The organism is Streptomyces sp. MNU76 (assembly GCF_020982545.1).
Lineage (GTDB): Bacteria > Actinomycetota > Actinomycetes > Streptomycetales > Streptomycetaceae > Streptomyces.
The window spans coordinates 55,581-113,251 of the sequence record NZ_JAJKLK010000026.1; the positions used below are offsets into that span (position 1 = coordinate 55,581).

44 protein-coding genes and 6 pseudogenes (2 of these 50 cut by a window edge) are annotated in these 57,671 nt (G+C 72.7%); 22 read left to right on the forward strand and 28 right to left on the reverse strand.

Annotated features, from left to right (window positions below; all coding sequences use genetic code 11):
* Together E4N62_RS41045 and E4N62_RS41050 are read left to right on the forward strand one after the other, a co-directional pair.
* Nucleotides 1-334: the 3' portion of a GNAT family N-acetyltransferase gene (locus E4N62_RS41045; protein WP_230223003.1), read on the forward strand. The gene continues 26 nt to the left of window position 1, outside the view; the window shows 334 of its 360 coding nt (coding positions 27-360); its start codon lies off the left edge, out of view; the stop codon is at nt 332-334.
* Nucleotides 335-538: 204 nt separating this feature from the next.
* The gene (locus tag E4N62_RS41050; protein WP_374117209.1) at nt 539-799 is read left to right on the forward strand and encodes a VOC family protein; all 261 of its coding nucleotides are present in this window, start codon (nt 539-541) and stop codon (nt 797-799) included.
* A gap of 67 nt (nt 800-866) precedes the next feature.
* Here the strand turns inward: E4N62_RS41050 and E4N62_RS41055 are convergent, their stop codons facing one another.
* Nucleotides 867-1,163: a DUF4235 domain-containing protein gene (locus E4N62_RS41055; protein ID WP_184902667.1), complete on the reverse strand. Its 297-nt coding sequence runs from the start codon at nt 1,161-1,163 to the stop codon at nt 867-869.
* Nucleotides 1,164-1,211: 48 nt separating this feature from the next.
* Nucleotides 1,212-2,228 carry a glutathione S-transferase family protein gene (locus tag E4N62_RS41060; protein WP_230223005.1) on the reverse strand — a complete coding sequence of 339 codons (1,017 nt, stop codon included), beginning with the start codon at nt 2,226-2,228 and terminating at the stop codon, nt 1,212-1,214.
* 107 nt (nt 2,229-2,335) lie between these two features.
* Here E4N62_RS41060 and E4N62_RS41065 point away from each other — a divergent pair, with 107 nt between their 5' ends.
* Nucleotides 2,336-3,394 carry a cation diffusion facilitator family transporter gene (locus E4N62_RS41065; RefSeq protein ID WP_230223007.1) on the forward strand — a complete coding sequence of 353 codons (1,059 nt, stop codon included), beginning with the start codon at nt 2,336-2,338 and terminating at the stop codon, nt 3,392-3,394.
* A gap of 211 nt (nt 3,395-3,605) precedes the next feature.
* On the opposite strand, the gene E4N62_RS41070 is transcribed toward E4N62_RS41065, so the two are convergent.
* The 8 genes from E4N62_RS41070 to E4N62_RS41105 form a co-directional block, all read right to left on the reverse strand.
* Complete coding sequence (locus E4N62_RS41070) at nt 3,606-4,052, reverse strand: nitroreductase family deazaflavin-dependent oxidoreductase (protein ID WP_230223010.1); 447 nt, start codon at nt 4,050-4,052, stop codon at nt 3,606-3,608.
* A gap of 126 nt (nt 4,053-4,178) precedes the next feature.
* Nucleotides 4,179-4,796 carry a LysE family transporter gene (locus tag E4N62_RS41075; RefSeq protein WP_230223012.1) on the reverse strand — a complete coding sequence of 206 codons (618 nt, stop codon included), beginning with the start codon at nt 4,794-4,796 and terminating at the stop codon, nt 4,179-4,181.
* Between the two features lie 285 nt (nt 4,797-5,081).
* Nucleotides 5,082-5,654 (reverse strand): MarR family winged helix-turn-helix transcriptional regulator, encoded by a 573-nt coding sequence (locus E4N62_RS41080; RefSeq protein WP_184902675.1) that lies wholly within the window; start codon nt 5,652-5,654, stop codon nt 5,082-5,084.
* Between the two features lie 135 nt (nt 5,655-5,789).
* Entirely contained in the window at nt 5,790-7,487 is a 1,698-nt protein-coding gene (locus E4N62_RS41085; RefSeq protein ID WP_230223014.1) for an amidohydrolase, read from the reverse strand.
* Nucleotides 7,488-7,558: 71 nt separating this feature from the next.
* Complete coding sequence (locus E4N62_RS41090) at nt 7,559-8,347, reverse strand: ABC transporter permease (protein WP_230223016.1); 789 nt, start codon at nt 8,345-8,347, stop codon at nt 7,559-7,561.
* The gene (locus tag E4N62_RS41095; protein WP_308186135.1) at nt 8,250-9,326 is read right to left on the reverse strand and encodes an ATP-binding cassette domain-containing protein; all 1,077 of its coding nucleotides are present in this window, start codon (nt 9,324-9,326) and stop codon (nt 8,250-8,252) included. The genes E4N62_RS41090 and E4N62_RS41095 overlap by 98 nt, the downstream gene beginning before the upstream one ends.
* A complete protein-coding gene (locus tag E4N62_RS41100) occupies nt 9,260-10,504 on the reverse strand; it encodes an ATP-binding cassette domain-containing protein (protein ID WP_230223020.1) in 1,245 nt (414 codons plus the stop codon). Before E4N62_RS41100 ends, E4N62_RS41095 begins: the two co-directional genes overlap by 67 nt.
* 18 nt (nt 10,505-10,522) lie before the next feature.
* The gene (locus E4N62_RS41105; protein WP_230223022.1) at nt 10,523-11,560 is read right to left on the reverse strand and encodes a sugar ABC transporter substrate-binding protein; all 1,038 of its coding nucleotides are present in this window, start codon (nt 11,558-11,560) and stop codon (nt 10,523-10,525) included.
* 540 nt (nt 11,561-12,100) lie between these two features.
* Here E4N62_RS41105 and E4N62_RS41110 point away from each other — a divergent pair.
* The 3 genes from E4N62_RS41110 to E4N62_RS41120 all read left to right on the forward strand — a co-directional run bounded on the left by E4N62_RS41110 (nt 12,101) and on the right by E4N62_RS41120 (nt 14,221).
* Complete coding sequence (locus E4N62_RS41110) at nt 12,101-13,129, forward strand: LuxR C-terminal-related transcriptional regulator (RefSeq protein WP_230223024.1); 1,029 nt, start codon at nt 12,101-12,103, stop codon at nt 13,127-13,129.
* A 23-nt stretch (nt 13,130-13,152) separates the two neighbouring features.
* Nucleotides 13,153-13,758, forward strand: coding sequence for a flavoprotein (locus E4N62_RS41115; protein ID WP_230223026.1), 606 nt, complete (start codon nt 13,153-13,155; stop codon nt 13,756-13,758).
* Nucleotides 13,759-14,026: 268 nt separating this feature from the next.
* Complete coding sequence (locus tag E4N62_RS41120; RefSeq protein WP_374117206.1) at nt 14,027-14,221, forward strand: response regulator transcription factor; 195 nt, start codon at nt 14,027-14,029, stop codon at nt 14,219-14,221.
* A 15-nt stretch (nt 14,222-14,236) separates the two neighbouring features.
* On the opposite strand, the gene E4N62_RS41125 is transcribed toward E4N62_RS41120, so the two are convergent.
* A complete protein-coding gene (locus E4N62_RS41125) occupies nt 14,237-15,031 on the reverse strand; it encodes a phytanoyl-CoA dioxygenase family protein (RefSeq protein ID WP_230223028.1) in 795 nt (264 codons plus the stop codon).
* Nucleotides 15,032-15,095: 64 nt separating this feature from the next.
* Between E4N62_RS41125 and E4N62_RS41130 the strand changes: the two genes are divergently transcribed.
* The gene (locus E4N62_RS41130; RefSeq protein WP_230223030.1) at nt 15,096-16,055 is read left to right on the forward strand and encodes a helix-turn-helix domain-containing protein; all 960 of its coding nucleotides are present in this window, start codon (nt 15,096-15,098) and stop codon (nt 16,053-16,055) included.
* Nucleotides 16,056-16,117: 62 nt separating this feature from the next.
* On the opposite strand, the gene E4N62_RS41135 is transcribed toward E4N62_RS41130, so the two are convergent.
* The gene (locus tag E4N62_RS41135) at nt 16,118-17,377 is read right to left on the reverse strand and encodes an SLC13 family permease (protein ID WP_230223032.1); all 1,260 of its coding nucleotides are present in this window, start codon (nt 17,375-17,377) and stop codon (nt 16,118-16,120) included.
* Between the two features lie 158 nt (nt 17,378-17,535).
* Complete coding sequence (locus tag E4N62_RS41140) at nt 17,536-19,950, reverse strand: SpoIIE family protein phosphatase (RefSeq protein WP_268270404.1); 2,415 nt, start codon at nt 19,948-19,950, stop codon at nt 17,536-17,538.
* A gap of 770 nt (nt 19,951-20,720) precedes the next feature.
* Here E4N62_RS41140 and E4N62_RS41145 point away from each other — a divergent pair.
* The 4 genes from E4N62_RS41145 to E4N62_RS41160 all read left to right on the forward strand — a co-directional run bounded on the left by E4N62_RS41145 (nt 20,721) and on the right by E4N62_RS41160 (nt 26,086).
* Nucleotides 20,721-22,964, forward strand: a complete 2,244-nt coding sequence (locus E4N62_RS41145) for a glycoside hydrolase family 9 protein (RefSeq protein ID WP_230223034.1) — start codon at nt 20,721-20,723, stop codon at nt 22,962-22,964.
* Between the two features lie 88 nt (nt 22,965-23,052).
* A complete protein-coding gene (locus E4N62_RS41150; protein WP_230223036.1) occupies nt 23,053-23,298 on the forward strand; it encodes a hypothetical protein in 246 nt (81 codons plus the stop codon).
* 3 nt (nt 23,299-23,301) lie between these two features.
* Nucleotides 23,302-23,679, forward strand: a complete 378-nt coding sequence (locus E4N62_RS41155) for a toxin Doc (RefSeq protein WP_184902697.1) — start codon at nt 23,302-23,304, stop codon at nt 23,677-23,679.
* Nucleotides 23,680-24,304: 625 nt separating this feature from the next.
* Nucleotides 24,305-26,086: an RICIN domain-containing protein gene (locus E4N62_RS41160; protein ID WP_230223039.1), complete on the forward strand. Its 1,782-nt coding sequence runs from the start codon at nt 24,305-24,307 to the stop codon at nt 26,084-26,086.
* Between the two features lie 200 nt (nt 26,087-26,286).
* Here E4N62_RS41160 and E4N62_RS41165 read toward each other — a convergent pair.
* A pseudogene (locus E4N62_RS41165) lies at nt 26,287-27,448 on the reverse strand (lactate 2-monooxygenase).
* A 485-nt stretch (nt 27,449-27,933) separates the two neighbouring features.
* On the opposite strand from E4N62_RS41165, the gene E4N62_RS41170 reads away from it, so the two are divergent.
* Nucleotides 27,934-28,368: a protease inhibitor gene (locus E4N62_RS41170; RefSeq protein WP_230223041.1), complete on the forward strand. Its 435-nt coding sequence runs from the start codon at nt 27,934-27,936 to the stop codon at nt 28,366-28,368.
* 261 nt (nt 28,369-28,629) lie between these two features.
* On the opposite strand, the gene E4N62_RS41175 is transcribed toward E4N62_RS41170, so the two are convergent.
* The 4 genes from E4N62_RS41175 to E4N62_RS41190 form a co-directional block, all read right to left on the reverse strand.
* Nucleotides 28,630-28,821, reverse strand: coding sequence for a hypothetical protein (locus tag E4N62_RS41175; RefSeq protein WP_184902705.1), 192 nt, complete (start codon nt 28,819-28,821; stop codon nt 28,630-28,632).
* Nucleotides 28,822-28,919: 98 nt separating this feature from the next.
* Nucleotides 28,920-29,369: an STAS domain-containing protein gene (locus E4N62_RS41180; RefSeq protein WP_230223043.1), complete on the reverse strand. Its 450-nt coding sequence runs from the start codon at nt 29,367-29,369 to the stop codon at nt 28,920-28,922.
* 120 nt (nt 29,370-29,489) lie between these two features.
* Complete coding sequence (locus E4N62_RS49015) at nt 29,490-29,837, reverse strand: hypothetical protein (RefSeq protein WP_308186142.1); 348 nt, start codon at nt 29,835-29,837, stop codon at nt 29,490-29,492.
* 100 nt (nt 29,838-29,937) lie between these two features.
* Nucleotides 29,938-30,960, reverse strand: a complete 1,023-nt coding sequence (locus E4N62_RS41190; protein WP_230223045.1) for a Ppx/GppA family phosphatase — start codon at nt 30,958-30,960, stop codon at nt 29,938-29,940.
* A 168-nt stretch (nt 30,961-31,128) separates the two neighbouring features.
* Here E4N62_RS41190 and E4N62_RS41195 point away from each other — a divergent pair, with 168 nt between their 5' ends.
* The 4 genes and pseudogenes from E4N62_RS41195 (at nt 31,129) to E4N62_RS41210 (ending at nt 35,233) form a co-directional block, all read left to right on the forward strand.
* Entirely contained in the window at nt 31,129-31,737 is a 609-nt protein-coding gene (locus tag E4N62_RS41195) for a GNAT family N-acetyltransferase (protein ID WP_230223048.1), read from the forward strand.
* 81 nt (nt 31,738-31,818) lie between these two features.
* Nucleotides 31,819-33,309 carry an ABC transporter substrate-binding protein gene (locus E4N62_RS41200; RefSeq protein ID WP_230223050.1) on the forward strand — a complete coding sequence of 497 codons (1,491 nt, stop codon included), beginning with the start codon at nt 31,819-31,821 and terminating at the stop codon, nt 33,307-33,309.
* Nucleotides 33,306-34,184: pseudogene (locus E4N62_RS41205) on the forward strand (ABC transporter permease subunit); the annotation flags it as partial. The gene E4N62_RS41200 and the pseudogene E4N62_RS41205, both read left to right, overlap by 4 nt.
* Nucleotides 34,185-34,257: 73 nt before the next feature.
* Nucleotides 34,258-35,233: pseudogene (locus E4N62_RS41210) on the forward strand (IS5 family transposase).
* 183 nt (nt 35,234-35,416) lie between these two features.
* On the opposite strand, the pseudogene E4N62_RS41215 reads toward E4N62_RS41210, so the two are convergent.
* A pseudogene (locus E4N62_RS41215) lies at nt 35,417-36,600 on the reverse strand (IS701 family transposase).
* A gap of 50 nt (nt 36,601-36,650) precedes the next feature.
* On the opposite strand from E4N62_RS41215, the pseudogene E4N62_RS41220 reads away from it, so the two are divergent.
* The 3 genes and pseudogenes from E4N62_RS41220 to E4N62_RS41230 form a co-directional block, all read left to right on the forward strand.
* Nucleotides 36,651-37,496: pseudogene (locus tag E4N62_RS41220) on the forward strand (ABC transporter permease subunit); the annotation flags it as partial.
* A 53-nt stretch (nt 37,497-37,549) separates the two neighbouring features.
* A complete protein-coding gene (locus E4N62_RS41225) occupies nt 37,550-38,911 on the forward strand; it encodes an MFS transporter (protein ID WP_230223052.1) in 1,362 nt (453 codons plus the stop codon).
* Between the two features lie 9 nt (nt 38,912-38,920).
* The gene (locus tag E4N62_RS41230; protein ID WP_230223054.1) at nt 38,921-39,415 is read left to right on the forward strand and encodes a GNAT family N-acetyltransferase; all 495 of its coding nucleotides are present in this window, start codon (nt 38,921-38,923) and stop codon (nt 39,413-39,415) included.
* Between the two features lie 54 nt (nt 39,416-39,469).
* Here the strand turns inward: E4N62_RS41230 and E4N62_RS41235 are convergent, their stop codons facing one another.
* From E4N62_RS41235 to E4N62_RS41250, 4 genes are all read right to left on the reverse strand, one after another.
* Nucleotides 39,470-42,316, reverse strand: a complete 2,847-nt coding sequence (locus tag E4N62_RS41235) for an NHLP bacteriocin export ABC transporter permease/ATPase subunit (RefSeq protein WP_230223056.1) — start codon at nt 42,314-42,316, stop codon at nt 39,470-39,472.
* A gap of 1 nt (nt 42,317) precedes the next feature.
* Nucleotides 42,318-44,483, reverse strand: a complete 2,166-nt coding sequence (locus E4N62_RS41240; protein WP_308186176.1) for an NHLP family bacteriocin export ABC transporter peptidase/permease/ATPase subunit — start codon at nt 44,481-44,483, stop codon at nt 42,318-42,320.
* A 68-nt stretch (nt 44,484-44,551) separates the two neighbouring features.
* Nucleotides 44,552-45,358, reverse strand: coding sequence for an HlyD family efflux transporter periplasmic adaptor subunit (locus E4N62_RS41245; RefSeq protein WP_230223058.1), 807 nt, complete (start codon nt 45,356-45,358; stop codon nt 44,552-44,554).
* A 101-nt stretch (nt 45,359-45,459) separates the two neighbouring features.
* Nucleotides 45,460-45,675, reverse strand: coding sequence for a hypothetical protein (locus tag E4N62_RS41250; RefSeq protein ID WP_033528587.1), 216 nt, complete (start codon nt 45,673-45,675; stop codon nt 45,460-45,462).
* Between the two features lie 718 nt (nt 45,676-46,393).
* Here E4N62_RS41250 and E4N62_RS41255 point away from each other — a divergent pair.
* Entirely contained in the window at nt 46,394-47,809 is a 1,416-nt protein-coding gene (locus E4N62_RS41255) for a S1 family peptidase (protein ID WP_230223060.1), read from the forward strand.
* A gap of 209 nt (nt 47,810-48,018) precedes the next feature.
* Here the strand turns inward: E4N62_RS41255 and E4N62_RS41260 are convergent, their stop codons facing one another.
* On the reverse strand, nt 48,019-50,169 hold the full coding sequence (locus E4N62_RS41260) for a SpoIIE family protein phosphatase (protein WP_230223062.1): 2,151 nt from the start codon (nt 50,167-50,169) through the stop codon (nt 48,019-48,021).
* Nucleotides 50,170-50,450: 281 nt separating this feature from the next.
* Between E4N62_RS41260 and E4N62_RS41265 the strand changes: the two genes are divergently transcribed.
* Together E4N62_RS41265 and E4N62_RS48370 are read left to right on the forward strand one after the other, a co-directional pair.
* The gene (locus E4N62_RS41265) at nt 50,451-51,053 is read left to right on the forward strand and encodes a response regulator transcription factor (protein ID WP_230223064.1); all 603 of its coding nucleotides are present in this window, start codon (nt 50,451-50,453) and stop codon (nt 51,051-51,053) included.
* Nucleotides 51,054-51,171: 118 nt separating this feature from the next.
* Entirely contained in the window at nt 51,172-51,294 is a 123-nt protein-coding gene (locus E4N62_RS48370; protein WP_268270439.1) for a hypothetical protein, read from the forward strand.
* A gap of 62 nt (nt 51,295-51,356) precedes the next feature.
* Here E4N62_RS48370 and E4N62_RS41270 read toward each other — a convergent pair.
* The 4 genes and pseudogenes from E4N62_RS41270 to lanKC all read right to left on the reverse strand — a co-directional run.
* A pseudogene (locus E4N62_RS41270) lies at nt 51,357-52,703 on the reverse strand (ATP-binding cassette domain-containing protein); the annotation flags it as partial.
* A 431-nt stretch (nt 52,704-53,134) separates the two neighbouring features.
* The gene (locus tag E4N62_RS41275) at nt 53,135-54,952 is read right to left on the reverse strand and encodes an ABC transporter ATP-binding protein (protein WP_230223066.1); all 1,818 of its coding nucleotides are present in this window, start codon (nt 54,950-54,952) and stop codon (nt 53,135-53,137) included.
* Nucleotides 54,953-55,200: 248 nt separating this feature from the next.
* On the reverse strand, nt 55,201-55,317 hold the full coding sequence (locus tag E4N62_RS41280) for a SapB/AmfS family lanthipeptide (protein ID WP_005483995.1): 117 nt from the start codon (nt 55,315-55,317) through the stop codon (nt 55,201-55,203).
* Between the two features lie 87 nt (nt 55,318-55,404).
* Nucleotides 55,405-57,671, reverse strand: the 3' portion of a protein-coding gene (gene lanKC, locus E4N62_RS41285) for a class III lanthionine synthetase LanKC (RefSeq protein ID WP_230223068.1). It continues 529 nt past the right edge of the window; only the last 2,267 of its 2,796 coding nucleotides appear in the window; its start codon lies beyond the right edge, outside the window; it ends in the stop codon at nt 55,405-55,407.

The following is a 57,671-nucleotide window of genomic DNA, read 5'->3' on the forward strand; positions in this document are numbered from 1 at the left end:
CGAGGCCTTCACAGCCGCACTGAAGGACCCCGCCAGGCTGCTGCTGGCCGCCGTGCGCGACGGCGAGGTCGTCGGTCATCTGCAGGGATCGATGTCCGGCCCCACCGCCATGCGGCCCGTCGGATCGGCGACCCTCATGGCGCTGTACGTCCGGCCCGAGCACCGGCGCTCCCGGGTCGGGGCCCGCATGGTCGACACCTTCCTGGCGTGGGCGCGGGAGCGGGGCGCGGCGCACGCGGAGGTGACCGCCTCGGCCGCCAACGCCGACGCCATCCGGTTCTACGAGCGCGAGGAGTTCCGTCCCCAGGCGCTCACCCTGCGGCTGAACCTGTAGCCGGCGGGTACCCGGGGAGCGTATGGGCGGCGGCGGACCCTCCCCCGCGCCCGGGATCCCGTACGGAGGAGACATGGCACTGGTACAGGCGGGCCTCGTGGTGCTGGACTGCGCCGAGCCGGAGAAGCTCGCGGTGTTCTACAAGGCACTGCTGGACGCGCGGGAGACGGACGCGACCGCCAACCGCGTCGAGATCGAGGGCGCCTGCGGTGCCCGGATGGCGTTCCGCCGCGACGTCAACGCCACCCCGCCCAGCTGGCCCCGCCCGAGAACTCCCTCCAGGCCCACCTCGACTTCTACGTCGAGGACCTGGACGAGGCCGAGCGGCTGATCGTCTCGCTCGGCGGGCGTCCGGTCGACACCAAGGAGGCGAGCGGACCCTTCGAGGAACGCGGCTACTCCGACCCGGCCGGCCACTCCTTCACACTGCGCCGCGAACACCCCACGGCCCCCAAGCAGGGCTAGGCAGGGTCAGGGGCCCGGAAAGAGGTCGGGTGGCCCGCGCGCGGGCCACCCGACCTCTTTCCGAACGTCAGTCCCGGCCTCCCTTCTCGTCGGCCGGCCACACCCCGGTGGACCGCTCGATGGCCTTGGCGCCCGTGCGGTCCACCGCGCTGCGCACGACCGCGAAGATCGCACCCTGGACGGCAGCCGCCAGCAGGATCTCGCCCCAGCCCCGGTCCCGGTCCAGCGCGTCGGGCGCGTCGTCCTCGTGCCGGATCAGCTTCCAGGTCTTGCGGAACGCGGCCGAGGCCACCGCACCGCTCACCCAGCCCAGCGCGAAGCCGATCGGCTTGTAGGCGACTGGCAGCTTCTTCTTCTTGGACATCTGGTCCTCCTCCTTCGCGTGCGGATGGTCGGCGGCGACGCCGTCCGGTCAGGGACGACCCCGCGGGGCCACGACCTCGGCGGCGGGCACCGGCCCCGGCGGCGTGCCGTCGCCGAACGGGCTGCCGCCCAGGTCCTCCCGCCCGTGGGGGGCGAGCCAGCCCGCGAGATCGGGGCCCAGCGGCACCACGGCGGTCGGGTTGATGCCCGTGTGCACCTGGTAGTAGTGCCGCTTGATGTGGTCGAAGTCGACGGTGTCCCCGAACCCGGGGGTCTGGAAGAGATCACGGGCGTAGGCCCACAGCACCGGGTCCTCCGCCAGCTTCCAGCGGTTGCACTTGAAGTGACCGTGGTAGACGGGGTCGAAACGCACCAGTGTGGTGAAGAGCCGGATGTCCGCCTCCGTGATCGTCCCGCCGACGAGATAGCGCTGCCCCGCCAGCCGCTCCGACAGCGCCTCCAGCCGCCGGAACACCCCGGTGCAGGCCTCCTCGTACTCCTTCTGCCCGGTGGCGAAGCCCGCCCGGTACACGCCGTTGTTGACGTCCTCGTAGACCTCGGCCATCACCGTGTCGATCTCCTCGCGCAGGGCCTCGGGGTACAGGTCGGGCGCGCCCTCGCGGTGCAGATCCGTCCACTCGGTGGCGAGGTCGAGGGTGATCCGCTGGTAGTCGTTGGTGACCAGTTCACCGCTCGGTACGTCCACGACCGCGGGGACGCTGACCCCGCCCGGGTAGTCGCTCTCCCGGGCGTCGTACGCCTCCTTCAGGAAGCGGATGCCCAGCACCGGGTCGCGGCCGCCGGGGTCCAGCGTGAACCGCCAGCTCCGGTCGTCCTGGATCGGGTCGACGACGGCCATCGACAGGGCGTCCTCCAGCCCCAGCAGGCGCCGGGAGATCACCGCCCGGCTCGCCCACGGGCAGGCACGGCTGACCACCAGCCGGTAGCGGCCCGCCTCCACCGGCCAGCCGTCGCGGCCGTCGGCGGTGATCCGGTCCGCGAAGTGGCTCCTGGACCTCTTGAACGCCTTCCGCCCGTACGCCTCGTTGCCCTCACCGACACTCATGCCGTCCGTCCTCCCGGTTCCGGCCGGTTACGTCTGCCCTGAGAGGAGTTCCCCGATTTCCGCGACGCCCACGGTGTGAGCGCGACCGGTCGGGGCAAGCGGCGAAAGTGACCCGGACACCACAAGACACCGAGACGAAGGACGAGCGGGGCGGGGCGGTTCTCGAAGGACCGGGGACCCGGGAACAGAGCGGGACACGGGGACAGGGAGAGACACGGGCCGACCGCAGGACCAGGATCACCGTCCTCGTCGCCCTCGGCGCCAACATCCTGATCGCCGTGGCCAAGACCGTCGGCGGACTCCTCGCCGGCTCGCCCGCGCTGTTGTCGGAGGCCGCGCACTCGGTCGCGGACAGCCTGAACGAGGTCTTCCTCCTCGCCGCGCTGCGCCGCAGCCGCCGTCCCGCCGACGCCCGGCACCCCTTCGGCTACGGCAAGGAGCGCTTCTTCTGGTCCCTGCTGGCCGCCGTCGGCATCTTCGTGATGGGCGGCTGCTTCTCCTTCTACCAGGCGGTCCACGCCCTGACGGGCGAGAGCAGGGACTCCTACGGCGGCTACGTCGCCGGAATCGCCGTGCTCGGCGTGGCCCTCGTCTCCGAGGGCGCCTCACTGCTGCGGGCCCTGCACCAGGTGCGGCGGGAGGGTGGCGTCGACGGACTGCGGGACCCGGCACTGCGCACGGTGGTCGCCGAGGACGGCACGGCGGTCCTCGGGGTGACCCTCGCGATCGCCGGGATGGCCCTGCACATGGTGACCGGCGAGGTGATCTGGGAGGCGTCCGCCTCCTTCGCGATCGGGGCCCTGCTCGTGTACGTCGCCTACTGGCTCGGCCGGGACGCCCGCGAACAGCTCATCGGGGTCGCCGCCGACCCCGAACCCAGCCGGAAGATCCGCTCCCTGCTGGAGGCGCAGCCCGAGATCGACACCGTCGAGGCCCTGCTCACCATGCAACTCGGCCTGGAATCGACCCTGGTGGCCGCTCGCGTCGACCTCGTCCCCGGCCTCGACAGCGAGGAGGTCGAGCTGGTCGCCGTCCGTATCAAACGCTCCATCGCCCATGTCGTCCCCGAGGCCGACCAGATCTTCCTCGACGTGACGGAGAAGACGGGCCCCGGGGAGCGGGCAGGAGAAAACCCCGCCGCGACGGGGGAACGCGGCGGGGCCTGAGACACGGGTGCCCGGCCCTTCGGGGAACATGCGTGGCAGGGTGAAGTTTTTAGTTCCCACCGGACCCGAGAAAGCAGGGCCGCAGCCCCGCTTTCTCGGGTCCGAAGAGCACGGGGCGCAGCCCCTGCTCTTCAGGGGCGCGGGAACTGCGCGACCAGCCCCACCGGACCCGCACCCGCCGACGTGCCCCCTCACCGCCGACCGGGAACGGTCACCCCGCCACCGGCTCCAGCACGAACACGGGAATCTCCCGGTCCGTCTTCTTCTGGTAGTCCTCGTACGGCGGGTACGCCGCGACCGCCCGGTCCCACCACTCGGCCTTCTCGTCCCCGGTGACCTCACGCGCGGTCAGGTCCTGCCGCTTGGGCCCGTCCTGGAGTTCCACCAGCGGGTCGGACTTGATGTTGTGGTACCAGACGGGGTGCTTGGGCGCTCCGCCCTGCGAGGCCACGACCGCGTACCGTCCCTCGTGCTCCACCCGCATCAGCGGGGTCTTGCGGATCTTCCCGCTCTTCGCGCCGCGCGTCGTGAGCACGATGACCGGTAGCCCGGTGTCCAGCAGCGTCGTCCCCTGCGTGCCGCCCGAGCTCTCGTACAACTCGACCTGCTCGCGCACCCACTGGGTGGGGCTGGGCACGTACTCGCCCTCAAGAGGCATGGCAACCGCCCCTTACTGTCGCGTACAGACTCTTCCCCGCATTCAACACCGGCCCCTCGCGGAATCATCCTCATCGGGCCACGTCCGCACGGGGCTTGTGCGAACGCGGCCCGCCATGGGCGACCACTACGGCGTCAGCACGGCCAGTCCCGCGATCACGGCACTCGACACGAGGCCGGTGACCAGCCGCCCCCGGTGCCCGGTCAGCGCCCGGCCCAGCAGGGCGCCGCCGCCCGCGAGCAGCAGCTGCCAGCTCGCCGAGGCGAGAAACGCGGCAAGCACGAACACCGCCTGTTCCAGGGCGCTCACGGCCTCCGTGGCGCGGCTGCCGAGCACCAGCGCGGCGAAGTACACCACCGTCGTGGGGTTCAGCAGGGTGATCCCCAGGAGGGTGACGTAGGCGCGCGCGGGTCCGACCGGATCCCGCTGGTCGCGGGTGGGCAGGCGCCGGGCGCGGTACTGGCGCACGGCCCCGGTCGCGCCGCGTGCCGCCAGCGTGAGGAGCACCAGGGCAGAGGCCCAGCGCAGCGGTGTCAGCACGGGTTGCAGGGCGTTGGTGAGGGCCGTACCGCCGAGGGCGGCGAGCGCGTACAGCCCGTCGGCCGTCGCGACGCCGAGCGCGGCGCACGCTCCGGTCCGCAGGGACGTACGGGCGGTGAGGGAGACGAGGTAGGTCGCGACCGCTCCGACCGGGATGGCGATGCCATAGCCGGCGAGGAGCCCCGCGACGAGCGCGGCCGTCACGACCGGGGCGGTGCCGGCTCCCACGGTCGGCCCGGCTGCTGCTGCCCCCGCACCGGCGAGGCGGTGGCGAGGGACGGCGTCAGGGAGGCGTGATGGCTGAACATGCGCTGATCCTGGAGCCCGGCGCTCCGCCCCCGCAAGCGAATTAGGGCGATGAGGGGCGCCGTGCGCGAGCGATTCGCCGGCGGCCCTTGACCATGGATTCGGCGCCCGCCTGCCGTGTTTGCGCCCAGACGATGGAGAGGGTGCCGGGATGGACGGACGGGCGCGTCCGACGCGGAGCCGTCACGCCTTCGGGCGGCGGCCACTGCGCCGGGGCGCGGGCTCGGCGCCGTTCAGCAGGGTGCGGCGGCGCTCCTCGCCGTGCTCCTCGACCTGGAGCACGACACTGCGCAGTCCCTCCGCGAGGCTGCGGCACTCCGCGTCGCTGAGCTGCCCGGTGACGAAGGCCTCCTCCTCGTTGAAGGCCGGGAACACCCGCCGCATCAGTTCCTCGCCCTCGTCGGTGAGGGCCAGCAGCACCAGCCGTCCGTCCGTCGGGTGGTCCGCCCGCCGCACCAGCCCCCGCGACTCCAGCGTCCGGGCGACCCCCGTGAGTGTGCCCTTGGAGATGCCCGCCTCCTCGGCGACGTGCCGGGTCTCGGACTCGCCCCACACCCACACCACCCACAGCACCACGAAGGCCGTCCAGGTCAGGTCGGAACCGCGCAGCACGGAGTTCTCCAGGTGCTGCCGCACCGCCGAGGCGGCCCGGTAGATGTTCGCCACCGCCGCCATCTGGTCCCGGCGGATCGAGAAGTCCCCCAGCTTCGCCGCGGCGAGCTTCTCGACTTCGGTGATGGATCGCTGGCCGGGCACGGGTGCTCCTCTGATCGGTCGCTCGGTCATTCGGGATCAAATTGTACGGAGGAGAGGGAATCCATGATGAGTGAGGCTACGGCGGTGTCGGCCTCCTCGTACGTGCCCGGCTCAGCGCTCTCGTACGTGCCCGGCTCAGCGCTCGAAGACGACCCCGCCGTCGAACACCGTCATGTCGACCTGCACCCCGGTGATCTCATGGGGGTCGAGGCCGAGCAGCGGCCGGTCCAGCACGCACAGGTCGGCCACCTTGCCCAGCTCCACGGACCCCTTCCACTCCTCCGCGAAGTCCTGCCGAGCCGGATTGATCGTGTACGCCCGCAGCGCCTCGGCGAGGTCCACCCGCTGCTCGGGACCGCTGACCCGGCCGCCGGCCTTCGACTCGCGCAGCAGCATCCCGGCGACGCCCTGCCGCCAGTCGGGCTCCGTGATCGGCGCGTCCGAGCTGGCGCACACCGCCACGCCCGCGTCGAAGGCCGAGCGCGTCGGCCACTGGTACGCCGACCGCTCCGCGCCCACGACCTCCGCCATCAGGTCCGAGATCGTCCACTTGATGGCGGGGTTCATGTTGACGCCGTAGCCGTGCGCGGCCAGCCGGGCGAGACTGTCGGCGCCGATGAAGTCGCCGTGGATGACGTAGTGCCGGGCGTCGGAGCGCGGCACGGCCTCCTGCGCCGCCGTGAACGCGTCCACCACGAGATCGATGGCCCGGTCGCCGGTGACGTGGACCCCCAGCTGGTAACCCGCCTCGTGCGCGATCCGGATCATGTCGAACAACTCGTCCACCTGCAGCTCGGGCGTGCGCCCGTGCACACAGAGCGAGCCGTGACCGCCGCCGACGTAGGGCTCGTTCATCCAGGCCGTGCGGTTCGGCGGCACCCCGTCGGCGAAGATCTTCACGCCGATGGCGTTCAGCCGCCGGGGGTCCGCCGACTCCGGGCGGTGGAGTTCGGCCAGTCCCTTGCGGACGTCGTCGGCGGAGCCCCCCATGGGCGCGGGCAGCAGGAGGACGCTGACCCGGGCGTGCAGCGAGCCGGTCGCCGCCAGGTCCGCGTACGCTGTCCAGTTGTCGGTGCTCAGCCCGCCGAACAGGGTCTCGGAGCCGCCGGGGCCGAGACCCGGCTCGGTGTAGCTGGTGATGCCCCGCGCGTGGAGCTCGGCGACGACACCCCGGATGGCCTGGCGGCGCCGAGCGATCGTGGGGGAGGGCAAGGCGGCCTGGAGGAGGGCGCCGGCCGCCTCGCGCAGGATGCCCGTGGGCCGGCCGTCGGGGGCGCGGTCGATGACACCGCCGTCGGGCGCCCCGGTGCTCGCGTCGATCCCGCAGCGGCGCAGAGCCTCGCTGTTGGCCCACACCATGTGCTGGGAGAAGTCGGTCAGACAGACGGGGTGGCCGGGCGCCACCGCGTCCAGGTCCCTCCGGTGCGGCAGACGGCCCGGCTCGGCGAGGCACTCGGCGAGATAGCCGGGGTCCCAGCCCAGGCCGACGATCCACTCGCCGGGCTCGGCCGCCCGCACCGCCGCGCCCACGACCTGCGCGACGTCGGCGATCGACCCCACCGCCGGGTGGCCCACGTCCAGGGCGAACGGCGGCCTCGACAACCCGTACGCGGCGCCGTGCAGATGGGAGTCGTTGATGCCCGGCAGCACGGTGCGTCCGGCCAGCTCGACGATCCGCGTCGTCGGCCCGGCCAGGGCGCGCATCTCGGCGTCCGTGCCGACGGCCACGATCTCCCGGCCGCGTACGGCCACCCCCTCGGCGACCGAGAAGGCGGCGTCGACGGTGATGACCTGACCGCCGGTCAGGACGAGGGTGGGGGAAGTGTCGCTCACGAGGACCTCGCTGGAGTGTCGGAGGAGGGGAACGCGGGAGGGGGAGTACGGGAAGGTTCGGGGAAGCCGGGTCACCGGGTGGTACGCGGGCCGAAGTACGCGAGCGCGGCGCCCGCCACCAGGGCCACGCCCTGCGCCATCTGCTGCCAGAACGTCGGCACGCTCAGCAGTGTCAGCCCGTTCTGCAGGCAGCCCAGGAACAGCACGCCGAGCAGCACCCCGAGAACCGAACCGGAACCGCCGCTCAGGGCGACCCCGCCCAGCAGCACGGCCGTGAGCACGGTCAGTTCGAAGCCCGCGCCCGAAGTGCCCGCGACCGCGCTGTCCAGCACCGACGCCTTGATCGCCCCGGCCAGCGCGGCGGCCGTACCGGTGACCACGAACAGCGCGAAGGGCGTACGGCGGACATCGATGCCCGAGAGGTAGGCGGCCTCCCGGTTGACCCCGATCGCGAACACATGGCGTCCGGTGGGCGTGTACGCCACGAACAGCGCCCCGGCCACGAGCACGACGGCGGCGATGACGACGGGGGCCGCGATCCCGGCGAGCCGTGCCCCGCCCAGCCAGGCGAAGCCGTCGCCGAAACCGCTCAGCGGCAGCGGGAAGAGCTGTTGCGCCAGGCCGCGCACGGCCGCCAGCATGCCCAGCGTCACGATGAACGGCGACAGCCCCAGGTAGCAGCAGAGCACTCCGTTCACGGCGCCGACCGCCGCGCCGGCGGCCAGGGCCCCGAGGACGGCGACCACGGGGGACTGGGCCTGCTCACCGGCGAGCCAGCCCGCCGTCAGCGCGCCCAGCGCCAGCGTCGAGCCCACCGACAGATCCAGGTAGCCGCTGATGACCAGCAGCGCCAGGGGCACGGCGACGATCGCGAGGGCCGCCGCGTCGGTGGCGATCCCGCGCAGGTTCCCCGGGTCGAGGAAGCTGCCCGTGGACAGCTGGAACACCAGCACCAGCAGGGTGAGGACGACGATCAGAGGATGGCGCCGCAGCGTCGAGAGCCCGTGCGCGGCCAGTGCGCGCGGGCCGGGCACGACGCGCTCGGCGGCGGTCACGGTGGTCATGCTGCTCCTTCGTGGGAGGGACGGGCGGGGTGGTGGGAGGGTCGTCCGAGGGGTGGCGCGACTGTCGGGGCGCGGGTCCCGCGTCGTGGACGGCCGCCAGCAGGGACGCCTCGGTGAGGTCCGGGCCGGAGAGTTCGGCGACGATCCGGCCCCGGTCGACGACCAGACAGCGGTGGGCGAGTCGGGCCGCCTCCTCCGGGTCGCTTGAGGCGAACAGCACCGCCGTGCCGCGCTGTGCCGCGAGCGTGGAGACGACGTCGTAGATCTCCTGACGGGCGCCGACGTCGACGCCCTGGGTCGGCTCGTCGAGCAGCAGCACGTCGACGGACCTGGCCTCGTTGATCCAGCGGCCGAGCAGCAGCTTCTGCTGGTTGCCGCCGGAGAACGCGGAGGCGGGCAGCCCCGGCCGCGCGGGGCGCAGCCCGACCGCCTCGGCGAGCGCGCGGAACACCCGCCGCTCCGCGCCGAGGGCCCGCACCCCGCGCCGGGCGAGCGTCCGCACGCTCGGCAGCAGCACGTTGTCCTGCGCGCTCAGCCCCGCGAACAGGCCCTGCGCGCGCCGGTCCGCCGGCACCAGCGCGATCCCGGCGGCGAGCGCGTCGGCGGGCCGGGCGGGGGAGAGGGCACGCCCACCGACATGGACCACGCCGCCCTCGGCCCGCCGTCTGCCGAACAACGTCTCCAGGACCCGTGTACGCCCTGACCCGATCAGCCCGTACAGCCCCACGATCTCGCCCTCCCCGACGGTGAGATCGACCGGTGAACCCGGCCCCACGCAGGCCGCGCAGCGAGACGGGCGGGGCGGGGGCTGCCGGGGAGGAGGGGCCGGATCCGCAGTGGTTCCGGGGTTCTGCGCGTTGGACCGTCCGTGCCGGGTGGCGGGCCACCGAGATGCCGGGGGCGGTGGTCCGCTGTCGACGGGGAGCGGCCACCGTGGTACCCGGGACCGGTGGGGGCCGGTTCGTCGGGCCGGACGCCGTCCGAGGTCGGGACCGCGTCGCCGCTCGCTTCGGTCGAAACCGTCGCCCCGGTGGTGGCGTCGCGGCGAACGGGCTTCGCCGTGCCGACCACACCGGGCCCGGTCCCGGTGGTCGCCGGCGGTCCGCCTTCCCGGGCTCCCGCGATCGCCCGTACCAGGTCGTGGCGGTGGTGGACGCCGGTCGCCGTGTGGGTGACGCGGCCGTCGCGGAGGACGGTCACCGCGTCCGCGAGGCGTTCGACCTCGGCCAGGAGGTGGGTGACGTAGACGATCGCCAGGCCCTGGGTGCGCAGGTCCTCCACGCGGCCGGCCAGGGCCTCGCTCTCGGTCCCGGAGAGCGCCGCCGTGGGCTCGTCCAGGACCAGCACCGAGGCGCTGCGGCTGAGAGCCTTGGCGATCTCGACCAACTGCTTCTGGCCCATGGGCAGTTCACCCACCCGGTCGCGCGGCGAGCAGCTCGCGGCAACGCGGCCCAGGAGTTCGGCGGCCACCTTCTCCTGGGCCCTGCGGTCCACCCGCCCGTAACGGGTCCACTCCTGGCCGAGGAAGATGTTCTCGGCCACGGTCAGGGAGTCCACGACGCTGAGCGTCTGGAAGATGATCGCCACCCCCGCCGCGATCGACTCGCGCGGACTGAGCCGGGCGTACGCCACCCCACCCACCTCGATCGTCCCGCTGTCCGGCGGGAACGCTCCGCCCAGACACTTGATCAGCGTGGACTTCCCGGCGCCGTTGTGCCCGAGCAGGGCGTGCACCTGACCGGCGGGCACGGTGAGGTCCACCCCGTCCAGCGCCCGCACCCCGCCGAAGGACTTGCCGAGGGAGGAGATCCGCAGGTTGGGAGGGTTCACCGCCCCGGGGCCGCCGGGTGCACCGGGTCTGCCCGGTCCGCCCGGTCGGCTCGGTCCGCTCGGTCCGCCGAGGCCGCCGGAGCCCCCGGGCGCCCCGGCCGTCGTGCCCTTCGTGTCGCTCATGTCGGCCATCACGCGGCCCTACCCGTTCTGGGCGAGCAGCGCGTCGATCTGAGCCGTGTCCCCGCTCCGGATCAGCTTCACCGGCACCTGGACACTCGCGTCGGCCTTCCCGGCGGCGACCGCGAGCGGCACGTCGACGATGGCGTCGGCGATGTCCTGCGGGGCGAGCGCGGAGGAGGCCCGGTAGAACGTGCCCTGCTTGATGGCGAGCAGCGAGGGCGCCGAGCCGTCCTGCCCGCCCACGAAGGTCTTCCTGTCGTCCTTCTTCCGCCCGGCCTGCTGCAGCGCCTTGTACCCGCCGTACGCCGCCGCGTCCGTGATCCCGAGGACGATGTTGAGGTCGGGGTGCTTGGCGAGCAGCGCGTTGGTCTTCGACAGCCCTGTGTCCGGGTCGATGGCCTGCTCCTGAGCCACCACGTCGACACCGGGCGCGAGCTTGGTGAAGGCGTCGACCATGCCCTTCGTGCGCTCCCGGCCCAGTTCGATGGTGTTGTCGACCAGGAACGCGATCTTCCCCTTGCCGTTCAGCTTCTCGTCGGCCCACTTCGCCGCCGCCTCGCCCAGCAGCGTGCCGCTCTCGCGGAAGCTGAACCGGATGTCGGCACTCTGGTTCTCCAGCGTGCCGCCATAGGTCACCCAGATCAGCCCCGCGTCGAGGGCGGACTTCGCTATCGACTCGGCGGCCTCGAAGACCATCGGGAACGACACGATCGCGGGCGTCTTCCGGGTGACCCAGGTGGTGAGATTACTGGCCTGCGTGTCGGGGTTGCTCGCGTCGCTCGTCGTCAGCAGTTCGACGTCGTGCTTCTTCGCGGCGGCCGTCGAGAGCTTCACCAGGGTGGTGTAGAGCGGGAGTTGGGTGAAGGGGTAGTCGAGGCCGATCTGCGTGAGCGTGCGAGCGGAGGGGGACGCGTCCGCCGCCTTCGCCGAATCGGAGCCGCTCTCCGGGGCGCTGCAGCCCGTGGCGACCAGCCCGGTCGCGGTGAGCGTGCCGGCCGACCACGCGAGGAACTGCCTGCGCGAGGCCGGGGGGACGGGAAGGGGGCGTCTGGTCATGGCGGGGATCTCCAAGGGGAACGGGGCCCGTCGGCGACGGGCGTCCTGCCGTGCCGAACAGGAAAGACCCCACGGCCCCGCCCCACCATCCGTACAAATACCGACTGCGGACGCCGACGGGGCCGTGTGTGTCCGGTGGGTGGCCGCGCACGGCCGGGCCGGGAGGGCCGGTCGAAGAGGCCGGGCGGGAGCGCACACGTCCGGTGGGAAATGGGGGTGGAGCACGGGTGCGTGCGGCGGGGTGCGATGGCAGCGGACCACATGGGTCCGGTGGGCGGACATCGGCGAGTGGGTGCGTCGGCGCGCGCCGGGCTGCACCGCACACGTCCGGTCGGAGCGGTGCCCGCCTTTTCAGGGGCGCAGGGGCGCGGTGTCCGCTGGCGGCGCGGACACCGCCGGTGGCATGTGCCGCCGCGCGCACGTCGGCGGATGGGCGGGCGCGTCGCGGATCGGGGAATGCCTTGTCCGTCGGATCCCGACCGCTTATCGTTAGGCCCCAAAAGACCTGCACCGGTCTCGGGGCGGACCCGGGAGGCCCGCATGCTCACCCACCACCAGTTCGCCGCCGCCGCCCGCATCGGCATGCTCACCCGCGAACGCGACACCGCCACCGCCTGCGCCGAGGCCCTCCACGAACTCGGCCGCGCCCTTCCCCTGGACGCCGCCACCCTCCTGGAGATCGACCCCGTCACCGGCGCCCACGTCCAGGTCGCGGGCGTCGGCTACGACGCCGACGTCTCCGCCGCGCTGGCCGCCGAGTTCGTCTCGACCCCGTGGTACGCCAACGTCCTGCGCAGCGAGATCCCGCCCTCCATCTGCGCGGACGTCGAGGACCCGGGCCAGCGTTACCGCGACGGCTGGTTCTACGCCGAGCGGATGCGTCCGGCGGGCGTCCGCGACGCGGTCACGGGCGCCCTGCGCCACCACGGGCGGCTCGTGGGCCTGATTACCCTCTCCACCGCGACCCCCGACGCCTACGACACGGCGACCCGCCGTCTGCTGGCGTCCCTGCTGCCCGCCCTGGGCGTCCTCGCCGACCCCACCGCGCACGTGGGCGAGAGCCTCGACCTCCCGGCGGACGGCGGCGCCGGCCTCGTCGTCGCCGACGACACCCTCGAACTCCCGGGCCGGGACCCCGCCGTGGTCCTCCGGGACGCCGAGTTCCGCCGCCTCGTGGGCGCCTTCGCCGACTCCCACGGCACCCGGCTGCGGCTGCTGTGGCCGGTGGGGGCCGACTGGTACCGGGTCACCCTGCGCCGCCACACCCTCGGCGCGGCCGTCGTACGCCGCGCGGTCCTCGTCCACGAGACGCCCACCCCGCTGCCGTACGGGCTCAGCCCGCGGGAACTGGAGGTGCTCACCCGGGCGGCCACCGGCCGGACGAACCAGGCCATCGCCAAGGCGCTGTTCCTCTCCCCGCGCACCGTGCACACCCACGTCGAGCATCTGCTGCGCAAGACCGGCGCCGCCTCCCGCGCCGAGGCCACCGCCCTCGCCGTACGGGACGGACTGCTCCGGCCGACCGCCGAGGACGTCGAACGCTTCGTCGAGAGATCGCCCGGCGGATGAGGCGGGTTCAGTAGGGTCGACAGGTGACTGCGACTGCGAACACCGCCGGAGACCGGTCGGGACGAGGCGGGCCCGGCCGGGGCGACAGGCCCTTCCTCTACGTCGTCGTCTGCGCGGCCGGCGTCGCCGCCGGGGTCAGCAAGCTCGTCACCGCCGCCCAGGAGCGCGACTGGGAGGTCGGGGTCATCGCGACGCCCGTCGCCATGGGCGGTTTCTTCGACCCGGCCGCCGTCGAGGCACAGACCGGGCGCCCGATCCGTTCCGCCTGGCGGCGACCGGGCGACGCGCGCCCCTTCCCGCCGCCGGACGCCGTGGTGGTCGCGCCCGCCACCTTCAACACCGTCAACAAGTGGGCCGCCGGACTGGCCGACACCCTCGCGGTCGGCACCCTGTGCGAGGCCTGCGGCCTGGGCGTCCCGATCGCCGTGCTGCCCTGCGTCGCCGACGCCCTCGCCGCCCACCCCGCGTACCGCGCGAGTGTGGAACGCCTGCGCGGCATGGGCGTCAGGTTCGGCGCCCCGTACGCCGGTGAGGCCGAGGGGGAGGACGGCGGACGCGCCGAGTTCCTGTGGGAACGTGCACTGGATTTGCTGGAGGCGGACGACGAGGGAGCGGCCCTCACACGCTGAGCTCCGTCGCCGCCCCCATCGGCAGCCACCGGAACACGTCCCGCACCTCGACGGGGCCCCGGCCGACGTCCGCTCGGCCGCCACGCGGGCTACCCGGAAGTGACTCCACCCTGCGTAGTGCACCGGCACGACGGTACGGGCACGCAGCAGCCGGCAGACGTCGACGGCCCCGAGACCACCCGGCAGCCGCGCTGCCGCCGCGTCCGGCAGCACGGGACTGGCCCCGCCCCCGGAGGCCGTCGGGCGTCTGGCCGACCCGGGGCCCGCCGTGAGCGACCGGGAGATCGAGGTCGTACGGCCGCTCGCGCTCGGCCACAGCAACCGCTCCATCGCTGCCCGTCCCTTCCTCACCGAGGCCACCGTCAAGACCCATCCGGTCCGCGTCCACCGCAAGCTCGGCACCGAGAACGGGGCGAGCACGGTCTCCGAGGCGGTCGGGCGCGGACTGCTCAGACTGTGCTGAGACCCCCGGCCCCGGTCAGTGGGCTCCCACCGGTTCGAACTCCGTGCCGCACGGGCCCGCTCCCTCGCTCTCCGCGAGGGCCACGGGGGCGCCGCTCATCGTCAGCGTCTCGTAGTAGCGGCCGATGCGTTCGGCGGAGCGGCCCACGTAGTGGCCGATGAAGGAACGGCGGAAGCGATCGGCGGTGTGGTTGGGCTGGGAGCCGTGGACCAGGCTGCCGTTGAAGAAGAGGACGTCACCCGGGGACATGTCGACGGGCACGGGGGTCAGACCGGGCGGCGGCGCGACGTACTCGCGGGCGAAGGACACCTCCGCGTCCGCCACCTCCGGACAGAACAGATCCATGCGGTGCGTCCCCGGCACCACCTCCAGACCACCGTTGTCCCGGTCGATCACGTCGCAGGCGATCCACGCGGCCACACAGGTCCCCGGTTCGACCCGCAGATAGAAGTTGTCCTGGTGCAGCGCCTGCCCCCGGGCCCCCGGCGGCTTGAAGTAGAACATGCTCTGCGCGGCCAGCACCTCCTCGCCGAGCAGCCCCTCCAGGATCTCCCGCAGCCGGGTGTCGAGGAGAACCCGCAGCGACATGTCGTCGATGCGGTGCGGATGCATCACCCGGGGGTAGACATGCAGGGGGTCCGCCGGCCCGTCCGCCGGGACCGGGCGCGGTTGGAAGTGACCCGGGACGGGGCCGCCGGCCTGCAGCGCCGCGAACCGGTCGCACAGCTGCTCGATCTCGGTCGGCGAGAACAGCCCTCGCACCACCACATAGCCGTTCTCCTCGAACTCCGTGTTGTCCGTGACTGTCATCCGTGGCACCCCTTCTCGGCGTCGTCCGTGTACTCCAAGCTAGGCACGAGCGCTCTTCCGGAGGATGCCTGTGCGTGCTGACGACCTGCCCAAGACTGCTGCGCCCGTCAATCCGTCGCCGGGCCAGGTGATCATCGGACGCTTCGACCAGCGGCCGCCCTACGCCATGCACCGGGCGCGCGGCGCGGACAGCTGGCTGTTCACCTGGACCACGGGCGGCGGAGGACTGCTGCGGCAGGGCGGCACGCGGGTCCCGGCCGGCCCGGGCGACCTCGTGGTCCTCGGCCCGGGGATGCCGCAGCACTACACGGTCCGGCCCGGTGCCGGGCACTGGGCGTTCTGGTGGGTGCACTGCCAGGCGCGCCCGTCCTGGACCGCCTGGCTGCGCCCGTACGAGACCGCCGACCGTGTGTACGCCGTGCCCTCGGCCCCCGACGGCATCCGCGAACGGGTCGACGCGGCCTTTTGCCGCATGCTCGCGGACGCCCGCTGGACCGGCGAGGGCTCCCCGCCCGCCCCGCGCACCGACGCCGAGCCGTCGCGGGGAGGCGGCACCTTGTCGACGCCCGGGGCCCTCGCACCCCGTGACGAGGTCGCCGTCGCGCACGGCACGGCGGCCCGTGAACTCGCCCTGTGCTCACTGGAGGAGGTGGTGCTGCTCACCGCCGCCAGGGCCGAGCCGCGCCGGTCGGGGGTGGATCCGAGGATCAGGCGGGCGCAGGACCTGATCGCCGCCGACCCCGGCGCCCCGCACACCGTCCGCTCCCTCGCCGAGCGGGTCTCCCTCTCCCCGTCCCGCTTCGCGCACCTGTTCACCGAGCAGCTCGGCCACTCCCCGATGCGGGCCCTCAGCCGGGCCCGCCTGCTGCACGCCGCCCGTCTCCTGGAGGCCACCGAGCTCCCCGTGGAACGGGTCGCAGCCGCCTCCGGGTTCGGCAGCCCGTTCCACTTCAGCCGGGTGTTCCGCCAGCGCTACGGGGTGCCGCCGGGGGAGTACCGGCAGGGGCTCCGGGACCGCGACTGAACGGTCCCGCCCCGGCCGTCACACCGGTCGCGCCGCCGACGGCGGCTGGACGGTGGGCCGCCTCAGCCGCCGAAGGCCAGCAGTGACAGCCACAGCGCCACCACCGACGACACCAGGGCCGCCGGGACGGTGAGGAGGCCGAGGCGGGTGAACTCGCCGAGGTCCACGCCGTGGTCGTGCTGGTGGGCGATGCGCCGCCACAGCAGGGTGGCCAGGGAACCGGCGTACGTCAGGTTCGGGCCGATGTTGACCCCCAGCAGCACGGCGAGGACGGCGCCCGTGCCCAGCGGGGCGGCCAGCGGGACCAGCGCCAGGACCGCGGGCAGGTTGTTGATGACGTTGGAGAGGACGGCGGCCAGGGCGGCGACGCCGAGCAGGGCGAGCAGACCGGTGTCGGACGGCATCACCCGGCCCAGCGCGTCGGCGAGCCCGTTGTCGACCACCGCGCGCACCACGACCCCGAGCGCCAGCACGAAGGCGAGGAAGGGCAGGGACAGGGAGTGGAAGAGCGCGACCGGCGACGTGGTCCGGCGGACCAGCGCACGGACCGAGAGCACCAGGGCCCCGGCCAGCGCCGCCCACACCGGCTCGATCCCGAGCACGGACGTCAACACGAACCCGGCGAGCGTGCACACGACCGTGACCAGCGCGAACATCGGCAGCTCGGGCGCCTCGACGGCCTCCTCGGGCGCGGGTGCCGCCGCGTCCAGATCGGCCGCGAAGAACCGCCGGAACACCAGGTACTCGGCGGCCACGGCCACCGCCCACGGCGCCGCCATCAGCAGCGCGAACCGGGTGAAGGTCAGCCCGCTGGCGGTGAACGCCAGCAGGTTGGTGAGGTTGGACACGGGCAGCAGCAGCGAGGCCGTGTTCGACAGGTGCGCGGTGGCGTACAGATGAGGTTTGGGGCGGGCGCCCAGCCGGGCCACGGTCGCGAACACCACCGGGGTCAGCAGCACGACCGTCGCGTCCAGGCTGAGCACCGCCGTGATGCCGGAGGCCAGCGCGAACGTCGACCCCAGCAGCCGACGGGGCCGGCCCGCCGACGCGCGCGCCATCCACGCCCCGCAGGCCTGGAAGAGCCCCTCGTCGTCGCAGAGCTTGGCCAGCACGAGCACGGCGGCCAGGAACCCGAGCACCGGGCCCAGCAGCTCGGCCTCGGCGCGGGCGTGGTCCAGGGAGACGGCACCGGCGGCCACGGCGATCCCGGCGGCCGGTACGGCGACCACCGCCTCCGGCAGCCCGAAGGGGCGGGCGACCGCGCAGCCGAGGACGACGACGAGCAGGAGTACGGACAGGACCTCGGCGAGGGCGGTGTTCACGGCAGGGCTTTCGGGGCGTTCTTCGGCGGGGGGGGGGAGAGAGAGCCAGGGCGCTCGACGGCGCGGAGACTGGTGCACCCTACAGCTGCCCGGCGACACTCGACGAACACACGTGTGACCGTGAGGTGAGATCCGGGCTCACCTCGCCGAGGCCGTGCTCACTCCTCCGACAGGGCCAGGTCCGCCCAGATCGTCTTGCCGTCCTCGGTGTGCCGGCTGCCCCAGCGCTGCGTCAGCTGGGCCACCAGCAGCAGACCGCGTCCCCCCTCGTCGAAGGTCTTGGCCCGGCGCAGATGCGGGGCGGTGCCACTGCCGTCCGACACCTCGCAGATGAGGGTGGTGTCGTCGTGGATCAGGCGCAGCTGGATGGGCGGGGCGCCGTGCCGGATGGCGTTGGTCACCAGCTCGCTCACCACCAGCTCCGCCGTGAACGCCGACTCGCTGATGCCCCACAGCGCCATCTGCGTCAGCACGTACTGACGGGTCCGGGCGACGAACGCGGGGTCGGCGGGTATCGACCAGGTCGCCACCCGCTCCGCCCGGAGCCCCCTGGTGCGGGCCAGCAGCAGCGCCACGTCGTCGGGGGCGCCGTTCGCGGGGAGCAGGGACTGCACGACGTCCTGGCAGATGTCGTCCAGCGAGCCCTTGCGGCCGGACAACGCCTCCGCCAGCAGCTCCTGACCGGCGTCGATGTCCCGGTCCCGGGTCTCGATCAGGCCGTCGGTGTAGAGGGCGATGACCGTGCCCTCGGGCAGTTCGAGTTCGGCGGACTCGAAGGGCAGTCCGCCGAGGCCCAGGGGCTGTCCCGACGGCACTTCGACCTCCATGGGCCGTCCGTCCGGGTCCAGCACCACCGGCGGCGGGTGCCCGGCACGGGCGAAGGTGCAGCGCCGGGTCACCGGGTCGTAGACGGCGTACAGACAGGTGGCGCCCACCTCACCGGTGACTCCCTCGCTGCCGGCCTCGGCGGACAGTCTTACGACGAGGTCGTCGAGGTGGGTGAGCAGCTCGTCGGGGGCGAGGTCGACATCGGCCAGGGTGCGTACGGCGGTCCGCAGGCGGCCCATGGTGGCGGAGGCCTGGACGCCGTGGCCGACGACGTCGCCGACGACCATGGCCACCCGCATCCCGGACAGCGGGATGACGTCGAACCAGTCTCCGCCGACCCCGGCCTGCGCCGCCGGGAGGTAGCGGGAGGCGGCCTCCAGGGCGGGCATGCGCGGGAGGGTCTGGGGGAGGAGGCTGCGCTGGAGGGCGAGGGCGGTCTCGCGTTCGCGGGAGTACCGGCGGGCGTTGTCGATGCAGACGGCGGCGCGGGCCGTCACCTCCTCCGCCAGCAGCTCGTCGTCGGGGGTGAACGGGTCGAGCCGCTTGAAGCGGGTCAGGACGGCCACGCCGAGGGTGGTGCCGCGGGCCCGGATCGGCACCGACATCGTGGTGTGGACGCCCAGCTCCTTGACCCGCTGGCTGCGCACCGGGTCCCAGGCGAGCCAGTCCGAGAGGGTGTTGGCGGGGTCCGTCGCCACGATGGTGTGCCCGACGGACAGGGACGCCGCCTGCGGGGAGGTGGCCGGGTACACATCGGTGTGGCCCACCTCGACCACCGCCTCGGGGCAGCCGGGGGTCACCGACTGGTGGGCGGCGCGGCGCAGCGTGAAGGGCGCGGACAGCGGGCCCTCGTGGGGTTCGTCGCCGTGGTCGAGGGACTGCATGAGGTCGACGCTGACGAAGTCGGCGAGGACGGGGACGCACACGTCGGCCAGCTCCTGGGCGGTCCGCCGCACGTCGAGGGTGGTGCCGATGCGGATGCTCGCCTCGTTGACCAGCTGCAGCCGCTGCCGCGCCAGGTACTGCTCGGTGATGTCGTGCCCGGTGACACAGACCCCGATCGGCACCCCCGACTCGTCGGCCAGCGGGGCGATCGCCGCCGACCAGGCGTGGGCCCGGTCCTCGTCGGCCGCCCGGAGGAAGGTCTGCACGTCCTTGCGGCGGCCCAGGGCCAGCACCTCGCGCAGGTGCTGCTCCAGCTTCTCGCCCTGGCGGCCGCCGAGGATCTCGGACATGTGCAGACCCCGGAGGTTGTCCTCGGGCATCCCCACGGCGTCCGCCATCACCTCGTTGATGCCGCGCAGTCGGAGGCGGTCGTCGAAGACGGCCATGGCGCACGGCGACTGGAACATGACGGCCGCCGCGAGTGGATCGTCCCGCACGAGCGGACCGGGATCGTCCAGCGGACAGAGAACCAGCCAGCTGCCGTTGGCGTCGGCACTCCGCAGGCCCCGGTGGTGGGCGAGCAGCCACGCCGTCACCGTGCGCCCGTCGCGGTGACGCAGCGCGAGCGTGCCGTTCCAGCTGCGGCTGCCCGGCGGGGGCGGCATGAAGGAGCCCCCGGGGGCCAGCAGCTCTTCTGCGGGACGGCCCACGATCTCCGTCGCGTGCCAGCCCAGCAGACGCCTGGCGCCTTCGTTCCACTCGACGATCGTGCCGTCGCCGTCCATGGCCGCCCGCGCGGTGGCGGCACCGTCCAGGGCATACGCAGGGGTGTCACCGTGCGTAACCTTGCGGCTCCTCATCGTCGCGTGTTCCATTCCGCCGGACCGAACGGGCTTACGGGCGAATTCCAGCCTATGCGCTCCGCCGGGAAAGCGGACGGGAAACCGTACCTCCGCGCGATTTGCTGAACCCGTGTTCGCTCAGTGGCGCGAGGGGCTCTGGACGTCCCTGGGGGCGGGCCGTCCAGATTTTGTTCGGTCACGATTTGCTCGGTCGCGATCGCCCGTGATGGCTTGTGGGGCCTTGCGCTCCACCGGCTCCCCCGGAACGTTCCCGCGCACGGGAAGGTGACGTGCGGGCCACCCCGTGGCGCGGCAGGTCGACGATCCCGGCTGCCGCGTTCGAGCCCGACCGCCCGGCCGCTGTCATCCACCCGCACGCCGACGCCGGTTGCTCCGGCCGCCCCGGCACCCTGCCCGCCGCCGTGCCGGACGGCGCTCCCGCCGCCGGCTGGTCCGCCGCGTTCCGTCGACGTCGGGCCCGCCCTGCCCGCCGGCGTCGGGGTCGAGGTGTGGGACGGCGGGCGGTACGTCCCGTGGAGGGTCACGATCGCCGCGGGTCGCCGTCTCCGACGCCCCACGGCGATCACGTTCACCCCGGTGCGCGGCCCCCACGTGCGGAGCCGCCGCTTCGGTCCGGACGGAAAACCAGTCCTGTCCGGACCGTTGACGGGCTGTCATGTCTCTAACAGCATGGCCGATGTCCGCATCTGGGAGCGCTCCCACGCTCTTACCCGTGCCCGTGCCATCCCTCACCGACTGCGCCCCCACCTCCCCCGAGGAGCCCAGACGTGAAACGACGCAGAACCACCCTGCTCGCCCTGACGACCCTCCTCGCGGCGGCGCTCACCGCGCTGCCCGGCGGCCCCGCCCAGGCCGACGAGGTCGAACAGGTCAAGAACGGCACCTTCGACACCACCACCGCCCCCTGGTGGACGACCGCCAACGTCACCGCCGGCCTCACCGACGGCCGCCTCTGCGCCGAGATCCCCGGCGGCACCACCAACCGCTGGGACGCCGCCGTCGGCCAGAACGACATCACCCTGGTCAAGGGCGAGTCGTACCGCTTCAGCTTCTCCGCCTCCGGCACGCCCCAGGGCAACGTCCTGCGGGCCATCGTCGGCCTGTCGGCGGCCCCCTACGACACCTACTTCGAGGTCAGCCCGCAGCTGAACGTCTCGGGCGACCGCTACTCGTACACCTTCACCTCGCCCGTCGACACCACACAGGGCCAGGTGGGCTTCCAGGTCGGCGGCAACGCGGACCCGTTCACCTTCTGCATGGACGACGTGTCGCTGCTCGGCGGGGTGCCGCCGGAGGTGTACGAGCCCGACACCGGGCCCCGGGTGCGGGTCAACCAGGTCGCCTATCTGCCCGCCGGACCGAAGAACGCCACCCTGGTGACCGACGCCGCCGCGAAGCTGCCCTGGCAGCTGAAGAACGCCTCGGGCGCCGTGGTCGCCCACGGGCAGAGCACCCCGCGCGGCCTCGACGCCTCCTCCGGGCAGCGCGTCCACTCGATCGACTTCGGCGCGTACCGCAAGCGCGGCACCGGCTTCACCCTGGTCGTCGACGGCGAGACCAGCCGCCCGTTCGACATCGACCCGGCCGCCTACGAACGCCTGCGCCTGGACTCGTTGAAGTACTACTACACCCAGCGCAGCGGCACCCCGATCCGCGACGACCTGCGCCCCGGCTACGGCCGCGCCGCCGGCCACGTCGACGTGGCGCCCAACCAGGGCGACGGCGACGTGCCCTGCCAGCCGGGTGTCTGCGACTACCGGCTCGACGTCACCGGCGGCTGGTACGACGCCGGCGACCACGGCAAGTACGTCGTCAATGGCGGCATCTCCACCTGGGAGGTGCTGAGCACCTACGAACGCGCGCTGCACGCCCGTACGGGTAAGGCCGGCAAGCTCGGCGACGGCTCGCTGGACATCCCGGAGAGCGGCAACAAGGTGCCCGACCTGCTGGACGAGGTCCGCTGGGAGCTGGACTTCCTGCTCAAGATGCAGGTGCCGAAGGGCAAGCCCCTCGCGGGCATGGCCCACCACAAGATCCACGACGAGCAGTGGACCGGTCTGCCGCTGATGCCCGCCGACGACCCGCAGAAGCGCGAACTGCATCCGCCGAGCACCGCCGCGACCCTGAACCTGGCGGCCACCGCCGCACAGGCGGCCCGCCTGTACCGCCCCTACGACCCCGCGTTCGCGGCCAGGGCGCTGAGGGCGGCCCGCACGGCGTGGACGGCGGCCCTGGAGCACCCGGCCGTGTACGCCTCCGAGAGCGACGGCATCGGCGGGGGCACCTACGCCGACAACAACGTCACCGACGAGTTCTACTGGGCGGCCGCCCAGTTGTACCTCACCACCGGTGAGAAGGCGTTCCGGGACCACGTCCTCGCCTCACCCGTGCACACCGCCGACATCTTCGGACCCATCGGCTTCGACTGGGCCCGCACGGCCGCCGCGGGCCGCCTCGACCTCGCGACCGTGCCGAACAGGCTGCCGGGCCGTGACAAGGTCCGCCAGTCCGTTCTCAAGGCCGCCGACCGCTACCTGGCCACGCTGAAGGCCCACCCGTACGGCATGCCGTACGCGCCGGAGAACAACCTCTACGACTGGGGCTCCAACCACCAGATCCTCAACAACGCGGTCGTCGTCGCCACGGCCTACGACATCAGCGGTGCGTCCAAGTACCGTGAGGGCGCGCTCCAGAGCATGGACTACCTCTTCGGCCGCAACGCCCTCAACATCTCCTACATCACCGGTTACGGCGAGGTCGACGCCCGCAACCAGCACAGCCGCTGGTACGCCCACCAGCTCGATCCGGACCAGCCCAATCCGCCGGCCGGCACCCTCGCGGGCGGCCCGAACTCGGGCATCCAGGACCCCTTCGCGCAGAGCAAACTCCAGGGTTGCGTCGGCCAGTTCTGCTACATCGACGACATCCAGTCCTGGTCCACCAACGAACACACGATCAACTGGAACGCTGCGCTGGCCCGTATGGCGTCGTTCGTCGCGGACCAGGTCTGATCCCCTCGCACCACCCTTCGGTACCGCGCGGAAGCGCCCGTGAGCTGCGGTTATTTACGGGTAAGTACCCGCGCGGTACCGTGGGCGCATGCCAGCTCTGAATGTGGAGTTCAGCGACCGCGAGCTAGAGGACCTGCGGCAGATGGCCAAGGAACGCGGTACGTCGATGAAGGCGCTCGTGCGCGAGGCGGCCGCGGCCGACATCGTGCGGCACCGGGCACTGAAGGAGGGCGCGGAGGCCTTCCGGGAGTTCTTCACCGCGCACGCCGCCGAGTTCGCCGCCGCCTTCCCGGACGACGAACCCGCCGCCGGGGCGAAGGGACGGGCCGGCTGACCGATGGCCCCCGTCATCCACATCGACGTGCCCTGGCTGCTCCAGCGACACGAAGAGGTCATGCCCGAGCAGCCCACCGTCAACGACTTCTCGGCGCTCGTCGCCGCCGTGGCCCGGCACCGCGTCGACCCGCCGCGCCTCGGTGTGGACTCCGACCCGGCCTGGCGGGCCGCCGCGCTGCTGCACACCCTCGCCGTGCTCAAGCCCCTGCCCGCCGCCAACGCCCGTTTCGCCTGTGCGACGGCCTTGGCCTACATGTTCGTCAGCGGCGTCGGCATCGACCCGCCCTACGGGGCCCTGGTGGATCTCGCGCGTGACCTGATCTCCGGGAAGACCGATGTCTACGGGGCGGCGGACCGGCTGCGGTCCTGGCAGATCTGAGCGGGCGAAGGCCTCGTCGAGCCGGTGCGGGAGGGATGCGCGCCGCTTTCCCCCCGGGGCCGCCGACCGAGGGCGGGAGGATCAAGGTCGGCGGCCGTTTCGCGCGGGAGAGCCGCCGTTCCGCGCGGGGCCTTCCGAGGTGGCCGGGTCAAGTGAACAACGAACCAGCGGCGCGCCGGGAGCGTGCGCGGATCACCGGGGTGTGCGTACGGTTCACACGGGGTGCTTGAATCCTTGAGTGAATTGGAAGCGGAAGGGTTCGTTCTGCGAAGCGGAAGCATCGGTACCGGTCATCTGACCTGCTTTTAGTGATGCGGATGTTGCACGAGTGCCTTGTTAGCCACGAGTAACTTGTGCAAGGGTGACCTTCCTGCGCAGGGCAATGGCCCGGCCGGAAAGGCCACTTGACTTTCCCGGTAGCCCAAGGGCCCAAAAGGCTCAAGGGAGACGGCTGTAGTGTGGCTCGTTTCCGGCCGCTCTCCCAGCGCCCGCCAAAAAGGTACGCACCAATCCAGGGCCCTTTTCGGCGGTCACAACTCCGTGTGCCATCTTCTGCCTTGGAAGGAACCCGCTCTGTGCACACCCCCACCCTCCCCGCCCCACTTTTCCGCCCGCGCCCGGCCCGGTGCCCGGAGAGTCCGACGAGACCCTCGCCGCCCGGCTGAGGGGATGGCCGGAGGGCGGCACCGGCGATCCCGTCGCCCTGTTGATGGCACGGCACTGGCAGTCGACCCACGACTACGCTGCGATCTGTCTCGCCACCCCGTCGCAGGTCGCCTCGATGGTCGCCGCGACCGCCTTCCACCGGGTGCTCGACGGGCTGATGCGGGGCGAGTCGGGTGTGGCCCTGCGGCCGCGGCTGTTGGTGGCGGCCCGCGACACCGTCAAGGAATGGTCCGCGGAAGGGGGCGTCTCCGGCGTGCTGTCGGATCTGCGCAAGCCCGCCGGCGGGCGCGGTATGCGGGCCGCGAAGTCCATGACGCCGGAAAGCCGCAAGCTCATCGAGCGCTCATTCCAGGCCCTCCCGGCGGTCGCCCAGTGCCTGCTGTGGCACACCGAGGTAGAAGCCGAAACGATAACCATACCCACTGGTCTGCTGGGGCTGGACACCGACAGCGCGGTGGCCACCCTGGAGCAGGCCCGCGACAAATTCCGTGAGGGCTGTGTCCGCGCTCACCGGGAACTCGCGCCGTCCAAGGATTGCCGCTTCTACAACCGGCTGCTGGACGTGCCCATTCGCCGCGGTGGCGCTCTGCTGCCGGACGTTCAGCAGCATCTGCTGGAGTGCCGCTACTGCCGTTACGCGGCCGAACAACTCAGCCATTTCGAGGGCGGACTCGGCGGGGTCATCGCCGAAGCCGTACTCGGCTGGGGCGCCCGGCGCTACCTCGACTCCCGGCCCGGCCGGATGCCGCAGAAGGGCGCGTCGAGACGTCCGGGGAGCGGCGGACGCCACCGACTGCTCTCCCAGATCCCCGCGCAACGCCGCCGCCTCACCTCCGGAGCGCGCAACCCCCGGGCCCTGATCACCGTCGGCGTCTCCTCCGGCGCCCTGCTCGCGGCTGTCCTGGGTGCCGCGTTCCTCTCGGACGACGGCAGCGGCGCGGACCCCACCGCCTCGACCAGCGCCACCGGGGGCGTCGCCACCGCGCCGGACACCGGCGACGAGGCCACCAGGGGCGGCGCTTCGCCGACCCCGCCGTCTGCGGCCGGACAGCCCACGGCCCCCCAGCAGACCCGGCTGCGCAACCAGGCCGCCGACCTGTGCCTCGACATCCAGGGCGGCAAGGCGGTCAAGGGTGCCTCGACCGAACTCGCGGTGTGTGACTCGGGCTGGACCCAGAAGTGGTCCTACGAGGAGGACGGGCTGCTGCGCAGTGTCGCCAACCCCGAACTCTGCCTGGACTCGCAGGTGGACGCCGGTGTCGTCGTCCTCGGCAACTGTGCGGACGAGGACACCGGGCGGGCCGACGACGTGCGCTACGACTTCAGTGTCCAGGGCGAGTTGCTGCCCCGCTGGGGCGAGGGGCTCGCCATGGCCCCCATCGCCACCGAGCCCAAGGCGGACATCGTCGTCAAGGTCCGGGACGGCTCCACCACGCAGCGCTGGCTCACCGACGGGGTGACCGCCAGCCCCGAGTCCCTCTCGGTCTCCGGCTCCGAGGCGCCCACGCCCGAGACCGAGCCGGTCTCCGAGGAACCGGACACGGCCGCCTCCCCGGTCCCGGAATCGAAGAAGTCCGACACACCGTCGCCGTACGCGCCGCCGGAGGCCGAGGCGGAGCAGGGCGGTTCGATCATGTCGGTGGGCGACGACGGGAACGCGGACGGTTCGGAGCCGGGGGCGCCTCTGGCGCCGTTGACGTCCGCGGACGTACCGGCGCTTCTGACCGGCCTCGGCCTGTAGGAAGGGGCTGGGGGCTTCTCGCGCAGTTCCCCGCGCCCCTGAAAAGCGGGGGCTGCGCCCCGTGCATTTCGCCCCTGAGTGGCCGTAGGCCCTCAAGGGACGCGGGGAACTGCGCGAGAAGCCCCACCGGACGGACGCGTGGGGTCGCGCAGCCCCTTGGTGGGGAGGGACGGGTAGGGGCGGCGGGGGCGAGAAAGCCGTCAGGCACCCCCGACGAGGCTGTCGCGCCCCACAGACCCCGGCCCTCGATGCCCGGCCAACGCCAACGTCAGATCGAACTCGGCGAGCAGACACCGAATGACATGCTCCACCCCCACCTGCCCGTCGAGTGCCAACCCGTACACATACGGCCGCCCCACCAACACGGCGGCAGCCCCCAGCGCCAACGCCTTGAAGACGTCATCACCCGTACGCACCCCACTGTCGAAGAGCACGGTCATCCGCTCACCCACGGCCCGGACCACCCCGGTAGCGCGTCCGCGGCCCCGACACCCGCCACCTGCCGCCCCCATGGTTGGACACGATCACCCCGTCCATCCCCGCGTCCGCGGCGAGCCGCGCGTCGTCCGGGTGGAGCACACCCTTCAACACGATCGGCCCGTCCCAGTGTTCACGCAGGAACGCCAGGTCGGGCCATGTCTTGCCGGGATCGCCGAACATGCCCGCGAAGTGCAGCACGGCCGCGTTCGGATCCTCGTGGACCGGCTTGGCGAGCCCCGCCCGGAACGCCGGGTCGGTGAAGTAGTTGGCGGTGCCGACGCCGTGCAGGAAGGGCAGATACGCCCGGTCCAGATCGCGGGGCCGCCAGCCGAGCAACGGCGTGTCGAGGGTGACGACGAGCACGGAGTACCCGGCGGCCTTCGCCCGCTCCAGGAAGCTTCGAGTGACCTCACGGTCCTTCGCCCAGTACAGCTGGAACCAGCGCTCCGCGTCCCCCATGGCTTCCGCGACCTGCTCCAGGGGCGTGCTGGACGCCGAGGACAGGATGTACGGCACGCCCTGCGCGGCGGCGGCCCGCGCAGCCGCCGGCTCCGCCTCCGGGTGCACGATCGACAGCACGCCCACCGGGGAGAGTGCCACCGGCGCCGGCAGCGCACGGCCCAACACCTCCACGGACAGATCGCGTTCGCCCACGTCCCGCAGCAGCCGGGGGACGATGCGGTGCCGCTCCAGTGCCTCCCGGTTGGCGCGGGCCGTGCTGCCGTTGCCCGCGCTGCCCGCCACATAGCCGACGGGGCCGGCCCCGAGCCGGTGTGCGGCCAGCTCCTCCAGCCGGGTCAGGTCGGTGGGCAGCCGGGGCACGGTCCCGCCCATTCCGTCCAGGTAGATCTCGTACTGAAAGTCCGCCCAGTGCTTCGCCATGCGTCGGCCCTGCCCATCACCGTCGAGAACGCCCCATGTCGCCGACGATCCTGACGACCCGAACACGCGCCGTCCACCGTTCCGCACGCTTGATGGTCGCCCGGCCCGGGTCGGGCCCGGGGACCGGTGCTCAGGGGGCGGGGCCAGGGCGACGGTAACGGCCCGGGTCGGGGCCGTTCGGGCGGTTGTCGTGAGCCGAAGCGGAATGTTTCAGGCCGATTGCCGAGCCGTGGAGATCCGGCCATTCATGATCACGGGACGATCGAGAACCGCTCAGAATCGGGGTTTGCATGTTCGAATTCTGTGACTTCGAGCCACTGATTCAACACTCAAAGTTACCGAAACCTGTGGGGTCGATGTGTGTTCCGGCCGGGGACCCGGCAGACTCGCGCTCGCCGAACCGGCACCGTCCGGGCCGGCTTCGTACACGCGACCGATGTGGCGGGGCCGTCCGGGCATTCCTGCAGAGCGGAAGGATGCACACCATGCCGAAGACCGCGCGCCTGGCAGCGACTCTCACCCTGACGGCCGCCGCTGTCTGCGGTCCCTTCGCGGGGCCCGCGCTCGCGGACCCCGCGCCCGTGGCGAAGAGTCTCTACGCCCCGTCGGCCCTGGTGCTGACCGTGGGCCATGGCGAGGCCTCGGCCGCCGTCACCCCCGAACGCGCGGTCACCCTGAGCTGCGCGCCGAAGCCCGGCGGCACCCATCCGGCGCCCGTCGACGCCTGCGCCGAACTCCGCTACAGCGGCGGTGACTTCGACGCCCTGAGCGCCAACACCGGGGCGATGTGCACCAAGCAGTACGACCCGGTGACCGTCACCGTGCACGGCGTCTGGCAGGGCAAGCGCGTCGCGTACGAGCGCACCTTCGCCAACGAGTGTCTGAAGGACTCCGCCGCGAGCGTTCTCTACTCCTTCTGAACCCCGTACGGCCTGTAGCTCTCGTACGACCCGTACCTCGTACGACCTGTACCTCCCGTACGACGTGAACGTCCCGTAGGACACGGTCGCCGACGGCGGCCGAGAGACCGGGGTTGTGTGGCCCCGTGAGTGATGAGCGAGGGCCCGTGGCTGGGGAGCGCGAGCCCTGTCACGGAGTGTCACGCGATCCCCGTTCGGGGGCCGGCCGAAGCGGAGTGGGGCCGCGGGCCGGCCCCCGGCATCATGCCCGGGGGCCGACCGTCACTCGGCGGTGACGGTCCAGCGGCCGACCTCCTGGTGGCCGGAGTCGTACAGGGGCTGTCCGTCCCCGGGGCCGATCTCGCAGTGCCGGAGGTTGCCGCCCCAGTAGCGCAGGATGCGCTCCAACTCCTGCACGGTGGTGCCCTCGTCCCAGGCCGTGCTGTCCAGGTCGACTTCGAGAAGGAACTTCACTTCGCGCGTCTCCACTTCTGTGTCGCTCGGATTCCGCGCCGGTGTCCGCCGGAACGGTGTGTGCCCGCCGCAGGTCCTTCAATCGTTTCATTGAACCGCTAGTTGAGACTTGGCCGTCGCGGAGGCGGGGGAGCGGACGGGATGTCCGGTAACGGCGGGAAGCGGCCCAACAGGCCTGCGCCGCGCAGCAGTTGGCGTATCCGGGGCTGGTCGGAGACAAGGCGCAGTCGCCCGCCGCGCGACCTGGCCGTGGCTTCCGCCCGGCACAGCACGCGCAGCCCCGAGCAGTCGAAGAAGGAGACGTGGCGCAGGTCGACGAGCACGTCCGGCGGGGCTGCCCCGGTCACGGCGGCCATCACGTGCTCGGCGAGGGACCCCGCCGACGCCAGGTCGATCTCGCCCGAGACCTCGATGACGGCGAAGGGGCCGATCCGTCGGGTGCGGGCGTAGGGGTTGTCCGCCACGGCCCCGGGCGCGGCCCCGGCTCCGGACTCGGGGGCCGTGTCCTCGGGGTGAGGGGCGGCACGATCATGGGCCTCCGGCGTCATGGCGGCTCCACCTTGTCAGGGGTAGGGCGCATCGGATCCGGTTAGCTACCCCGGAGCGGAGCGCGCCATCCCTTTCGCGCCCGGCGCAAGATCTACGACACTCGAAAAGGTGAATTGCCGTCAGCGGTATTGACATTCAGTCGGGGGCTGTCGATAGCGCCCCCGGTGCTCCCGTGGGGCGTACTGGTCGTGCTGGGAGGATTCCTCCTGGGCCCGCTCGTTGGGTGTGATCGCGTCGCCCTCCTCCCCGTCGTGGCGGCGCCGCTCGGAGCCGGTGACGTCCGTCTCGGCCCGCTCCGCCTCGCGCAGGACCTCGTCGAGTGCGGTGTCGGGCTCGTTCCTCCCGCCGCGCCGGTCGTGCTCGCTGTGCTTACCGTGCTTGCTGTGCTTGCTGTGCTTGCTGTGCTTGCTGTGCTTGCCGTGCTGGTCACGCGTGTGGTCCGGGTTCTGCTCGTCGTGGTGGTTCATGGAGGGCTCCTTTCGGCGCGGCGAGGGGCTGAGGTGGAGCGAGGCGGGTGAGCCGAGATGAGGCCGGGTTGGCCAGGCCGGCCGGGTCGGCCGGGTGCGGTCAGTGGGCCGGGGCCGCGATGCGCAGGGGCACCGCGCCCGGCGTGCTCGCACCGGCCGACCCGGTGGCTTCGACGTCCCGAGTCACCTCCGACCACCACGCCGGGCCGTCCTCGATGTGCCGCAGCAGAACGCCCTCGCGGATCGCCCAGGGGCAGATCGTCACGCTCCTCAGGCCGGCGAGCTTCATCGTGGTGTGCCCGACCAGTGCCCCGGCGAGGCTCTGTGTCGCCCGGGGCGCGGAGATGCCCGGCAGGGCGGATCGCTGGGCCGCGGGCAGGGCGGCGAGCCGGGTGATGGCTTCGCCGAGGTCCGCACACCGCAACTCTCGTTCCACGAAGGGGCCATGGCGGCCCGGCGCGGATCCGCACAGCCGGGAGAGCTGCTGGAAGGTGCGCGAGGTGGCCACGGCGGTGCGCGGTCCCTCCCAACGGATACGGGCCGAGACGTCCCGGAGTTGATGACGGACCTTGCGGCGCAGGGCCTTGATGCTCTCCATCGACGGCGGGTCCTGCCCGTGGAAGAACTCGTGCGTCAGCCGGTTCGCCCCCAGCGGCAGCGAGGCCACGAAGTCCGGCAGCCGTCCCCGCCCGAAGGCCACCTCCAGCGAGCCGCCCCCGATGTCCAGCAGGGTCAGCGGCCCCGACCGCCAGCCCATCCACCGCCGTGCCCCGAGGAAGGTGAGTTCGGCCTCCACCTCGCCGGGCAGGGTGCAGATCGGCACGCCGGTCTCCGCGCGCACCGTGCGCAGCACCTCCCGGCAGTTCGGCGCGGACCGCACCACGGCGGTCGCGAACGCCAGCGGCGTCGCCGCCCCCCATCTCTCCGCGGTCCGCGCCGCGGCCGCGACCGCCCGGCAGAGCCGCTGCACGGCCTCGTCGGGCACATCACCCCCGGGCGGAACCTGCTCGGACAGCCGCAGGCGCCACTTGGCGGTGTGCACCGGCAGCGGCACACCCCCCTCGGCGTCCGCCACCACGAGCCGTACGGTGTTCGATCCCACATCCACCACGCTCATCCGCATGACCTCCGGACTACCCGGTGGCCGCCTCAACACGCCTGTCCCGTACGGCGGCCGGTGGCACACCGTCGCATCCAGGCCGCCCGCGCGCCGCAGGGCGCCACCCCGTCCGAAGGGTGGCGACCCGAACCCCTGATCGGAATGATCCGGCTTATTGCATATGATGTGCAGGTGCATGACTATGACATCAGGGTGGCGGGGTCCGAAGAACTCGACGGCGCGCGGGCGGTGATGCTCGACACCGTCTACCGGGACTTCGGCACGGGCTATGTGCCGCGCTGGCACGGCGACATCATCGATCTGCGGGCGGCGTACGTCGCCCCCGACCGGCATGTGCTCCTGGTGGCGGTCGACGAGCGGGACGGCGCGGTCGTCGCCACGGGCGCGCTGGACTCCCGAGGGCCCGCCCATCCGCCCAACCCCCGTTGGCTGGCCGAGCGTTACCCGTCCGGGGAGACCGCCCAACTGCGCCGGGTGTACGTCCGCGCCGAGCACCGGCGCCGTGGGCTGGCCCGGCGGCTGGTCTCCGCGCTGCTGGACTTCGCGGCCGCCGACGGCGGTTACCGCTCCGTCTACCTGCACACCGACCCCGGGGTGCCCGGCGCCGAGGACTTCTGGCGCACGCAGGGTGCGGCCGTGTGCGACGAGCGTGAGACGACCGGGGAGCGGGTGGTGCACTTCGAGGTGCCGGTGCCGGTGTCGGTGCCAGCGAGAGGTCCCGCGCCCGTCTCCGTGCCCGGGCCCATGCCCGTGACGGTCGGCCCCCTGCCCGTCAGATGAAAATCATTGTCATGTAATCTGCGTCGCGCTCATCCCGTCGCTCCGCGCCCCGTCGCCCGCCCCCACAGAGAACCAAGGACCATGCGCTCTCCCCGCCGCCGCGCCGCCGCCGGCCTGCTCCTCGCCCCCCTGCTGACCGGCTGCTTCGCCTCGGACGGGGGGAGCGCGGACGACGCGTCCGGTGACGGCGCACGACTGCGCGTGGCCCTCGCCTTCCCGCCCGCCGAGAACTTCTCGCCCTACGGCGCCGACGCCACCCTCCTCAGCCGCCTCGGCGTCACCGAAGGCCTCACCAAGCTGGACGCCAACGGCGTCGCGGCCCCCGCGCTCGCCGAGTCCTGGACCCGCGAGAACGACCGGAACTGGCTTTTCACCTTGCGTGAGGCCACCTTCCAGGACGGCACCGAGGTCACTCCGGCCACCGTCGCCGCCGCCCTCACCCGCGCCACCGAGGCCGAGCCCGTGACCGCCGCGCTCTCCGGCACCGCAGTCACCGCGAAGGCCGACGGCGACCGCCGCGTGCGCGTCACCACCGAGGACCCGGACCCCGCACTGCCGTTGCGGCTCACCAGCCCCGGCCTCGCGATCCTGTCCGCCAAGGCCTACCGCGACACTCGCGTGAACCCGGTCGGCACGGCCACCGGCCCCTTCGAGATCACCAAGGTCACCGGCACCACCGCCGCCACCCTGGACCGCTTCGACGCCTACTGGGGCGGCCGCGCCCAGGCCACCGGCATCGACGCCAGGTTCATCGCCGACGGCTCCGCCCGCACCAACGCGCTGCGCACCGACCAGGTCGACATCGCCGAGGCCGTCCCCGTGTCGCAGGCCGCCACCCTCGACAAGGGCACCCGCCGCGAGACGGCCACCACCCGCACCACCAGCCTCCTGCTCAACACCGAGTCCGGCGCCTTCAAGGACCCGAAGCTGCGGGCCGCCGCCCGTGAGGCCGTCGACGGCTCCCTCCTCGCCGACGACGTGTACGAGGGCCACGCCGACGCCGGAGTCGGCATCTTCGGCCCCGCCGTGACCTGGGCCGCCGCCCAGCGCGTCGAACCGGCAGGCCGCGCGAAGGCCGGCGACCCCGACGGCACCTCCGTCACCCTCGCCACGTACGACAACCGGCCCGAACTGCCCGAGGTCGCCCAGGTGCTGCAACAGCAGCTCAGGGAAGCCGGGTTCGAGGTGAAACTGGAGGTCCGCGAGTACTCGCGGCTGGAGAGCGACGCCCTCGCCGGCAAGTTCGACGCCTTCGTCGGCGCCCGCAACTCCCTGCTCGACACCGGCGACCCCGTCTCCATCCTCGCCAGCGACTTCACCTGCGACGGCAGTTACAACCTCGCGTTGCTCTGCGACAAGAAGGTCGACCGGGCCGTCGCCGCCGCCGAGAAGGAGTCGGACACCGCGCAGCGGCAGCGGGCGGCGATGAACGCCGAGTCCGAGATCCTCGGCACCGACTCCACCGTCCCGCTCGTCCACCAGCGGATCATCACCGGCGTCGGCGCATCGGTCCGGGGCGTGATCCTCGACCCGTACGAGCGCACACTGGTCGGAACGGGGACCCGGCGCTGACACGGGCACTCTGGCGGACCCTGCTCGCCGTGGGACTGCTGTGCGGCATCGGCCTGCTGCCCTGGCTGTCGCGCACCGACCCGGCGCTCACCGTCCTCAAGGCACGCTCCGCCGAACGCGACCCGACGCCGGAGGTCCTGGCGGCCGTACGCGACGAACTCGGCCTCGACGCCGGCCCCTTGCGACTCCTGGAGGAGTGGTTCGGCGGACTGGCCCGGGGCGACGCGGGCCAGTCGTGGATCTCCGGCGCCGAGGTCACCCCCTCCGTCCTCCAGGCCCTCGGCGTCTCCCTGCTGCTGATGGCCGCCGCGCTCGTCGTCGCGGCGGCCACCGCCGCAGCGGTCTGCGCCCGCACCCTGTGGCTCGGCGCGCACCGCCGCCTCGACGACCGCCGGGGCGGCGGCAGCGGCGCCGCGCTGCTCGCCGCGCTGCCCGAGTTCCTCACCGCCTCCGTGCTCGCCGTCGTCGTCGGGGTGCACCTCGGCTGGCTGCCCGCGCTCGGCTGGCACGGGCCGCGGTGGACGGTGCTGCCCGCCCTCGCCCTCGGCCTGCCCGCCGGCGCGCTGCTCGGCCGGCTGCTCGACGACCTGCTGCCCGGCGCCTTCGCCGAACCCTGGGCGCTCGCCGCCGCCGCACGAGGCGTACCGGGGCGGGCCACCGCCCGCCACGCCGTACGCCGCTGTCTGCCCGGACTGCTGCCCAACCTCGGCCTGTTCGTGGTCGGCCTCACCGGCGGGGCCGTCACCGTCGAGCAGGTCTTCGACATACCCGGCCTCGGCCGCACCACCCTCCAGGCCGCCCTCGCCCAGGACCTCCCCGTCCTCCAGGCGGGCACTCTCGCCCTCGTCCTGCTCGCCGCCGCGGCCGGTGCCCTAGGGCCTGTATGGAGTTGTGATCTCGTGAGCCCCCGGCCTGGGAAAGCCGGGGGCCCTGGGGTAAAACGGTGGGGTGTCTCGACCTCAACTTTCGGATGCCGAGTGGGAGTTCGTCTCCCCGTTCCTGCCGGTCGGTGAGTATGGGCCGTACCCGGAGAATCTGCGGGCGCACTTCGAGGGCATCGTGTGGCGGTTCAGGAACGGGGCGAAATGGCGGGAGTTGCCCGAACGGTTCGGGCGCTGGTCCACCGTTTACGGCCGGTTTCGGCAGTGGCGGGATGCCGGGGTGTTCACCGCGGTGTTCCAGGGTGCGATCGCCGAGGCGGCGAAGCGGGGCCTGGTGGACTTGTCGCTGGTCAGCGTGGACTCGACCACGGTCCGGGCCCATCATGATGCTGCCGGGATGATCGTGGAGCCCGAGATCCTGGACGTGCTGGAGAAGGCCGCCGCGGAAAAAGGGGCGCCGGCCAGGAACAAGACGGGCAGCTGGACCCGGAGCGGGAAGAACGACGACGTGTGAGGCGTCGCCGCAGGGCCCGGCTCGCCGCTGCTGACCTGGGGCGTTCCCGCGGCGGACTGACCACGAAGACGCACCTGTCCTGTGTGTGCCGCAGTGCCTGCCCCTCTCACTGAAGATCACTGCGGGGCAAGCCGGGGACAGTCCGCAGTTCATCCCCGTCCTGAACAAGATCCACGTCCCCGGCCCGGTCGGCCGGCCCCGCACCCGGCCGGACGCAGTCGCGGGCGATAAGGCGTACTCGTCCCGCCAGAACCGTTCCCACCTGCGCAAACGCGGGATCAAAGCGGTCATCCCCGAGAAGAAGGATCAGGCCGCCCACCGCAAGAACCGTGGCTCACGCGGCGGACGGCCCGTCACCTGGGACAAGCAGTTGTACAAGCTCCGCAACAGCGTCGAACGCACCATCAACAAGATCAAGGACTGGCGTGGCCTCGCCGTCCGCTACGACAAAAAGCCTGAAAGCTACCAGGCCGGACTCGAATTATGCGCCGGCCTCCTCTGGATCCGACACCTCGGATCACAGCCTTGATCACAACTCCATACAGACCCTAGTACTGCAACGGTGCTTGTTCTGAGTACTGGGCAGTTCAGGGGCTGTGTCCGCGTCGTTTGTAGTGGCTGATGCGGGCTTGGTGCTGGCGTCGGCGGCGCCAGTGGGACCAGTGCAGGATGTGGTCGACCGGTGCTGGTCGGCGGTTGGTGAGGCGGGTTATCAGGCGTCGGATTTCGGCGAGGCTGAGGTGGATGAGCTGGGAGGATCCGTTTCTGCTTTGTCCGTGTCCAGCTGTCGGGCCCGCAGGACGGTCAGGCAGGCGTGGGCGGCCATGGCCAGAGTCATGTGGCGGTGCCAGCCGGGGTAGCGGCGGACCTGGTAGTCGTCCAGGCCGCATTCCTGCTTGGCGGTCTGGAAGCATTCCTCGACCGCCCAGCGGCTGCCCGCGATGCGGATCAGCTCGTCCAGCGTCGTGTCGGCGGGACAGTAGGCGATGTAGTAGGAGATCTCCTCGGGCCTGCTCACGCTGCGGCGGGCGAGGACCGCCGGCACTGGGTCCTCGCGGTGCCAGGGCCTCACTTCGACGCGGGCCCAGTCGTAGATCCGTCGGCCATGTGCTCCCTCGCCGCAGGAACGGCGTTTCCATTTCTGCCGGGGCAGGCCGGGGAACAGGTCGTGGACGGGGTGGTCGATGGACCAGCGGGTGACGACGGTGTCGTGCCGGGTGGTGGCCATGACGTGGAAGACGTCCGCTTGCTCGAGCTCGAACCGCCAGCCCTTGCTGTAGCCGTAGGCGGCGTCCGCCGTGACCCAGGCGAACGGGATCTTGTCGGCGATGGCCCGGCGGACCATCGCCTTGGCCATGGCCACCTTCGTGGCGAAGGCGACGTGGTCGTCGATGCCCGCCCGGCGGCAGCGTTCCCGGTCGTCCGTCCAGGACGTGGGCAGATACAGACGGCGGTCGATCAACGTGCGTCCGCGGCCGGTGGCGTAGGCGAGGAACACGCCGATCTGGCAGTTCTCCGTGCGGTAGCGGTGCCGGAGTACTGCCTTTGCACCCCGGCCGAACGGACGCCCTTCTTCAGAAAGCCGGTGTCGTCGACGATCAGGACGGCATCGCTGTCTCCGAGGTGTTCCACCACGTAGTCGCGTACGTCGTTCAGGACCTCGTCGGCGTCCCACTCAATCCGGTTCAGCAGCCGGTGGATGCGATCGGGACCCGCGTGTCCTGCCTCCTCCGCCAGCGTCCAGCCGTTCTTGCGCTGCAGCGGCGCAACCAGCCCACGCATGTAAGCCAGCGCCGACTGACGCGGCTCCTCCCGGTTGAACCGGTGCACGAACCGCTCATGCAGAGCACCCAGTTCACCCGCCCACAACCTGACATCAGCAAGGTCCCCACCCATGACCACACCAACGACAGAGCTGGCCAGCAGTCACGGCAAAGACCGTTGCAGTACTAGCCCGTCTCGCCGCCCGCCTCCTCATCGGCCCCGCCCTCCGCGACGGCGCGCTCCACTCCCTGCACCGCCCCGTGCCACCGGTCCCGAGCCGCGCCCCCCTGCTGCACGGCGCCCTCCTGCTGACGGTCGTGGCGCTCGGTCTGGCCCGCGACCCGCTGGCCCTCGACACCGGCGCCCGGCTCCGACCACCCTCCTGGGCACACCCGTTGGGCACCGACGCACTCGGCCGCGATCTCCTCGCCCGCATCGGCCACGGCGCCTTCACCACCCTCGCCCTGGCCGTCACGATCAGTGCCGCCGCGCTGCTGACGGGCCTCCTGCTCGGGCTGCTGCCGCGCCTGTCCGGGCCCCTCGTCGACACCGTCAACGCCGTCCCCGCGGTCCTCGCGGGTCTCCTCGTCGCCGGAGCGGCGGGCGGCGGAGCGGCGACACCCGCGCTGGCCGTGGCCGCCGTCGCCTGGGTGCCCCTGGCCGCGCACACCACGGCCCTGCTCGAACAGGAACGGGCCACGACCCACATCACGGCCACGAAAGGGCTCGGCGCGGACGACACCTACCTGCTCCGCCGCGAACTGCTTCCCGCCGTACTGCCACCCGTGGCCCGGCACGCCCTGCTCCGGCTGCCCGGCGTGGCCCTCGCCCTGACCTCGCTGGGCTTCCTCGGCCTGGGCGCGCAGCCGCCGGACCCCGAATGGGGCCTCCTCCTCGCCGAGAACCAGCCCTACGCCGAACGCGCCCCCTGGGCCGTCCTCGCCCCCGCCGGCGCGCTCGCCCTCCTCGGCGCGCTCGCGGTCACGGCGGCGGGCGGGGTGCGGTGGCCGCGCCGGCCGCGCGCCTGAGCCGTACACCGCCGACCCAGGCCCACCACCGCCCCCACCGTCGGAGAGACCGGATGACCGAGCCCGCACAGCACCCGCCCGCGACGCCCGCGGGGCGAACGACCGGAGAGAGGACGCAGAGAGAGGAAGGAACGCGCACGGCGGTCGGCGGCGCGGCCGCAACGGTGTCGCGGCGCGGTACCTGGGCGAAGCTCAACCCGCTCCTGCGGCTGCTGATCCTCACCCAACTCGCCTTCAACGTCGGCTTCTTCGCGGTGCTGCCGTTCCTCGCCGAACACCTCGGCACGGCGATCGGCATGGCCGGCTGGATGGTCGGCTTCGTGCTCGGACTGCGCACCTTCAGCCAGCAGGGGCTGTTCGTGGTCGGCGGAGCGCTCGCCGACCGGTACGGCGTACGGCCCGTGGTGCTGGCCGGGTGCGCGCTGCGGATCGCCGGGTTCGCGTGGCTCGGGTACGCGGACGAGGACTGGTCGGTCATCGCGTCCGTCCTCCTGATCGGCTTCGCCGCCGCCCTCTTCTCCCCGGCCGTCGAGTCCGAGGTCGCCCGGCAGGCGGTGGTCTGGGAGGAATCGGGCGGCGGGCCCCGGACCGGCGTGCTCGCGCTGTTCACGGTGGCGGGGCAGGCCGGGGCCTTCGTCGGGCCGCTCATCGGGGCGTTGCTCCTGGCCGTCGACTTCCGGGTGGTCTGCCTCGCGGGCGCCGGCGTCTTCGCCCTCGTCCTCGCCGGGCACTACCTGCTGCTGCCACAGCACATTCCGGGCCGGGAACGGGTCGAGGTGCGGGGCGGCCTCGGCGGACTGCTGCGCAACCGGCGGTTCCTGGCGCTGTGTTGCGCGTACGGCGCGTACCTGCTGGCCTACAACCAGCTGTATCTGCTCCTTCCCGACGAGGTGGAGCGGGCGACGGGCTCCCAGTCCGCGCTGGCCTGGCTCTTCGGGCTGTCCTCGCTGCTGGTCGTGGCGGCGCAGCTGCCGGTGACGCGGTGGGCGGCCGGGCGGCTCGATCTGCGGCGGTCCATGGCCTGGGGGCTGCTCCTGATCGCCTCGGGGTTCGGGGTGGTGGGCCTGGCGCGGCCCGCCGAGTGGACCGGCACGGCGGGATTGCTGCCCGCCGCCGGGTTCGTGGTGCTGCTGACGGTGGGCCAGATGCTGGTGGCTCCGGCGGCGCGCGCATGGGTGCCCGACCTCGCCGTGAAGGGCCGCCTGGGGCTCTACACCGGGGCGATGTCCTCCGTTTCCGGCCTGATCGTGCTGGTGGGAAGCACGGCGGCGGGCGCCCTGATGGACGCGAACCTGCCCGCCCCCGTGCCGTGGCTCGCACTCGCCGCCGTGCCGGTCGCCTCGGTCCTCCTCGTCCCGGGGCCGGTGCCCACCGCGCGCAAGAAATCAGGTGCCCTCGGCACACCCTCCGGCTAGGGTCGCGCGATGCCCGAGTTGCAGCGGCTGCGTGCCGAACACGCCACGGCGGTCCTGGATTTCGAACTGGCCAACCGTGCCTGGTTCGCCGCCTCGGTCCCCGACCGCGGCGATGCCTTCTTCGACCGGTTCACCGACCGGTACGACGCCCTGCTGGCCGAACAGGAGGCGGGCGTCTGCGCCTTCCATGTACTCGTCGCCGAGGACGGCTCGGTACTCGGCAGGTTCAACCTGGTCGACATCGAGAACGGTTCCGCGCACCTCGGCTATCGGGTCGCCCAGCACGTCGCCGGCCACGGCGTGGCGACCGCGACCGTACGGCAGCTGTGCCGGTCGGCGCCGGACCGCTACGGCCTGCGCACCCTGCGGGCGGCCGTGGCCCACCGCAACGCCGCCTCCCGGAAGGTGCTGATCAAAGCCGGGTTCGTGCCCGTCGATGCGGCCGCCCCGGACGACCTGAGCGGTGAACCGGGCACCTGCTACGAGCGCGACCTGTCGCACTGACCGGCAAGAAATCCGGGGCGGAGCCCCGGAAACGGGACGGGCAGAGGGGGTCGGCTAGGCCATCTGACGACGAACCAGCTCGTGCAGGCGTCCGGCCGGGTTCGCCAGCAGTTCGGCCGGTGCTCCCACCTCCGCCACCTTGCCGTCCTCCATCACCACCACCCGGTCCGCGTCCAGCACCGTGGACAGCCGGTGGGCGATGACGATCCGTGTCGCGTTCAGGGCCCTCGTGCTCTCGATGACCGTGCGCTGGGTCTCGTTGTCGAGGGCGCTCGTGGCCTCGTCGAAGAAGAGGATGCGGGGCCGGCGGATCAACGCCTGCGCGATCATCAGGCGTTGCCGCTGTCCGCCGGAGATCGCGCCGTTGCCCTGGACGATGGTGTGCAGACCCATCGGCATGCGCTGGATGTCCTCCGCCAGGCCCGCCATCGCGGCGGCCGCCATCGCCTCCTCGGGCGTGTACGGCTCGGTGCCGCAGATGACGTCCAGGATCGACCCGGTGAACGGCTGGGCGTGCTGGAGCACGACACCGCACTGACGGCGTACGGCGGACTGGTCCAGTGCGCCGAGGTCCTGGCCGTCGTACAGGACGCTCCCGGAGACCGGTCTGTCGAAACCGATCAGCAGGCGCAGCAGGGTCGACTTCCCGCAGCCGCTGGGGCCGACGATCGCCACGAACTCCCCGGGCCGGACGGCGAAGGACACGTCGTCCAGCACCAGCGGGCCGTCGTCCGCGTAGCGGAAGGAGACCCGGCGGGCCTCCAGGGCGCCGGACAGCACACCCGGCCGGGTGCTCGCCGTACGGACCTCCGGCGTCGCCTCCAGCACCGGCTTGATCTCCTCGAACAGCGGCAGCACGGCCACCGCCGACACGAAGGCGCCGGTCAGCTGGGTGACCGACGTCAGCAGCATCGTCACCGAGGTGTTGAAGGTCAGGAACTCGGCCGCCGACATCGAACCGCGTGCCGGGCCCGCCAGCAGCATGAACATCAGCAGGGTGCACAGGGGCAGGTACACCGCGCCCAGCACCGTGTTGAGGTTCTTGATGCCACCGACTTTCTGCTGGAGCTCCCGACTGCGCGCGAACTCGCCTGCCCAGGCCGCGTAGGCGTAGTTCTCGGCGGCCGCCACCCGGAGCTTCGGCAGCCCCCGCAGGGTCTGGAAGGCCTGGTTGTTCAGCTTGTTGCCCAGCACCACCAGACGGCGCTGCCAGCGGACCTGCCACAGACCGAGGCCCAGGAAGACCGCCGCCACCACGACCAGCATGCCGATCGCCGCCAGCGCCATCGGGACGCTGTACCAGAGCAGCAGGGCGAGGTTCACCACGCCGACGGTCACCGACTGGGCGACCACCGGGCCGACGCCGGCCAGCGTGCGGCGGATCGCACTGATGCCCATGGCGGCACTGGCCAGTTCGCCCGTGGAACGCGAGGTGAAGAACTTCGTCGGGAGCCGCAGCAGACGGTCCCAGACCGCCGGTTGCAGCGTGGCCTCGATACGGCCCTCCAGACGCAGGATCGTCAGGTTCTGCAGCAGCAGGAACGCCGCCGACACCACACTCGCGAGCATGATCGCCAGACAGACCCGCACGATCAGGTCCTCCTGCGCCTTCGGCACGTACTCGCCGAGGATCCTGCCCGTGGCGATCGGCACGAGCGAGCCGAGCACGACCGTCACCAGCCCGCTGAGCAGCAGGCCCGTCATGTCACCGCTCGTCCCGTGCAGGCTGAACCGCATCAGCCGCAGCGGGCTCGGCACCCGCTCGGGCAGCGGGCGGTAGAACATCACGGCACGCGGCTCGAACTCGGCCGCGTTCGCCTTCTCGATCGGTGTCTCCCGGCCGGACGACGGCTGGACAGCCACATAGCCGCCGCGCCGCCACAGCAGTGCCACCGGGGCACCGGACAGCGCCCGGTGCCCCACCAGCGGGCCTACGTTCTCCCGCCACCAGCTCCCGGCGAGGCGGACGGCACGGACCCGGACCCGGGAGGCGAGCGCGATGCGCTCCACCGGGTCGAGCCGGTCGCTCTCGGTGCCGCTCTGCGCCGGCTCGGAGAGCGAGATCCCCGCCGCCCGCGCGACCAGCCCGCACGCCGCGTACGTGGCGTCCGCGTCGGCCGCCGTCGTACGCCGCTGCGCGGAGGACTTGCCGATGGAGGCGAGCAGGGTGCGGTCGGCCTGGGCGCGTACGGCCTCACCGGCCTTGATCCCGGCGGCCGTACGGTCCTCGTGGGTGCGCTCCAGCTGCTCGATCCAGCGGTCCAGCGTGGCCAGCAGCCGGTACTGCTGGTCGACCATGCTCTGCCAGACCACCGGGTCCATCAACAGATCGGCTGCCGCCTCCGCCCCGTACAGCGCGCCGTACTGGACGCTGCCGGGCGGCACCCGCATCCAGAACACGTCGTCGTCGGTGGGCGCGGCGGCCTGCTCGGTGGCCATCGGCGCCTGGAAGAGGATGGACAGGCCCCGGCCGACGCCCAGGGCGAGGGCGTATTCGAGGGGGCTCGTCTGCGGGGGCACGAGCTGCGGGTTGCCCCATTCGTCGTACGACCAGGTCTCGGTGCCCGCCTGCTGGTACAGCTCACGCAGGCCGATGCGCCGGACCACGCAGTCGCGCAACGGGCGGGCGACCAGCGTGTGCTGGGGCCCGGTGACCGGGCCGAGCAGCAGCGAACCCGCTTCCAGGCGGCCCAGATGGTGCCAGTGGCCCTGCTGGACGGCGTCCACCGCGAACAGGTCCAGCGCACCGGAGGCCACCAGCCACAGCGTCTGCGGCCCTTCGAGGTCCAGGCGGGTGTGGCCGGTGCAGTCGAGGGGGGTGCCCATCCCGCCGAGCGCGCCGAGGACGACGTCGCCGTCGTGGCCGCCCTGACCGCCCTGGGCCTCGTGCACGGTGGTCATCTCATCGCTCCCTGACCAGCTGGGCGTACGTGCCGCCGCGTGCCACCAGCTCCTCGTGCCGGCCGCGCTCCACGATCGTGCCGTGCTGCAGGACCACGATCTCGTCGCTGTCGCGGACCGTGCTGAGCCGGTGGGCGATCACCACACAGGCGCAGCCGCGCTTGCGCAGGTTGTCCATGACGGTCAGCTCGGTCTCCGCGTCCAGCGCGCTGGTCACCTCGTCGAGGACCAGGATGCTGGGCCTGCGGACCAACGCACGGGCGATCTCCAGGCGTTGGCGCTGCCCACCGGAGAAGTTGCGGCCGTCCTGCTCGACCCTGCTGTGGATGCCGCCCGGGCGACGCGTCACCACGTCGTACAGGGCCGCGTCGCGCAGCGCCTCCACCACGGCCTCGTCGGGGATCGAGGGGTCCCACAGGGCCACGTTGTCGCGGACGGTGCCCTCGAAGAGGAACACCTCCTGGTCGACGAAGGAGACGGAGGCGGCGAGGGCACCCCGGGGGATGTCCTCCAGGCGGCGGCCGTCGATGCGGATCACGCCCTCCCACGGGGTGTACAGGCCCGAGATCAGCCGCGACACCGTCGACTTGCCGCTGCCGGAGCCGCCGACCAGCGCCACCTGCTGCCCCGGGCCCACGGTGAGGTCGAAGCCGGTGAGCAGGGGCTTGTCGAGGGGGCTGTAGCCGAAGGTGATGTTCTCCAGCTCGACGTGGCCGTTCAGCCGGCGCGTGGACTCGGCGGCGTCCGGGCGGGCGTACAACGGGTCGGCCCGGAAGTTCTCCACGTCCTTCAGCCGGGCCACGTCGGCCGCGAAGTCCTGGATACGGCCCGCCACCCCGTTGAGGCGGGTGAGCGGCGCCGTGAACCGGGTGACCAGCGCCTGGAAGGCGACCAGCAGACCCACGGATATATGGCCCTCGACCGCCCGCATACCGCCGATCCACAGGATGAGCGCGCTGTTGAGCGTGGCCAGGGTCGGGGCGACGACCCCCAGCCAGGCGCTCGGCACCCCGAGACGCTGCTGTTCCTCCAGCGTGGTGGCGTGCTGCCCGGCCCACTTGCGGAAGTAGCCCTCCTCGCCGCCGGTCGCCTTCATCGTCTCGATCAGCTGGAGCCCGGTGTACGCCGTGTTGGTCAACCGCGCGTTGTCCGCGCGCAGCTTCGCCGTACGGGTCGCGCGCAGCCGGATCACCACCCGCATCGCCACCACGTTCAGCAGGGCCACCGCGACGCCGACGGCGGTGAGTTGCGGGTCGTACGTATAGAGGAGCACGGCGTAGAGGACGACCACGACCGCGTCGACACCGGCCGCCGCGAGGTCCCGGGCGAGGGTCTCGGCGACCGCGTCGTTGGACTGGAGGCGCTGGACGAGGTCCGCGGGGCTGCGCTGCGAGAAGAAGGTGACCGGCAGACGCAGCAGGTGCCGCAGGAAGCGGGCGCTGGAGAGCGTGGAGGAGATCAGCCGGCCGCGCAGCAGGTTGGCCTGTTGCAGCCAGGTCAGCAGGACGGTCAGCAGCACGCACGCGCCCATGGACGCGAACAGCACACCCAGCAGGGAGGTCTGGCCGCCGATCAGGAACATGTCGATGTAGGTGCGGCTCAGCGCGGGGACGGCCGCGCCGACCGCCACCAGCAGCAGGCTGGCGAGGACGGCGGCGGGCAGGGTGCCGGAGGTGCCGCGCATCCGGGCGGGCATGGCGCCGAGCACACCGGGCCTGCGGCCGCCCTTCTCGAACTCGTCGCCCGGCTCCATGACGAGGACGACACCGGTGAAACTGGCGTCGAAGTCCTCCATCGGCACGAACCGGCGGCCCTTGCCGGGGTCGTTGATGTGGACGCCCCGCCTGCCGAAGCGGCGGCCCATGCCGTCGTAGACGACGTAGTGGTTGAACTCCCAGAACAGGACCGCCGGTGCCGTCACCTCGGCGAGGGCGGCCACGTCCATCTGCATGCCCTTGGCGGTCAGGCCGTAACTGCGAGCTGCCTTCAGCAGGTTGCTGGCGCGCGAGCCGTCCCGGGACACACCGCAGGCGATGCGGAGCTCCTCCAGGGGGATGTGCCGTCCGTAGTGGCCGAGCACCATGGCGAGGGACGCGGCGCCGCACTCCACGGCCTCCATCTGCAGGACGGTCGGCGTGCGGACGGTCCTCCGCCTGCCCTTGGGCACCGGGCGCTTCGACGGCGCCGCCTTGCGTCTGCCGCGCGTGGACGGCCCGGCGGTGTCCTGGGACGCGGTCACGGGAGCAGCCAATCGATCGGACGCTCGTCGGCCAGCCGGATCGACGCCGTGGCCATGGTCATGGAGGTCAGCTCGAACGGCGGCCCGTCCTGCGAGGACCACCGGTAGCCCGACTCGGTCGACGCCGAGCGGTCCAGTCGTACGGTGACGGCCACCGGCCGGCCCTTCTTGGTGAACTGCTCGCCCAACTGGGTGTCACCGAGGAACGCGCCGATGGACTGCGGGGTCTGCGCGGTGCGGTCCACCTTCTTCACATGGCCGCGCAGCACGCCGTACCGCTGGGTGGGAGCCGACTGCACGGTCAGGTCGACCTCGGCGTCCTTCGGGATCGAGGCCGCGTTCTCGGCGGGGACGTACACCGTCGCGTAGAGCGGATCGTCGGCGTCGGCGACTTTCTCGACGGCCGCGACGTTCGCGCCGGTCTGGATGATCTGACCGATGGTGGCGGCGAGCGCGGAGACCCGGCCGGCCGCGACGGAACGCACGACCTGCTCGCCGTCGGCGGTGGCGACCTCGAGGACGGGGGCCTTCGCGGGCAGCCTCTCGCCCTGCTTCGCGAGGACGGCGGTGACCTGCCCGGCGACCGGGCTCTGGAGCACGTAACTGCCCTGCCCATGGGTGAGGACGGCGGGCGCGCCGACCGTGGAGGCGACGGAACCCGTGACGGCCCACACGGAGGCGGCGGCCATCGCGACCACCGTCACGGACAGCACCAGCCAGCCCTGGGGGCGGGCGAAGCGCACCGGGAGGTCGAGCTCCTCGGGCGACTGGAGCTTGGCGAGGGCCTGTTGGCGGAACTGCACGGGACTTCCCTTGTAGGGCTTCGGCCTTGTAGGGCTTCAGAGCACCCGAGAGTCCCGGAACCTGTCAGGCGGTTCCGGGACTCAGCGGCACTGGGGGTCGATCAGAGACCGGCGACCAGGCTGGTGACCGGGGCGGTGTTCAGACCGGTGACACCCTCGACCGTGCCGACGGCCGTGTTGACCAGGCCGGAGACCGGGGCGATGCCGTCCACCAGGCCGGTGACGGTGCCGACGGCGTTGACCGAGAGGCCACCGGAGACGGCGTCGAGGGCGGCGTCCGAGATCTCGGCGGTCTCAACCTGGGGGGTGGAGTTCATGATGGAACTTCCCTTCGTATAGCTATTCATAAGGGGGGAGCGGCCCCCTTCTGGGGAACAGAACGACGGCCGCGCACGTGGGTGCCCATTTCTCGATCCGGAGAGCTGGCTGCTTCCGTCTCCGAGAGCTCGGCGGCCCCCGCGGTGCGATGGATATAAGCAGATCGCCGCCGCGCACATCCAATCAACATGCTCCCCACCAGCGCACTTGGTGACCATGACGGTTCATTGGTGCAGGCTTGTGCACGGCTTGGGGGCGACTTCTTCACACAGATCGCGGCATCGTCATACGCCCTTCATTGCCTGCAGGAAAACGAATTGGACAGTCCAGCCTCAAAGGCACGGCACGTGAATCGCGCTTGTGCAGAACTCCCGTCGCCCGTGACCCCGCTGAGTATTCGGTGTGGAGATTCCCCGCAGCCGGTTTCCCGATCACCGGCGTCGACGGACCGCCATCGAGCGGTAGCCGACGGTGTCGAAGCGGGGCCGACGAGGGGGTGGGCCTCCGGTGTGACAAGGTCCCCACGGGGCGCGCGGGCGGGAAGTCGTGAAATGGCAGGCCAACGAGGGGCGTAGCGCGCTTTGCGAAATGGAAGATCGGAATCTTTCTGCGGAACGTTGAACACCCCCTCGGAACCATCCGTACCAACTGGCAACCAGGCGCCCCCAGTTCACCCGCCGGACGGCGGTACGGACCCCGTCCCCAGGAGGTCAAGAGTTGAGTCACAAACGAGCCACCAAGCGCAAGGCGTTCATAGCCGCAGGCGGTGTGGCGGCGCTCGGTGCGGCAGCCCTCGTCCTGCCGAACGCGATGGCGTCGCAGACGGACGCCAAGGGCGCCGCCCCCAAGACGCTCGCCGCGAGTGACGCCTCGGACCTCGCCTCCCAGCTCCAGGGCCTGCTCGGTGAAGCGTTCGCAGGCGCGTACTACGACTCGGGTAAGCAGCGCCTCATCATCAACGTCATCGACGGCCTTCAGATCGAGGGCGACGACAACAACGTGATCATCCAGGCCCAGGAGGCCGGCGCGGAGGTCCGTGAGGTCGAGAACAGCTGGTCCGAGCTGCTGAAGGGCGCGGCCACGCTGAAGAAGGAGGCCACCGTCCCGGGCACCGCCTGGGCGATCGACCCCCGCACGAACAGGCTCCAGGTCACCGCCGACTCCACGGTCACGGGCGAGAACTGGGACACCATCGAGTCGACGGTCAAGTCGCTCGGCGCGGGCATGGCGACCATCAAGAAGTCCGCCGGCACCTTCAAGCCCTTCCTGGAGGGCGGCGACGCCATCTTCGGTGGCGGCGCCCGCTGTTCGGCCGGCTTCAACGTCGTCAACGCCGAGGGCGCCCCGGCCTTCCTGACCGCCGGTCACTGCGGTGTCGCGGAGGCCGAGTGGTCCGAGGAGGAGAACGGCGCGCCGATCGGCACCGTCGACGCGGCGACCGCCACGTTCCCCGGCGTCGGCGACTTCGCCCTGGTCAATTACAACGACCCGGCGACGCAGGCGGCCAGCACGGTCGACCTCGGCAACGGCCAGACGGTCGACATCAACGCGGTCGGCGAGGCGGCGGTCGGTCTCCAGGTCTTCCGCATGGGCAGTACCACCGGGCTCGCCGACGGCCAGGTCACCGGCCTCGAAGCCACGGTGAACTACCCCGAGGGCACCGTCACCGGTCTCATCCAGACCAACGTCTGCGCCGAGCCCGGCGACAGCGGCGGCTCGCTCTTCACCGAGGACGGCCAGGCCATCGGCCTGACCTCCGGCGGCAGCGGCGACTGCACCGTCGGTGGCGAGACCTTCTTCCAGCCGGTCACCACCGCCCTCGCGGCCACGGGTGCCACCCTCGGCGACGGCGGCGCGGGCGCCGGCGAGGAAGCCGCCGGCGGTGCCGGTGACGCCGCGGGCGCGGGCGAGGAGGCAGACGGCGGAGCCGCCGCCGGTGCCGGTCAGGAAGAGGGCGCCGCGGCCGCGGGCGCGGGCGCGGGCGAGGAAGAGGGCGCCGCAGCGGCCGGTGCCGGTGACGAGGCCGGTGCGGGTGAGGAAGCCGCCGCCGGCGCGGGCCAGGAGCACGAGCAGGGCGTCGGCGACCAGGGGGTCGGCGAGCAGGGTGTCGACGAGCGGGGCGTCCACCAGTAGGCGAACGCCACCGCATACGTGGGCGACGGCCCGGGGATCAGCGGCCACTGACCCCGCCCGTCGCCCCACGACCCATCCGCCGGCTCACCCACAGCGGTTCCGGCCGGCGGATGGCACGGCCCGGCCCTCCGGCGGGAGGGCCGGGCCGCTTCGTCGCCCCCGCCACGACACATCCGCACCCGACGAAGAACCCCACGACAAGGGTGGCGTCACCCCGCGGAGCGTCCCGTGGCCCGGAGCAGCAGCAGCGCCACGTCGTCCGCCCGCTCCTCCGCCGCCTCGGTCTCCCGTACGAGATCGTCGGCCAGCGCGTCCAACGGCCGCTCCCCGGCCGTCGACAGCCGCTCCCCGAGATCCGCCAGCGCGTCCTCGATGTCGACGCCCGGCGACTCGATCAGCCCGTCCGTGTACAGAGCCAGCACCGAACCCTCCGGCAGCGCCACCTCCGTCGTCGGGTACGTGGCCGCCGCGTCGATCCCCAGCAGCGGACCGCCCGCGAGGTCGAGCACCCGCACCTTCCCGTCCGGCCGGCGCAGCAACGGCGGCGGATGCCCGGCCCGCGTCATGACGGCCGTCCCGTGCTCCGGGTCCAGCCGCAGATACAGACAGCTGGCGAACAGTTCCGAACCCAGGTCGATCAGCAGCCGGTTGGTGCTGCTCATCACCTCCTCCGGCGTCTGCCCGACGGTCGTGTACGCGCGCACGGCCGTACGGAGCTGCCCCATCAGCCCCGCCGCCGTCACGTTGTGCCCCTGTACGTCGCCGATGACGGCCGACGCCCTCCCGTGCGAGAGGACCAGGTCGAAGAAGTCGCCGCCGATGTCCATGCCACGGGTGGCCGGCAGATAGCGGGAGGCGGACTCGATGCCCGGGATGGAGGGCAGCGAGTGCGGCAACAGCGCCTTCTGGAGGCCGTGCGCCACCTGGTGCTTGGCGTCGTACAGCAGAGCCCGCTCCAGTGCCTGGGCGATGAGGCCGCTGAGGCTGGTCAGCACCGCGCGTTCCTCGGCCGGGAACGGATGTGGCTCCGCGTACCCGAGGACCCAGGTGCCCACCGGCCGCCCCGAGGCGATCAGCGGGATGTACGCCCAGGCGCCCAGCCCGTCCGGGGTCTCCTTCCGCAGCGGATACAGGTGCTCCAGCTGTTGCCGGGACTCGAAGAACGCGGGCACCCCGGTGGCCAGGGCGTGCGCCCCGGGCATCGCCGCGGTGAGCGGCATCCCGTCGAAACGCTCCACGAGATGCGGGTCGGCGTAGCCGCGGTGCCCGAGCACATGCAGGCGCCCGGCGCGTGAGCCGAGCATCACCAGGGCCTGGCTGCCGATGGCCGGGGCGATCTCGTCGGCCACCAGCTCCACCACGTCCTGCACCCCGACCGCCTCGGTGAGCGCGCTCGCCAGCGCCAGCACGTGGTGGATGGTCACCAGTCGGCCCGGTCCGTGGTCCTCCTCCCGCGCCGTGTGCTCGGCCTCGGCGACCGCCCGGGCTCGGGAGATCCGTACGCTCAGCCCGTTGGTCCCCGGATACAGCCGGAAGGACAGCCAGTCGCTCGGCGGCCTCAGCGCCACGAACGACGTCACGTGCTGGCTCATCAGGGCCGCCCGGTACCGGTCCTCGTACGCGGGATCGTTGAGCCACGGCACGGACGCCCACAGCTGGGTGCCCAGCAGGCCGCTCACCGGGATGCCGAGCAGTTCGGCGGTGGCCGCGTTGGCGAAGGTGATCCGCCCGTGCAGATCGAGCGCGCACATCCCGTACGGCAGCCGCGCCACCATCCGCGCCGCCTCCACCGTGCCGAGCGTCCCCGCGACCGTGGTCGTCGACGGCGCCGACAGGTCCGGCTCCGGCCGCACCGGGCGGCCCTCCTCCTCGGCGCGCCGCAGCCGCATCGCGAGCCGGTCGCAGGCCGAGGTCAGCTGGTCCCGCTCGCGCTCGCTGAGCTCGGGCGGGTGGGAGCCGGGCCAGGTCAGGAAGACCGCGCCGTAGGTGGTGTCACGGGTGGCCACCGGCAGGGCGGCCAGGGCGAACGGGTAGGGCAGGACCACCGCGATCCGGGGATAGCGGCGGGCCATCTGTTCCTCGCCGTTGACCCACACCAGCCGCCGTCCCCGTACGGCCTCGGAGACCGGGACCGGTGAGTTGAGTCCCACCCGCTCCCAGGGCGCGGCGAACGATCTCGGCAGCCCCGCCATCACGGCCATCTCCAGGACCGGCTCGTCCGGCGTCAGCAGGTACACCGCGCCCGAGTGGGCCTGGACGTCGTCCATCATCGCGGCCAGTGCCAGCGACAGCAGTGGATGATGGCCGACGCGTCCCGTCTCGACGGTCGCCCGCGCTCCTGACGCGTGGACGTCGGACATGCCGACCACCTCCTCGCACGACCGTGCGACAGACCCCAGGGTCAAGGCTCCTCCCTGGGGGCCGCCCCCGCACGGCGAGCGGCGGCCGCGGACCCTCCGCCGTACCCCCTCTCGCCCACGCCATGCCCCCGCGCTGATGCGCGGCATCGCGCACGTGCGCCGCGAGTGCGCCCCCACGCACCCCGATGGCTGGTTCTTCGCGCCCGGGCGTGGTGGGGGGCGCCAACAATGGGCACGCGCTGAGCGGAGGACATCGGTGGCCGGCAGGCGGAGGGGCGAACGTGATCCGGGTACTTCTCGTGCATGACGAGTGTCTGGTCAGATCGGTGCTGGCGGAGTGGCTCCGCCGGGAACCCGACCTGACGGTGTTCCACACGTCCTGGCGCGCCGCGCCGGGGCGGGTGCGGACCCTGCGGCCCGAGGTCTGCGCCGCGGACCTGGACTGCGCGGACGCGGTCGGCATCCCGCCGCTCGCCGATCTGCGCGGCGCGGGCGGCCCGGCCCCCGGTCTGCTGGTCCTCGCGCACGCGGGCAGACCCGGCCTGCTCAAGCGCGCGGCGGAGGCGGGTGCCCTCGGCTACGTGGACAAGGAGGGCTCCCCGCAGCGGCTGGTGTCCGCGATCCGAGAGGTCGCCCGGGGGAGACGCTTCGTCGACGACTCCCTCGGCTTCGGCTTCCTCAAGGCCGCCGAGATGCCGCTGACACGGCGGGAGTTGAGCGTGTTATCCCTGGCTGCCGAGGGTGCCTCCGTCGCGGAGATCGCCGGCAGCCTGCACCTCTCCCACGGGACCGTGCGCAACTACATGGCCGCGATCACCCGCAAGACGGGGGCGCGCAACAGGATCGACGCGATCAGGATCTCGCAGGGGGAGGGGTGGCTCTGAAACGCCGGGGGAGCTCACCGGCCTAGGAACCGGGGACCAGGCACCGACCAGGTCCCGGTACAGCGGTGAGCGGGCCAGGAGTCCGTCGTGGTCCCCGTACGCGACGGATCGTCCGTCCATGACCAGCACCCGGTCCGCGCGGCGGGCCGAGCTGAGGCGGTGCGCGACGACCACGAGGGTCGTGCCCGGCCGCCGAGCGAAGGCCCGCTCCGCGCGTTCCTCCGCCTCCGCGTCCAGGTGACAGGTCGCCTCGTCGAGGATCATGACCTCCGCGTACGACAGGTACGCCCGCGCCAGCGCGACGAGTTGCCGCTCCCCGGCGGACAGCGCGCCCGGGTCGACCTCTCCGGCCGGGCCGCCCAGCCGGACCATCACCTCGGTGAGCCCCACGGCCTCCGCGGCGGCCCACAACTCGTCCTCGGGCACGGGTTTCGGCCGTAGCTCGCCGAGGTTTTCCGCGAGGGATCCCCCGAAGACGTACGCCTCCTGCGGGATGAGCACCCGGTGTGAGTGGGATGTGGCGCCGGGTACCGGCCGTCCACACAAGTGGACGGTGCCGTGCCGGGGGCGCAGGAGACCGGCGACGATCCCGGTGAGCGTGGACTTGCCGACGCCGCTGGGGCCGACGACGGCCAGGTGCGTGCCGTGGGGGAGGCGGAGGTCGAGGCCGTCGAGGACGGGGGTGCCGGAGGAGCCGTAGGCGAAGGTGACGGAGGCGAGGGAGAGGGCGTCGTCGGAGGCCGCGTCGTGCGGGTCGGCCGCGTGGTGGGCGGCGTCGGCGGTGGAGTGCGTCGGCGACGGGGTGCGCGTCGAGGGCCGGGGTGGGGTCGTCCGAGGGAGGGCGGGTGCCGGGGCCAGTCTGCGAGCACCACCGCGAGTCGGGAGCCGCTGGTGCCCAGGCCGTGGACCAGGTTCTGCAGGGCGGGGAGGAGGGACTGGGTGACGTAGGCGAGGGCGCCGATCAGGGCGCCCGCCGTCACCCCCTGGTCCAGGAGCCAAGGGGCGGCCACCAGGAGCAGTACGACGGGCAGTTGGCCACCGATCGCGAGGGAGGCGACCCGTGCGACGCCCCAGTGGGCCAGGGAGCGCGCGGCCCGGAACTCCGCGTCGACGCACCGGCCGGTGTCGGCGGCGACCGTGTCCTCCGCGCCGGCCGCCGTGATGTCCCGCAGCCCCGGGCAGACGGCACCGAGCCGGTCGGCGAGAGCCTCGTCGGCGACCAGGAAGCGCTCTTGGCGGCGGGCCAGGGGCCTGAGCGTCACCAGGAAGAGGGTCACGCCGGTGACCAGCGGGGGGCCGACGACCAGCAGCAGCGGCGGGGCCAGCGAGAAGAGGCCGACGAGCGCCCCGGCGGAGGTGAACAGGAACGAGCGGGACACCATGACGAGTCCGGCGAAGGTGTCCCGGGCGATCTCCACCTGCTGGGTCAGCCCCGACAGGGCCCACCGTCCGCCTCCCGGACCCCCGGTCGACCACCCACGCACCAGCCGGTCCCGCAACGGTTCCACGAGCCCCGCCACGCACGCGTACACCCGCCAGGTGCCCACCGCCCCGAGCACCACCGCCCCGGCGGCGGCCCCGAGCCAGCCCAGGCCGACGCCCGCCCGCCCGCGAAACCGTCGTCGAGGGCCGCGCGAGGGCGTACCCCATGAGAAAGGTCTGCCCCGTCTCCAGCACGGACCACAGCACCAGCCGCACGACGACCCACCCCCGCCGCCGAAGAAACCGGAGACCCCGGCGGATGAGCCCCGGCGTATCGACGCACGGTCGCGCCGCCCCGACGGCGCGCCCGGTCTCCCGCGGCCCGGTCCCCGTCGCGCGGGCGGCGGGCCCGGCCCCCGCCGGTCCGCCTTCGTGCCCGGCTCGGGTTGTGCCGGTGGCGGGCGCGGTCCCGGTCGTTCCGCCGGCGGGCCTGGTTCGCGTGGTGTCGGTGCCGGGCCTGGTTCGGGTGGTGTCGGTCGCCGGGCCGGGCTCCGTCGCTTCGCCGACATGCCCGGTTCGGTTCGTGCCGCCATCGTGCCGGGGGCGCCGCGCGCCGGGTCCGGGGCCCCCGGCGGGCCCTCCTCCTCCCTCGATCTTCTTCACCGGCCCCCTCCGCCCGGCGCGCCCTGCGCCGAGGTGTCGTCGTGAGCCGCGGTGTCGTCGTGGGCGGTGTCGCCCCGGTCCTTGTCGGTCGGGGCCCGTGTTCCGAACAGTTCCCGGTACTCCGTCGTGCGCCACAGCTCCGTGTGCGGTCCCACCGCCCGTACTCTCCCCTTCTCCAGCCACACCACGGTGTCCGCGCGGGCGGCCGTGGTGACGCGGTGGGCGACGAGCAGCCGGCTGCCACCGTTCGTGGGGCGAAGAACCGCGTCGGTGATGTCGTGCTCGGTGAGGGTGTCCAGGCTGGAGAGGGCGTCGTCGAGCACGAGGAGATGACAGTCGCGGGCGAACGCGCGGGCCAGGCCCAGGCGTTGGGCCTCACCACCGGACAACGGGGCGTCGGCACAGGGCGTGGCGTAGCCGTCGGGAAGACGGCGGACGAAGCCGTCGGCGTGCGCGGCGCGGGCGGCCTCCCGGATCCGGGCGGGGGAGGGGCGGCCGGTGCCGAAGGCGATGGTGTCCTCCACCGACCCACCCAGCAGGGCCGGGCGTTCGAAGGCGTGGACGACCGCCCGGCGCAGCTCACGGCGGTCCAAATCCGGCAGGGGCACCCCGTCGAGCAGCACCTCCCCGCCGTCCGGATCCGTCAGCCGCCCGGCCACCGCCGCGAGCAGCGACTTGCCCGCACCGGACCGGCCCACGACGGCGACCGTGGCACCGCCCGGCACCACCAGATCGACGTGGTCCAGCACGGCACGCCCACCCCGGCGGACGGTCACGGAGCGCAGCTCCAGCCGCCCCGTCCCGCCGGGCGGCAGCGCGCGCGTCCCGTACTCGGTCGCGGGCTCGCTCCGTATCTCGTCCAGGCGCCGGGCCGCCGTCCGCGCGCGGACCAGGCCCGAGAGCTGCCCGACCAGGACGCCGACGCCCGCGGCCAGCACGGCGTAGCGGGACGCGGCCAGCAACTCGCCCACGGACAGGTGCTGTCGGGTGAGCAGGACCCCGGCACCGGCCACGACGGCGAGCTGCAGGAGCGGGGCCACGGTGGCCGCGCGGGCGGCGGCGCGACCCTGGACGTGCCACATGCGGTGCCCTTGGCGGGAGAGTTCGGGCAGAGGGCGCAGGACACGGGAGATGGTGCGGTCGGCCGTTCCGGCGGCCGCGATCGTGCGGTGTCCGGCGACGGCCTCGGCCAGACCCCCCGCGATACGGCCCTGGGCCCGCTGATAGCGCGCCGCGCAGTCGGAGGAGTCCCGCGCGAGGGTACGCAATACCAGGGCGAGCGGCGGGGCGCCGATCAGGAAGACCGCCGCGAGCCTCGGGTCGATCAGCGCGAGGGCCACCACCGCGCCCAGGGGCCCGGCGAGCGCAGCGACGAGCGCGGCGCCGGTAGCGGGGGCCGTGCCCGCCTGGGCCGCGTTCCCGACGAGCCGGGCCACCAGGTCCCCCGGGCCGAACCGGGAGCCGGCCCGTGGCCCCACGGCCAGGACGTGCCGGACGAGTCGGTGGCGCAGCCACGCGGTCGCCCGGGCGTTCGTGGTGCCGCCGAGCACGGTCTCGACCGCGTCGAGGACGGCCGCCGCGAGGACGAGCGCCGCGCACCGCAGCACCCAGGCCGAGCTGTCCGGGTCGCCCGCCAGCAGCAGGTCCAGGGCCCGGCCCAGCGCGGCCGGCAGCAACAGGTTCGCCCCCGTCGAGGCCATGGACACGAGCGCCAGGGCCGTACAACGGGGGCCGGAGTGCCGGACGGTCGAACGCAGCAGGGGGACGGACACGGCCGCCGGGCCGCGGGCCCCGCCTTCGGTGAGGGTCGTCATACCCGTCCTGACGTGGGACGACCGGATGAACGGCCGGATGAAGGACAGACGGATGAAGGACAGACGGATGAAGGACAGACGGATGAAGGACGGACGGATGGAGGACGGAGGGATGGAGAACGGACGGATGCGCTCCGGACGGCCCCTCCCCGGACAGTGCGGAGAGGAGCCGTCCGGAGCCGTCGGCGCGGCTCAGCCGCCGTGCCGGTCCGACGGGCGCCCAAGGTGGCCGGGACGCCCCGCTCGGATCAGAGGCAGAGCGTGATGCTGGCCGCGCTCACACAGGACAGCACGCTCAGGGAGCTGGGGCCGCCGGTGCCGGTCGTCTCGTCGGCTTCCATCGTCTGCAGGTCGAGAAGTGCCATGTCGATTCCTTTCGATCGATGGCCCGCGAACGGGCCCTTGTGGGGACGGGGTGGTGCGTCACGACTCCGCCGGACGGCGGAGCCGCGTCAATGGGGCCGCCGTCGCGGCGGCGGCAGGAACGGAAGGTGCGCCGTGGCGTCGGTGCCGACGGCGGCCTGGGCCGCGCCGAGTGCCAGCAGGCACCCCGCCGTTCCGGTGGCGAGGTCCATGGAGAGCCGCATCAAGTGGCTGCCAGGGAAGGCCAGTTGCCCCTGGTAGGGCATCGAGTGCCAGCCGAGGGCGGCGATCTGTTCCGCCAGCCGCTCGCGCGGGGCGCCCGACCGGGCGAGGTGCAGGATCATCCCGGCGCGGCCCTCGAACAGTCCCGGCTGCGCGTAGAAGCGATAGGTCGCGGCGGTCAGGACACCGGCGCGGACCCGGGCGTACTCGTCCGGCAGGGGGCCCGTGCCGGTGGTCGTGGCCGTGCCTGCGCCCGTGGCCGTGCCCGTGCCCGTGCCTGGGCCGGTGGGCGTGCCGGTGTCGGTGAGACCGCACGCCGTCAGATGGTCGTCGAGCACCATCGCGACGCCCACACTCCCGTCGCCGAGGTACGGCATGGTCCGCCACCCCTCGTCGACGGCCAGCCCGCCGTTCTTCTGCTCGACGAGGCACTCCAGGTCCTGCCGCAGCGCCTCGCCCGCCGCGTCGAGCCACGCGCGCTCGCCCGTCGCCTCGTACCGGCGCAGCAGGAACAGCGCGGGTCCGCTCGCGCCGCGCAGCAGGCCGGCTCGGCGGCGGGGCGGTGCGGGCCGGGGCTCGGCGAGACGGTGCACGAGGAGGTCGGCCGCCCGTGCCGCGTGGTCGCGCAGCGCGGGCTCACCGGTCGCCCGCGCCAGTTCGTCGAGGACCAGACCGAGCCCGGAGAGCCCGCCGCGCAGGTCGGACGAGAGCTTGTGCCACTTCTCACCGAGGACCTGCTCCACCAGGTCCAGGGCCCGCTGCCGGTGCCCCAGCCGCTCCAGGGTGTGGGCGACGCCCGCGAGACCGTCGTACAGGCCGAGCGGGGTGCCGATCGGCACCGGGTCGGTGTGGTCGAGCAGCCAGCGCTCGCCCTCCTCGTAGCGCTCGGCGCCGACCTCCGCGAGCGCGTACAGCACCCCCGCCGCGCCGTGCGCCAGCCCGAGACCGCCGCCGTCGGAGAACTGGGCGACGTCGCCGGGGAAGAGCCGGTCGTCGCGCTCCGGTGTCGCGGAGGCCAGGATCGCCTTGACCATGGAATCACGGCTGTAGGGCCAGTCGCCGGGCTCGGCGAGGGACCAGCCGGCCTCCGCACCGGCCGCCACGGCCGCCCCGGTCACGGGGACCCGGGTCCGCGCCACCGGTGCGGGCGTCGGCTCCCCGGTGCCGGTGCCGGTGCCGGTGCCGGTGCGGGTGCGGGTGCGGGTGCCTAGGTCGGTGTCACGGGTGATCTCCGCCACCGCCTCGTCCAGGAAGACGCGCGGCACCTGCGGGAACTGCTCCGCGATCACCGCCGCCAGATGCGCGGCCTTCCCCCGCTCCACCACCAGCAGCGAGGTGACCGGCAGGAACAGCGCGAGGCGCAGGCAGGCGAGGGCGTAGCGGTCGACGTCCGGGCCCGTGCGGTCCGGGGGCGCCAGGAATCCGGGGTGGGCGACGACCTGGCGGCCGTTCTCCTCGGCGGGCGCCGCCGCCTCGAAGTCCAGCAGCGACACCGAGTGCTCGTCGGGCGCGACCATGATGTTGAAGACGTGCAGGTCGTTGAAGACGATCCCGCGCGCGTGCACGGCCTCGACCGCCTCCTCGACGGCCCGGTGGACCCGTAACGCCCACGCCGTGTACGCGGCGACCGCGCCCGGTTCGGGGTCGGCGGCGAGCAGGGGGTGCCGTTCGGCGACGTAGGAGTTGAGCGGGCGGCCCTCGACGAAGTCCATGACCAGGAAGCGGTGGTCGCCCAGGGTGAACCAGTCGCGGACCTCGGGCACGACCCCCAGGCCGGCCAGCCGCTCCAGGGCGGCCTTCTCCCGCTCCAGCCGGGTGACCGCGTCGGCCCCGTCGGCGGCCAGCCCGGCGTGCGGGCGGCCCTCCTTGAGGACGACCCGGCGCCCGTCGCGGGTGTCGGTGCCGACGTACACGCCGCCGCCGTTGGAGAAGTGCAGCGCCTTCTCGATGCGGTACGGCAGCTCGCCGACCGTGGTCGTGTTGCGTGCCGCCAGCTGCGGCTCCAGGAACGCGGGCAGGGTCACCCAGTCGGGGACGTGGAACGTCGGCTTGCGCTGATCCGGCACCAGGGTGCCCGAACCGTCGCGGACGGCCGGGACGAGCGTGCCGCGCTCGTCGACGACGAAGGAGCGGG

Excerpts from the sequence above, each read along its gene's own strand:
- E4N62_RS41055 (WP_184902667.1), bottom strand. The coding sequence starts at position 1,163 with ATGTCCAAGAAGAAGAAGCTGCCAGTCGCCTACAAGCCGATCGGCTTC.
- E4N62_RS41060 (WP_230223005.1), bottom strand. The coding sequence starts at position 2,228 with ATGAGTGTCGGTGAGGGCAACGAGGCGTACGGGCGGAAGGCGTTCAAG.
- E4N62_RS41070 (WP_230223010.1), bottom strand. The coding sequence starts at position 4,052 with ATGCCTCTTGAGGGCGAGTACGTGCCCAGCCCCACCCAGTGGGTGCGC.
- E4N62_RS41100 (WP_230223020.1), bottom strand. The coding sequence starts at position 10,504 with ATGAGCGACACGAAGGGCACGACGGCCGGGGCGCCCGGGGGCTCCGGC.
- E4N62_RS41105 (WP_230223022.1), bottom strand. The coding sequence starts at position 11,560 with ATGACCAGACGCCCCCTTCCCGTCCCCCCGGCCTCGCGCAGGCAGTTC.
- E4N62_RS41110 (WP_230223024.1), top strand. The coding sequence starts at position 12,101 with ATGCTCACCCACCACCAGTTCGCCGCCGCCGCCCGCATCGGCATGCTC.
- E4N62_RS41125 (WP_230223028.1), bottom strand. The coding sequence starts at position 15,031 with ATGACAGTCACGGACAACACGGAGTTCGAGGAGAACGGCTATGTGGTG.
- E4N62_RS41130 (WP_230223030.1), top strand. The coding sequence starts at position 15,096 with ATGCCTGTGCGTGCTGACGACCTGCCCAAGACTGCTGCGCCCGTCAAT.
- E4N62_RS41140 (WP_268270404.1), bottom strand. The coding sequence starts at position 19,950 with ATGAGGAGCCGCAAGGTTACGCACGGTGACACCCCTGCGTATGCCCTG.
- E4N62_RS41150 (WP_230223036.1), top strand. The coding sequence starts at position 23,053 with ATGCCAGCTCTGAATGTGGAGTTCAGCGACCGCGAGCTAGAGGACCTG.
- E4N62_RS41155 (WP_184902697.1), top strand. The coding sequence starts at position 23,302 with ATGGCCCCCGTCATCCACATCGACGTGCCCTGGCTGCTCCAGCGACAC.
- E4N62_RS41170 (WP_230223041.1), top strand. The coding sequence starts at position 27,934 with ATGCCGAAGACCGCGCGCCTGGCAGCGACTCTCACCCTGACGGCCGCC.
- E4N62_RS41180 (WP_230223043.1), bottom strand. The coding sequence starts at position 29,369 with ATGACGCCGGAGGCCCATGATCGTGCCGCCCCTCACCCCGAGGACACG.
- E4N62_RS49015 (WP_308186142.1), bottom strand. The coding sequence starts at position 29,837 with ATGAACCACCACGACGAGCAGAACCCGGACCACACGCGTGACCAGCAC.
- E4N62_RS41190 (WP_230223045.1), bottom strand. The coding sequence starts at position 30,960 with ATGCGGATGAGCGTGGTGGATGTGGGATCGAACACCGTACGGCTCGTG.
- E4N62_RS41200 (WP_230223050.1), top strand. The coding sequence starts at position 31,819 with ATGCGCTCTCCCCGCCGCCGCGCCGCCGCCGGCCTGCTCCTCGCCCCC.
- E4N62_RS41225 (WP_230223052.1), top strand. The coding sequence starts at position 37,550 with ATGACCGAGCCCGCACAGCACCCGCCCGCGACGCCCGCGGGGCGAACG.
- E4N62_RS41230 (WP_230223054.1), top strand. The coding sequence starts at position 38,921 with ATGCCCGAGTTGCAGCGGCTGCGTGCCGAACACGCCACGGCGGTCCTG.
- E4N62_RS41235 (WP_230223056.1), bottom strand. The coding sequence starts at position 42,316 with ATGACCACCGTGCACGAGGCCCAGGGCGGTCAGGGCGGCCACGACGGC.
- E4N62_RS41250 (WP_033528587.1), bottom strand. The coding sequence starts at position 45,675 with ATGAACTCCACCCCCCAGGTTGAGACCGCCGAGATCTCGGACGCCGCC.
- E4N62_RS41260 (WP_230223062.1), bottom strand. The coding sequence starts at position 50,169 with ATGTCCGACGTCCACGCGTCAGGAGCGCGGGCGACCGTCGAGACGGGA.
- E4N62_RS48370 (WP_268270439.1), top strand. The coding sequence starts at position 51,172 with ATGACCAGCACCCGGTCCGCGCGGCGGGCCGAGCTGAGGCGGTGCGCG.
- E4N62_RS41275 (WP_230223066.1), bottom strand. The coding sequence starts at position 54,952 with ATGACGACCCTCACCGAAGGCGGGGCCCGCGGCCCGGCGGCCGTGTCC.
- E4N62_RS41280 (WP_005483995.1), bottom strand. The coding sequence starts at position 55,317 with ATGGCACTTCTCGACCTGCAGACGATGGAAGCCGACGAGACGACCGGC.